Origin of the sequence: Amycolatopsis thailandensis, assembly GCF_002234405.1 — a bacterium.
Taxonomy (GTDB): Bacteria; Actinomycetota; Actinomycetes; order Mycobacteriales; family Pseudonocardiaceae; genus Amycolatopsis; species Amycolatopsis thailandensis.
This window is the reverse complement of the sequence record NZ_NMQT01000096.1, coordinates 55323-111629: the sequence shown is the minus strand read 5'-3', so window position 1 is coordinate 111629 and position 56307 is coordinate 55323. Positions and strand designations below refer to the sequence as shown.

The following is a 56307-nucleotide window of genomic DNA, read 5'->3' as shown; positions in this document are numbered from 1 at the left end:
GGGGGCCTTCATGTACTTCTGGGCGCGGCCGCTGTGGCTACTGGTGCGGCCGGTGCGAACGTGGCGCCCCTGGAGGTGGTGAAGGCCTCCTTCACTACCTTCAGGGTAGGCAAGGAGGCCTTCACGGACCGAGCCGGCGAACGTGGCCCCGCTTCAGGGAGCGGGCCGGCGAACGTGGCACCGCCCCGGAAGCTCAGCCCGGGTAGAACGGGTCCGCGTCGGTGACGGTGTGCGCCTGCGGCCGCCAGACCTCGCCCAGTTCGGAGGCGACCCACAGCCCACCCGCGTCCGCGACCAGGTTCTGCCTGCTCGGCGCCGCGGTGACGCCGTGCACCGGCGGGGTCAGGTTCGAGCTGTTGAAGGTGTCCATCCGCTGTCCGTCCAGCGGCACCTTGACCACCGGCAGCGAGCTCGACGAGGTCGCGGCGATCAGGTGGTCCTGGGTCGCCCAGTCGACGTCGACGACGTCCTTGAGGTCGCGTTCCTGCAGCTTGCGCGGCGCCCGCAGCGCCACCGAGTCCGCCGTCCGCACGATCGAGGCGACCACGAGCTGCCCGTTGACCACCGCGGCCAGCCGGGACCCGTCACGCGAAAGGCGCAGTTCGGTGATCTGGCCGAGCCCGGTGAGCAGGGTCGCGTCGACGCCGGCCTTCACCCAGCGGCCGTCCGCGGCGAGCGTGATCCTGGCGACGGTGTTGTGGTCGACGACTGTCCACACCTCGCCCGAAAGCCCGCCGCCGCGGGCGACCGGGCGCCAGGTGGGGCGGCTCAGGCTGCCGCCGAACAGGTCGACCGAAGCGAGATCGCGGCCCAGGTCGCCGACCCGGAGCCACTGCCTGCCGTCGCGTTCCTCGACCACGGCGAGCCGTTTGCCGTCGACGGACTGCCCGGCACTGACGACCTTGTAGCCGCCGTTGCCCGCGGGCCCGCCGACCGGCTGCCCGTCGCCGAGCGACCGGACCCGTCCGTTCACCGTCATCAGGCCCAGCAGCTCCGAGTTGGGCGCGATGTCCACGTTGTAGTTCGGCAGTTCGCTGGAGCGCCAGTACTCGTGTTCCGGCACCAGCGCGGTGCCGTCGGCCAGCAGCCGGATCCGGCTCAGGGTCACCGTCTGCAACGAGAGGACGATCTGCGCCGCGATCAGGTTCCGGTCGACGAGACTGGCCCCGCCGATCCCGGTCAGGGCGACGTCGAGTGTCCCGTCGTCGGTGCTGCGCACGTTGGTCTCGGTGGTGACCTGGTCGTTCAGCAGGTCCTTGACAGCGCCCTTCAGCCCTTCCGACGGCCCCTGGAGCACCAGGTCCATCACCCGGCCGGGCAGCCCGGCCTGCGGTTTCGCCGCGACGTAACGGAGGTCGGGGACGAAGGTGCCGGAGTCGGGCGAGTAGAAGCTGATCGGCACCCGGAAGTAGTTGGTCGCGAAGTCCGCGTCGGTGACGGCGAGATCCTGCGGCGGGTCCACGATCCGCCACTGGCCGTTCTGCTGCTTCCGCAGCTTGAACTGCTGCGAGTACTCGGCCTTCACCGGGATGAACGCGCTGTCGGGGCTCAGGTTGCCGAGTTTGAACCCGCGGACGTTCACCACCTGCTCGTCCGGGTTCCCGGTCGGCGTCCCGGTGTCGTAAACGGTGCCGAAGGTGTTGTCGATGATCGTCAGTCCCGGCGACGGCTTCCAGTTGCGCCGGGCCTCGTCGTCGAGGTAGACCCGCGCGTCGGCGTTCGCCGTGCCCGGAGTCGCGGAGTTGCGGATGAACTGGCGGACGACGGTCAGCGAGTCGAGCCCGTCCGCCGGTTCGGGGACGTCCACCGGCGCCTGCCCGGGTTTGTCCCCGGGGACGACGGCGGGCTGGGTTTCGAGCGGGATGTTCGCGCAGCCGGCGACCAGCAGGAACACCGCAAGCAGGGTCAGCAGCCGCTTCACCGGCCGACCTCCTCGGGCTCGGCGAGGATCGCGTCGGGCGCCGGGCGGACTTCGAGCAGTCCCGACGACGAGCCGTGCGGATCGGTCGCCTTGTGATCGGGCGGGGGCAGGACCAGCGGGCTCTCCCCCATCGGCGTGTCCTGCTGCCGCGGCAGCACGAGCCGGAAGCAGGCGCCGTGACCGGTCTCGCCCCACGCGTCGAGGACGCCGCCGTGCAGCCGGGCGTCCTCCTGGCTGATCGCGAGGCCGAGCCCGGTGCCGCCGGTGCGGCGGTTGCGGGACGGGTCGGCCCGCCAGAACCGGTTGAAGACCAGCTCCGCCTCGCCGGGCCGGAGCCCAACGCCACGGTCTCGCACGGTGATGGCGATCGCGGTCTCGTTGACCGCCAGCGTCAGCACCACCGGGTTTCCTTCGCTGTGGTCCACCGCGTTGGCGAGCAGGTTGCGCAGGATCCGTTCGACCCGGCGCGCGTCGACCTCGGCGGGCGCCTCCTCGTCCGGCAGGATCAGCTCGACGGAGCTGCCCGCGTTGCCCGCGATCACCCGGACCTGTTCGACGGCCCTGGTCGCGATCGGCCGGACGTCGATCAGCTCGGCCGAAAGCTCCTCGACACCCGCGTCGAGCCTGCTGATCTCCAGCAGGTCGCCCAGCAGGGCCTCGAACCGGTCGAGTTCGTCGACCAGCAGCTCGGTGGACCGGGCGAGCCCGGCGGGGAACTGCTCGCGCGACGCGTGCAGCACGTCGGCGGCCATCCGGACGGTGGTCAGCGGAGTGCGCAGTTCGTGCGAGACGTCGGAGGTGAACCGGCGCTGCAACCCGCCGAAGTCCTCCAGCTGGCGGATCTGCCGCTGGATACTCGCGGCCATCCCGTTGTAGGACACGGCGAGTTTGGCGAGATCGTCTTCGCCGAGCACGGCGAGGCGCTGGTCGAGGTCCCCGTCCGCGAATTGTTCGGCCGCCGCGGCGGCCTGCCGGACCGGCCGGACCACCTGCCGGGTGACCAGGTTCGTGATCCCGGCCAGCAGGAGGAGCAGGACGAGCCCGCCGACGAGCAGCGTGTTCTGCACGGTCGAGACGGTGTTCTGCTCGCTGGTGAGCGGGTACAGCAGATAGAGCTGGAGCGGGTTGATCATCGTGCTCACCGGCGCGCCGACGATCAGATACGTCGTCTTGCCGCCGTCGGCTTCGGTGGCCGTGTGGATCAGCCAGCTGAGCTGCTCGGTCTCCACGAACTGGCGCAGCCGGACAGGCACCTTGTCATAAGGGCCCGCGGCCACCGGCTTGCTCGACTGGTCGCGGCCGCCCGCGGCGAGCACCGGTTCGAAGGTGCCCGCGGTCGATCCCGCGCCGTCCGGTGAGCTCGTCGTGCTGGAGATCTTCTTGAGCGCGTTGTTCATCCGCGCCGTCAGCGCTTCCGTGCCTTCGGTGCCGACGCCGACCAGCTCGCTGGCAGCGGTCTCGACGACCGCCCGGGTCTGCGCGATCGCCGCGTTCTGCTTGGTCTCCATCAGCCGGTCGGTGATCTGGTTCTGCAGCACCATGCCCAGCACGAACACCACGGCCGACGACAGTGCCAGCGTGGACACCGTGACCCGGAACTGGAGCGAATACCGCCACAGCTCGTTGAACGAGACCACCTTGCGGCGCACGAAAACCACGATGCGCCGGGCATGGCGCATCGTGGTTTGGGCAAGCTTTCGCAAGCGTCCGCTCATGGGGTGATCACGGCGGGCCGGCCTTGTACCCGACACCGCGGACCGTCAGCACCACCTCGGGGTGCTCCGGATCCTTCTCCACCTTCGAACGCAGACGCTGGACGTGCACGTTCACCAGCCGGGTGTCGGCGGCGTGGCGATAGCCCCACACCTGTTCGAGGAGTACCTCGCGGGTGAACACCTGACGCGGTTTGCGGGCGAGCGCGACCAGGAGGTCGAACTCCAGCGGGGTCAGCGGGATGGCCTTGCCCTCCCGGGTCACCTCGTGCCCGGGGACGTCGATCGCGAGATCGCCGATCGTCAGCGACTCCGCGGGCTCGGCCTCGGTGCGGCGCATCCGGGCGCGGACGCGGGCCACGAGTTCCTTCGGCTTGAAGGGCTTGACCACGTAGTCGTCGGCGCCCGACTCGAGCCCGAGGACGATGTCGACGGTGTCGCTCTTGGCGGTGAGCATCACGATCGGCACGCCGGACTCGGCGCGGATCGCCTTGCAGACGTCGATGCCGTTCATCCCGGGCAGCATGAGGTCGAGGAGGACCAGGTCCGGTTTCAGCTCACGAAGCGCGGGCAGCGCTCGTGAGCCGTCGGCCACGACGGCTGTGTCGAACCCCTCCCCACGCAGCACGATGGTGAGCATCTCCGCGAGAGCAGGGTCGTCGTCGACGACCAGAACACGTGCCTTCATAAACCTATGTTCGCACTAGTTTCCCCGCGCGAGCGCGCGACCCGGCGATGTGACCACCAGAAAGATCATCGAATCGGGCAAATTGCTCCATCCGAGTAGGGTCTTCGGGCCCTAGAGGGCGCGTCGGAGCTTGGTGAACGGCCTCGGGGAGTCGATCGCGAAGACACCGGCCAGGACGTCGCCGCGGTGATAGGTCGCGACGAAGCGCTTCGAAGCGACGTCGCCTTCGACGATCCGCACGTCTTCCGTGGCCACTCCGGCGAATTGGAGCCGCCGTCCGTACTGATCGGACCAAAAGTAACCGTGTCGTGCGAAATGCGTGACGGTCACACCGGCGAGCAGGTTCTCGACAGCGGCGCCCGCCTGCTCGTTCGCCGCCGTCCAGTGTTCCGACCGGACACCCCTTCCGCGCAGACGGCAGCGGTACCGCGCGACGTCACCCACCGCGATCACCCGGGGATTCGCTGTGACACAGCCGGAATCGACGAGCACCCCGTCGTCGACGGCGAGCCCGGAGCCGGTCAGCCATTCGGTGGCGGGCCGCGCCCCGACTCCGGCGACCACGAGATCGGCGCGGATCTCCCGGCCGTCGGCGAGCCGCACACCGGTGACGCGTTCGGTCCCGGCGAACCCGGCGACGGCGACGCCCGCGATCAAGCGGACGTCGTTCTCGGCGTGCAGTTCCCCGCACACCACGCCCATGCGCGCGCCGAGGACCGGGGCGAGCGGGACGGGCATCGCCTCGATCACGGTGACGTCGTGGCCGAGCAGGCGACAGGCGGACGCGACCTCCGCGCCGATGAATCCCGCGCCGACGACGACCACCGAAACGGGGCCGGCGGCGAGATCCTGTTTCAAGCAGACGGCGTCGTCCAGCGTCCGCAGGGTGTGAACGCCTTTCAGATTCCTCGCCGCGCCAAGGGTTCTGGCCACCGCTCCGGTCGCGATGACATAGCCGTCGGCGGTGATCGTGGTGCCGTCGGCGAGTGTCACGCCTTCGCGACCGAACTTTTCGGCACGGACACCGATCCGCCATTCGGCGTCAAGCCCGTCGAGGCAGTCCTGCCCGGCGAGCGCGAGATCCTCGGCGGATACCTTGCCCAGCAAGAAATCCTTCGACAACGGCGGCCGGTCGTACGGCGGTTCGGCGCCGATCATCACCAGCCGTCCGCCGAATCCCCGCGCGCGCAACTCCTGCGCCGAACGGAGTCCCGCCAGCGAGGTGCCGACGACGGCGACCGTTCTCAAGCGACGTCCTGTCTTACCCCGGTGTCCACGTAGATCACCCCGTCGGCGACCACGACCGGGTACGTGCGCACGGCGCTCTTCGCGGGAAGGCAGTCCGGGACGCCGGTCCGCAGATCGAACCGGGCGGCGTGCAGCGGGCATTCGACGAAGCAGTCCTCGATCCAGCCGTCGGCGAGCGACGCGTCCTGGTGGCTGCACGTGTCGTCCAGGGCGTAGAAACCGCCCTCGGAGTGGAAGACCGAAACAGGCACGGGACCTTCGAGGCGGAGAGCTTCGCCCTCGGGAAGTTCGGAGACGGAGCAGGCACGGATCATCGGGGCCTCCGGGGAAAGGACCGACGGTTGTCGATGTTGCGTATTACGAGACGAGACGTGCTCTGCGCAACAATCACCCTCGAGGGGCCGGTGCGTCAAGGGATTCGCCCACTCAGCCGAACGGATCCCGGCGAAACGGCTACTGTTGCGTCATGCGGAACCAGGACGCGGGGAACGCAACGCCCAGCCAGGTGCAATCCGTCGACCGCGCGATCAGCGTGCTGGAACTGCTGGCGCGCAACGGGGAAACGGGGATCACCGAGATCGCGGGCGAACTCGGCGTGCACAAATCGACGGCTTCGCGGCTGCTGAGCGTCCTGGAGAACCGCGGCCTCGTCGAGCAACTCGGGGAACGCGGCAAGTACGCGATCGGCTTCGGCGTCGTCCGGCTGGCGGGTGCCGCCACCGGCCGGATGGACCTGGCGAAACTGGGCAGGCAGACCTGCCAGGGCCTGGCGGAGACGCTCGGCGAGACGGTCAACATCGCGATCGCCGACGACGGGGTCGCGATCAACGTCAGCCAGGCCCGCGGCTCGGCCGCGATCACCACGCAGAACTGGACCGGCCAGCGCACGCCCCTGCACGCGACGTCCAGCGGGAAGGTGCTGCTCGCGTACATGGCCGACCCCGAGCGCAAACGCTTGCTCCGGCGGAAACTCGAACGGTTCACGCCGCGGACCACGGTCGATCCGGACGAGCTGACAGCGGAACTGGAGCGCGTCGCCGAGGACGGGTACGCGGCCTGTTTCGAGGAGCTGGAACTGGGGATGCACGCGGTCGCGGTGCCGGTGCACGGCCCCGGCGGGGACGTCGTCGCGGCGATGAGCGCTTCCGGTCCGTCGTACCGGCTTTCGAAACAGCGGGTGCGGCAGATGGTGCGGCCGCTCGCCGAGGCCGCCACGGACCTCTCGGGACAGCTCGGGTACTTCACGGAGTGAGCCGACCGGCCCGGTCACACCCTCCGCTCGTGCAATGAAAGGCCCCTTCATAGCAAATTTTGCGATGAAGGGGCCTTTCATTGCACGCGCCCCCTTGAAGAGGGCGACCTTTTCGGGCTCTTGACAGCACGCCCGCACGTGCCGCACTTTGTTGCTGAAGACGGAACAACGTGCCTCATCCGCAACAGTGCCTGTCACCCCGATGCCCGTGTCCTTTGTGGACTGAACCGGGCAGGCAGGAGGTTCCCCGCACCATGCCCTCCGGACCCCGCGTCGTCGTGATCGGCGCCGGCATCGTCGGCTGCGCGCTCGCCGACGAACTCACCGAACGTGGCTGGACCGACCTCACCGTGCTGGACCAGGGCGACCTGTTCACCACCGGCGGCTCCAGCTCGCACGCGCCCGGCCTGGTCTTCCAGACCAACGCCTGCCGCACGATGACCGGGTTCGCCCGGTACACCGTCGCCAAGTACGGCGCGCTCGACCTCGACGGCGGCCCCTGTTTCCGGCCGGTCGGCGGCCTGGAGGTGGCCACCACCCCGGAACGGCTCGCCGATCTCAAGCGGCGGCACGGCTGGGCGGCCGCGTCGGGGGTCGAAAGCAGGCTGATCGAGCCGGGCGAATGCGCCGCGCTGCATCCCATGCTCGACCAGGCCAAGGTGCTCGGCGGATTCCACATCCCCTCCGACGGCCTGGCCGAACCCCTGCGGGCGGCCGAAGCGCAGGCCCGCCGGGCGATCGCGCGCGGTGCCAGGTTCCTCGCGCGCCAGAAGGTCGTCGGTGTCGAGCGGGCGGGCGGCCGGGTCACCGGTGTCACCACCGGGACCGGGAGCTTCCGCGCGGACATCGTGGTCTCGTGCGCCGGGATGTGGGGCCCGTTGCTCGGCGAACTGGTGGACCTCACTATCCCGCTGGTCCCGATGGCGCACCAGTACGCGCGCACCAGTCCCCTGCCCCGCTTCACCGAGGGAACCCGGCCGATCCTGCGGCATCAGGACGCCGATCTCTACTTCCGTGAGCACGGCGACAGGATCGGCATCGGCGCGTACGGGCACCGGCCGATGCCGGTACCTCCTCAGGAGATCGGCGCCGGCGAGGGCATGCCCTCGGAACTCGCGTTCACGCCCGCCGACTTCGAGGATTCCTGGGCCGCCGCCGTCGACCTGCTGCCGTCACTCGGCGAGACCAAGGTCGAGGAGGGCATCAACGGCCTGTTCTCCTTCACTCCGGACGGCATGCCGCTCCTGGGCGAACACCCGGATCTCGACGGGTTCTGGGTCGCCGAAGCCGTCTGGATCACGCATTCGGCCGGGGTCGCGCGGGCGATGGCGCGCTGGCTGGTCGACGGGCAGCCCGGCGACGATCTGCACGGCTGCGACCTCGCCCGGTTCGAGCGGGCGCAGCTGGCCCCGGACTACGTCATGGCGCGCAGCTGCCAGAGCTTCGCCGAGGTCTACGACATCGTCCATCCCTTGCAGCCCATGGAAGATCCGAGGCCGCTGCGGACGAGTCCCTTTTACGAACGGCAGAAGGCGCTCGGCGCGTTTTTCCTCGAAGCGGGCGGCTGGGAGCGGCCGCACTGGTACGAGGCGAACGCGAACCTTCCCGAGGTCGACCTCGTGCCGGAGCGCGACGGCTGGGCCGCGCGGTACTGGTCCCCGATCGGCGGTGCCGAAGCGCTGGTCGCGCGGCAGCGGGTCGCTATGTTCGACATGACGTCGCTGAAACGCGTGGAAGTCACCGGCCCTGGCGCGTTGCCGTTCTTGCAGACGATGACCACGAACCAGCTCGACAAGAAACCCGGTTCGGTCACCTACACGCTGCTGCTCGACGAGGACGGTGGCGTGCGTAGCGACCTGACCGTCGCCCGGCTCGGCACCGACCGGTTCCAGGTGGGTGTCAACAGCGCCATCGACATCGACTGGCTGCGGCGGCATCTCCCCGGCGACGGCGCCGCGCAGATCCACGAGACCACGCCCGGCACCTGCTGTATCGGTCTCTGGGGCCCGCTCGCCAGAGCGGTTCTGCAGCCACTGTCCACAACGGACTTCTCGCACCGGGCGATGGGGTACTTCAAGACCAGGCAAGCGCACGTCGGCCTGGTACCGGTCACCGCGATGCGGCTGTCCTATGTCGGCGAACTCGGCTGGGAGCTGTACACGAGCGCCGATCTCGGCCGCGAACTGTGGGACACGCTCGCCGACGCCGGTCAGAAGCACGGGATCATCGCCGCCGGGCGGGAGGCGTTCTCCAGTATGCGGCTGGAGAAGGGATACCGGCTGTGGGGCACGGACGTCACCGCCGAGCACGACCCGTACGAAGCCGGTCTCGGGTTCGCCGTGCGGATGGACAAGGGTTACTTCATCGGCCGGGACGCGCTGACGGGCCGCTCGGCGGAGACGGCCACCAGGAAGCTGACCTGTCTCACGATCGACGATCCGTATTCCGTCGTGCTCGGCAAGGAACCGGTGTACGCCGACGGCCGTCCCGCCGGGTACGTCACCAGTGCCGCGTACGGCTACACCGTCGGCAAGAACATCGCGTACGCCTGGCTTCCGGCCGGGCTCTCGGTGCCGGGAACCCCTTTGGAGATCGAGTACTTCGGTGAGCGGATCCCCGCCGTCGTGGCGAACGAACCGCTGTTCGACCCCGGCATGACCCGGATCAGGAGCGCCGCATGACCCATTACGACGTCATCGTCATCGGCCTCGGCGGGATGGGCAGCGCGGCCGCGTACCGGCTCGCCCGGCGAGGGCGGCGCGTGCTGGGCATCGACCAGTTCGCGCCGGTGCACAACCTCGGGTCCAGCCACGGCGGCTCGCGGATCACCCGGCAGGCGTACTTCGAGGATCCCGCGTACGTCCCGCTTCTGTTGCGGGCGCACGAACTGTGGGAGGGCGTCGAACGGGACTCGGGCCGGAAGATCTTCACCCGCTGCGGCGGGATCATGCTCGGCGACCCCGGCTCGCGGACGGTGTCGGGCAGCCTGGCCAGCGCCCGGAAATGGGAGCTGCCGCACGAACTCCTGGACGCGGCGGAGATCCGGCGCCGGTTCCCGACGATGAACCCGGCGGACCACGAGATCGCGCTGTACGAGGAGAACGCCGGTTTCGTGGTTCCGGAAGGCAGCGTGGCTGCGCACCTGCAGCTCGCCGCGCGGGCCGGGGCGGATCTGCACCACGAGGAGAAGGTCCTTTCGTGGCGGCAGACATCCACCGGGGTCCGGGTCGGGACCGCGCAGAACTTCTACACCGCGGAGCAGCTGGTGATCTGCCCCGGCGCCTGGGCACCGGGGCTGCTCGCCGAACTCGGCGTCGACTTCACGATCGAACGCCAGGTCCAGTACTGGTTCGCGCCGTCGGGCGGGGCGGGACCGTTCCGCGCCGGACGGCATCCGATCTACGTCTGGGAAGGCGAAACCGGACGGCAGTTCTACGGCTTCCCCTCCCACGACGACGCCGGGAGCGTGAAGGTCGCGTTCTTCCGCGGCGGCGAGCCCTGCACGCCGGAGACCATCGACCGGACGGTGCACGCCGAAGAGGTCGGCGAGATCGCGGAGTTCGTCGGCCGGAAGATGCCGTCGCTGCCCGGCGCGTTCCTGCGCGGGGCGACCTGCCTGTACACGAACACCCCGGACGAGCATTTCGTCATCGCCCGCCATCCCGCGCACGACCGCGTGGTGGTCGCCTGCGGGTTCTCCGGGCACGGCTTCAAGTTCGTCCCGGTGGTCGGCGAGGTGCTCGCCGACCTGGTGGTGGACGGCACCACCGAGCATCCGATCGCGCTGTTCGACCCCGCGCGACTGATGGGAGCGTCGAGATGACGAGTCTCATCCCGACGCTGGGCGGCGGGTATTACACCGATCCCGCGATCTTCGCGGCGGAGCAGGAAAAGATCTTCGAGCGCCGGTGGTTCTGCGCCGCACGTTCGGCGGACCTGGCGTCGGCGGGCGACTACCGGACTGTCCAAATCGGACGCGAAAGTGTGCTCGTCGGCCGGGGGCGGGACGGCGGGCTGCGGGCGTTCCTCAACGTCTGCCGCCATCGTGGCGCCCGGCTGTGCACCGAAGCGACGGGCACGGTGAAGCGCGCGTTTCAGTGCCCATACCACGCGTGGACGTACGGGCTCGACGGCAAGCTGATCGCCGCGCCGAACCTCGCGAACCTCCCCGATATCGACCGCGCGGAGTACGGGCTGCACACCGTGCACCTGCGGGAATGGCTGGGCTACGCGTGGGTTTGCCTCGCCGCGGACCCGCCGTCGTTCGAGGCCGACGTCGAGGGCGCGGTGCGGGAACGGCTGGGCGATCTCGAATCGATCGGGCGCTACGGCCTCGACGGGCTCTCGGTCGGGCGCCGGATCACCTACGACGTCAAGGCGAACTGGAAACTGATCGTCGAGAACTTCATGGAGTGCTACCACTGCGCGACGATCCATCCCGAACTGACCGAGGTGCTGCCGGAGTTCGCCGACGGGTACGCGGCGCAGTACTACGTCGGGCACGGCGCCGGATTCGGCGAGGACGTCGAGGGGTTCACCATCGACGGCGGTTCGGGTTTCGAGCGGCTCGACGGTGTCGCGAGCGAGCAGGACAGGCGGTACTACGCGATCACCATCCGGCCGCAGGTGTTCGTGAACCTGGTGCCGGATCACGTGATCTTCCACCGGATGTACCCGCTCGCGCCGGACCGGACGGTCGTCGAATGCGACTGGCTCTATTCGGCCGACGTCGTCGCGTCGGGGCGTGACGTGTCGCGCTCGGTGGAACTGTTCCACCGCGTCAACGAGCAGGACTTCGACGCCTGTGAACGCTGCCAGCCCGCGATGGCGTCCCGTGCCTACCGCGGCGGCGGGGTGCTGATGCCGTCCGAGCATCACATCGGCGAGTTCCACGCCTGGCTACGCACGCATCTAGAGGACTAAACGCGGTAGATGCGCACGCAAGTACCGCATCCAGAGGACTAAACGCGGAGGAGTTCGGCGGCCAACGCGGCGGTGTCGACACCGGCGACGCCGTCGAGAACGTGCCAGGGTGCGAGCCAGCCCGCCGCGGCGAGTTCGTCGTAGACCACCGAGCACCGCTTCTGGAGCGAGTCGTCGGTCTCGAAGGAGTCCCGCGCGCGGTCGGCGTCGCTCGCGGCGCGGCGCTGCGCGCGGTCGGCGGCGACGTCGGCGGTGACCCGGAGCAGCAGATGCGCGGCGGGCACCGGCAGGCCGAACCGGTCGATCTCCTGTTCGCGGAGCCAGCGCACGAACTCACCGTCCGCGCCCTGATGGAGCCGGGCGGCGCCGTACGCCGCGTTCGACGCGACGTACCTGTCGAGCAGCACGACGTCGTGATCGCCGAGCCGGGCGCGGATCTCGTCGGCCGCGCCCCGGCGGTCGAGCGCGTAGAGCAGCGCCATGCCGTACACGGAGTCGATGAGGTCGCCGTGCCCGCGGTGCAGCGCTTCCTTCACCAGGTCGGCGTGCACGCTTTCGCCGTAGCGGGGGAACGCGATGGACGCGACGCTCGCCCCGGCGGCGTTCAGCGCGCCGGTCAGCGCGTCGGCGAGGGTGCGCTTGCCCGCACCGTCCAGACCTTCGATAACCACGAGTCGACCCACGCGGCCAAGGATAGGGCGAGGTGGTCGACCGGCGGGCCGGACGGGTCAGCTCACGTCCAGCCCACCGGTCCGCTAGGGGACGCGCCTCTTCGAGTGCAGGAAGAAGCCGGCGACACAGATCAGCAGCAGGCCGCCGAAGATCAGCAGCGGGACGAAACCGGTGTCCTGCGCGTCCGGCGCGGGGCCGCCGTCGCCGCGCGGCATCACCTGGGCGTTGTAGCCACCGGCCTTGCCTTCTTGGGCGTACGGCGAGTTCGCGAGCATCGCGCCATACCGGCCGGAGACCGTCCGCTGGTACTCAGCGAGGGTGGCCGTGGCACCGGCCGCGTAGCCGCTGGCGCCGGAGTCGAGCAGCGTCACCCGGCCGTCGCGCAGCGCGTACCAGGCGTCGACCTGGGGCTCGTGGAGCAGGGTCGCACCGGCGGGCAGCCGCCGGGCCAGTTCGCTTTCCCGGTCACCCGACGCGATGTTGCCGACGCGCCAGGCGCCGTCGTCGCCGCGGACCGACCAGACGGTCGCGGTCTGCCCGTCGGACGCCGTCACGGGGACGGCGACGTAGGCGAGTTGCCCGGCGATCGCGCCGTCACCGGCGACGAAGTCCCTCGAAAGCTCGTAAACCGGGAAGGATTCGTCGACGACACTCACCGACGGCGCGTGGCCCGAACCACCCGTTTGTGTGAGGAAGCGGCCGATTTCGGCACGCAGAGTGGGATCGTCGGCAGCCGCCTTCGCGGCCGCGAGATCTTCACTCGACAGGCTGTCCGCGCGCGCTCCGGGCGCCGAGATCAGCAGGGCGACCGCGACCAGCCCGGCGAGCCCGAGGTACCGCCGCGCGCTCATCGCCGGATCCCGGTGAGCGTGTGGGTCCAGGTGAAGGACTTGTTCCCGGCGTAGAAGTCGTAGGTCGACCAGTTGTAGCGGTTCCCGGTGGGCAGTGGATCCCCCCACGAGACCCACTTCCGGCCGGCGTCGTGGCCGTAGAGGACGTGCATGTGGCCACCGCCCGCGGCCCAGCCGACCCGCGTCTGCACCGGGCGCCCCGCACCGGTCTGCGCCTGGACGTCGGCGTAGGGGATGCGGCCCTTGAGGTAGTTCCCCGGCGCCGAGAAGCCGAGCTTGCCGAAGGCGCGCCGGACGTCGCCCAGCGTTCCCGGCTCGTCGGCGCACTCCCGCCGTCGCTCACCGTGGGCGATCCGGCAGAATTCGTTCTGGGTGACGGTCACACCGTGGTGTGCCGCGATGGTGTTGCCGGAAGCCACCCAGCACCACTGGGACTTCTCCTGCACCTGCATCGCGATGGTGTTCTGGCGGGCAGGCGGCTGGGGCAGCGCGCTCGCCGGGGTCTGGATCGCCAGCCACGCCGCGAGACTCGCGGCGCCGGCGGCGCAAACCCTGTTCGAGAACACAGGCACGACGGGCCTCCTGGTCACCATGGCGAACCAATGTGGTCACAACGGTGAACAGCAGGCTCACACAGAGCAAGATGGGCACTCGGCGGAACGGACCGTTCCGGGGCGTTTCCACACCCCGGAACGGTCACTCTTCCGGGGTCAACCACCCCGAACGGGGGACGTAGTGTTCACAGTGCGCTGCTACCGTGAACGTTCCGCGGTGTTCACGCTCAGCGCACACACTGGTCTGGTGAAGGGACGAGCGGTGACACGAGACGGTGCCGACACGTTCTCGGCAGGAAAGCCTGCCTCGGACGTTGACACCCCGACGATCATCGACGGCACGCGCCGTCAATCGCTCGAATCCTTGCCCAAAGAGCTCGTCGAGGCCCTTCGCAGCGGCGAATTCCATCACGCGCTCCGGCAGGCGATCGCCTACCGCGGACTCTCCCTGGCCAGGCTCCGCGCCCACCTCGGGCTACGCGGTGTCCAAATCGGACAGTCGACGTTGAGCTACTGGCAGCGCGGCTTGCGCCAGCCGGAGGTGCCCAAGGCGCTCCCCGCGGTGCGCGCGCTGGAATCGGTACTGCAACTGCCCGCGGACGCGCTCGTCGTGCTGATCGGGCCGCGGACGGCGCGGGCGCGCGGGCACCAGATGGCCGCGTCGTTCCACGACATCCGGTCCGGCGACATGGGTTCGATCGTCGACCAGCTGCTGGCGGAACTGGGCGCGTACCCGTCGTCCAACCGCTACAACGCCGACCTCGAAATGCTGTCGGTGCACGACACGATCACCTTCGACGCCGCGCACCGGCAGGTCGCGCTGCACACCCGGCTGGTGTGCCGGGCGCGCCGCCACGGGCCGGACCGGTACGTCACCGTCTACAACGGCGACCCTGGCTGCGACATCGGCGACGTCGAACTGGTCACCGCCGAGGGCTGCCGCGTCGGCCGGATCCGGCGCAACGCCGAGGCCGAGACCATGGCCACCGAGCTGCTCTTCGATCGGAAGCTCGCCGAGGGCGAGATCCACGTGTTCTGTTTCGGGGTCCACGACGATTCCGGCGCCGCGTCGCCCGGGTACTTCCGGATGCTGCGGGACCAGTGCTCGAGCTACCTGGTGCAGCTGAAGTTCGCGCTCGGCGCGCTGCCCGCCCGCTGCACGCGGCAGTTCCGGACGCGCGACGACGCCGTGCCCGTCGAGTCCGAAGAGCTGCCCTGCGACATGGGCGGCGTGACCAGTGGTTTCTTCAGCGACGCCGGACCGGGACTGGCCGGCATCGAGGTCGAGTGGGAGTAGCGCGACGCGCTATGAAAGGTCCTTTCCTTGCGAAATTTGCAAGGAAAGGACCTTTCATAGCAGCGGCTCAGTACCGGTAGTGGTCGGTCTTGAACGGGCCTTCGACGTCCACGTCGATGTACTCGGCCTGCTCCTTGGTCAGCTTCGTGAGCTCACCGCCGAGCGCGTCGAGGTGGATCTTCGCGACCTTCTCGTCGAGCTTCTTCGGGAGGCGGAAGACCTCCTTGTCGTACTCCTCGTGCTTGGTGAACAGCTCGATCTGCGCGATCACCTGGTTGGAGAAGCTGTTCGACATCACGAACGACGGGTGCCCGGTCGCGTTGCCCAGGTTCAGCAGGCGGCCCTCGGACAGCACGATGATGCTCTTGCCATCGGGGAACACCCACTCGTCGACCTGCGGCTTGATGTTGATGCGCCGGATGCCCGGGTAACGCTGGAGGCCGGCCATGTCGAGCTCGTTGTCGAAGTGGCCGATGTTGCCGAGGATCGCCTGGTGCTTCATCCGCGCCATGTGCTCGACGAGCACGACGTCCTTGTTGCCGGTGGTCGTGATGATGATGTCGGCCTCGGGAAGGACGTTCTCCAGCTTCTTGACCTGATAGCCGTCCATCGCCGCCTGGAGCGCGCAGATCGGGTCGATCTCGGTGACGACCACCCGCGCGCCCTGGCCGCGCAGCGATTCCGCGGCACCCTTGCCGACGTCGCCGTAGCCGCAGACGACCGCGACCTTGCCGCCGATGAGGACGTCGGTGCCGCGGTTGATGCCGTCGATCAGCGAATGCCGGATGCCGTAGCGGTTGTCGAACTTCGACTTCGTCACCGCGTCGTTCACGTTGATCGCCGGGAACAGCAGCTCACCGGCCGCGGCGAGCTGGTAGAGCCGCAGCACACCGGTCGTGGTCTCCTCGGTGACACCGCGGACGCCTTCGCCGATCTTGGTCCATTTGCCGGTGTCGGCCGCGACCGAAGCGCTCAGCAGCTGGAGGAAGACACGGAACTCGTCCGAAGTGTCCTCGTCCGGGGAAGGGACGACACCGGCCTTCTCGAACTCGGTTCCCTTGTGCACCAGCATGGTGGCGTCGCCACCGTCGTCCAGGATCATGTTGGGACCTTCACCGTCCCAGGTGAGCATCCGCTCGGTGCACCACCAGTACTCCTCCAGCGACTCGCCCTTCCAGGCGAACACCGGCACGCCCTTGGGCTCCTCCGGCGTGCCGTGCGGGCCGACGACGATCGCCGCGGCGGCGTGGTCTTGCGTGGAGAAGATGTTGCACGAGGCCCAGCGAACCTCCGCGCCCAGCGCGACGAGGGTTTCGATCAGGACAGCGGTCTGTACCGTCATGTGGAGCGAGCCCGAAACCCGGGCTCCCCGCAGGGGATACACCTCGGCGTACTCGCGGCGCAGCGCCATCAGGCCCGGCATCTCGTGCTCGGCGAGGCGGATCTCCTTGCGGCCGAACTCGGCGGCCTCGAGATCGGCGACGGCGAACTCGATGCCGTTGCGGGTGTCGTGCCGCTTGGCAACGCTTTCGGGGGTCATATGCGCGCTTCCTCCAAGGTTGGATGACAACGGAACAGTACCGTTGTCGGCTCAAAGCCCACTGAGACGGATTGGAGGCCTTCACCGTGGTCATGCCGGGTCCCGATACCCGCGTCGTCGAAATACGCGTACCCGGGCTAGTGGGCACGAGCGGTGAAAGCCTGCTGGATTCGACGTCGGTGGTCGACGTCGCCGGCGACGGGATCGGCAGGCTGATCCGGCCGTCGGACCGGCTGCGCCGTCCCGCTCCCGGTCCGGTGCTGCCCGCGCTCGGCCGTTCGATCCCGCGCATCCTCGAAGGCTACCTCTGGAGCGGGATGACGTCGGGGGGCGCGGCGAAGGCGACTTGGGCGCTGCTGTTCCCGTTCTCGCTCGCGAACGTCGCGCATTGGATGCTGCCGCCGGTCCCGGAGGGCAAGCGTTTCGCCGCGGCGCTCGGCGCGGCCTGCCGAGGGCTGCTGCGGGTGGCCTCGCTGCTGCTCACGATGCTGCTGATCAGCCAGCTCGCGGTGGTCTCGCTCGACCTGTTCGCCGCGCAATGCCTCGCGCCCGGTTCGAGCTGTCTGTCCGGCGTCCCGTCGTTCCTGCGGGACTTCCCGCCGCTGCGGACGGCGATCGGGGTGGTCCCGCTCCTGGTGCTGATCTTCGTGCTCGACCGGATCCCGTCGTCGGACTGGCGGTCACGGAACCGGTTGCACCGCGCCCACAGTTCGAGCCCGTTGCAACCACAGGACCTGCCGCGGACGCCGGGCCTGCGCACGCTGCACACCGTCGCCGCCTTGACCTGTGTCGCGCTTCCGTTGCTCGGCGGGCCGTTCCGGCTGCCGTCGACGACGTTCGACCTGATCGTCTGGATCTGCGCGCTGGCGCTCGCCGTCGCCTCGCTGCTGGCCTCGACGGTCGGTTTCTCGGCCGGGCCGGTGGTCCGGGGCGGGCTGATCGGGTTCGCCGTCGCGCTGGTCGGGATCGCCGTCGTGCGCCGGACACCGCTGCCCGCGGGGCTTTCGGGCGGCGGGCTCGGCGGAGCGGACGGGACGGTCGAGGCACTGGGCGCGTCGATGGTCGCGGTGACCGTACTGTTCGCGCTGATCCTCGTACCCGCGGCCTTGTTCGGCCGTTCGACCTGGAAGCACATGCCGCGACGGCTGCGGCCCTGGCTCGGCGGCTGGGCGGCGGCGCCCGTCGTCGCGCTCGCCGGTCTGCTCGGTGGCGGCTTCGGCGCGGGGCTCGCGGTCGCGCTGCGGAAGCTGGTCGGCGCGGACGATCTCCGCCTGCCCGACACCTATGTCCTGGTGACCGTCCTTTGGGGCGCCGGGCTCGCGCTCGCCCTCCTGCTCGGGGTGCTGGGCTTCGCGGTGGCCGTCCCGTTGCGACGGCTGCGTCGCGGTGTCCCGGAGGTCGTCGCGCTGATGGAGATCAGCGAGTCCCAGGAGGAGGAAGCGGCCCGTGTCTGGGCCCGTGCCTCGTGGGAACGCAAGCACCTGCACCATCTCGCGCTCGCGGTCGCCTTGGCGATGGCGGCGGGCGGCGGCGCGCTCCTCGTGCTGCGCTTCGGTTTCGGCCCGCTCGCGAGCTGGTTCACGCCGATCTCGGCGATCGGGGTGTTCGCGCTCGGCGCGCTGGCGGCGGGCTTGCTGCGCGTGGTGTTCGCGGCCGCGACGAAACCCACGCGCAGCCGTCATCTCGGCGCGCTGGCGGACCTCGTGTGCTTCTGGCCGCGTGCCGCCCACCCGACCGTTCCGCCGAGTTACGCGCTCAAGGTCGTCCCGGAACTCGCGGACCGGGTCAAGGAACATCTGGCCGATCCGGGTACGCGGGTCGTGCTGTCCGGCTACAACCTCGGCAGCCTGCTGACCGTGCTCGCCGCCGCGCGCGTGATCGCCGATCTCCCGCCGGAGGACCGTGACCGCGTCGGCCTGCTGACCGCGGGTTCGCCGCTGCAATGGGGTTACCAGCGCGCGTTTCCCGCGATGCTGCCGCAGGCGCAACTGGCCGGGTTGTACGAAGATCTCGACGGCCGCTGGCGCGCGCTGTGCCGCGGCACGGACGTCTTCGGCGGCGGCGTCACGACGTGGCGGCATCGTGTGGTGGCCGGGAAACTGCTGGGCGACGGCTACCTGTCCGGCGGCGGCACCGGGCCGCTGGCGGCGGAACCCGACGACCAGGGTGTCCTGGTGCTCGGCGGCGATCACTGGCTGCCCGATCCGATGCGCGGGCCGACCGGGCGCCACCGCTGGGCCCCCGGCGTCCTCAAGCACACGGACTACGTCGTCGACGCCGAATGGGACAACGCCGTCGCGATGGCCGCCGGTCTCGGCCGTCCCCGCCCGGCGAACCCTTGGGGCGAACAGGGATCGCTGTTCGGGGACTTCCCGCAGATGCGCTGAAGTACATGAAGGCCCCCTTCTTTGCGCCTGGCGCGAGGAAGGGGGCCTTCATGTACTTGGAACTAGCTTCAGTCGGTCTTGCCGCGGCGCACGCGCAGCAGGACCAGGACCCCGGCACCGGCCAGGACCAGCAGGCCACCGGCCCACAGCAGCCAGGCGTTGTCGAAACCGGTGTCCGCGAGGCCGCCACCGTTGCCGCCGTTACCGCCGACGTTCGGGGCGGGGACGGCGGTGCTCGACGGAGCGGAGGTCTCCGACGGCTTGTCCGTGGTGGTCGGAGCGGTCGTCGGCGGCTTGGCCGTCGTGGTCTTCGTCGGCTCGGACGGCTTCGGCTGCTCGGTCGGCTTGGTCTTCTCGCCGCACGCGAACCACTTGTCGATGTTCGCCTTGCTGCCGTCGCGGTTGAACGGCGCGCGCAGCTCGGTCCACGGCGGGGTGTCGGAGAGCTTGCGCTTGCCCGGCTCGTAGACGTTGTAGCCGTCGTCGCCACCGAGGACGACGATCGCGGTCACCTTGACACCCTCGGCGAGGCCGGTGATGTTGAGCCGCTTCTCACCGGGGCCGCCGGTGAACTTGAAGTCCGAGTCGGACAGAGCCGAGCCGCCGGCCTTGACCTGCTCGCACTTGCTGACCTTGCCGGGGATCGGCTTGGCGTGTTCGTCGTCGGAGTGGCAGGCCAGCGCCGAGCCGGCGGTACCGAGCAGGGCGGCGGTCGCCAGCGCGACGATGGTGACGGCTGAACGGACGCGCCGTCCGGACATGATCTGCATTCAGAGCTCTCCTGTACCGATCGGGGGACAAACGAGCGAAGCGTGGTTACCTCTTTCGCGGGATGAAGGTCGACTCGCGGTGTTCTCCACGAGTCCCGTTCACCCGTCAGGGTGAGGCAAGAGCCCGGACGCTATCGCACACCGATTTCACACCGGAACCGGGGCCCCCGAACAAAGCGGCCCACCATCCATAGAGGAATGGTGGGCCGCCGAAACGAGAATGATCAGTCCGATACGGACTCCGCGTTCTCTTCCTTGTTCTTCTTGCCGAGCAGCGAATGGCGGCGGCTGTAGACGAAGTAGATGAGCACGCCCAGCACCATCCACGCGATGAACCGCAACCAGGTCAGCACGGTCAGGTTCAGCATCAGCCACAGGCAGGCGAGGATCGCCAGGATCGGGATCAGCGGCACCCACGGCACCCGGAACGCGCGCGGCAGATCCGGTCGCGTCTTGCGCAGCACCATCACGCCCGCGGAAACGAGGATGAAGGCGAACAGCGTGCCGACGTTGACCATTTCCTCCAGTTTGTCCGCCGGGAAGAACGTCGCGGCGACGGCGACCAGTCCACCGACGACGATGGTCGCCCGCTTCGGCGTCCCGTTCGCGCCGGTCTTCGCCAGGCTGCGCGGCATGAGACCGTCACGCGACATCGCGAAGATGATCCGGATCTGGCCGAGCATCAGCACCATGACGACGGTGGTCAGACCGGCGAGCGCGCCGACGGAGATGATGTTGGCCGCCCAGTCGACGCCGTTGACCGCGAACGCGGACGCGAGCGTCTTCTTGCCGCCGTCGCCGGCCGAAGTGGCGAGATCCTTGTAGTTCACCATGCCGACGACCACGAGCGACACGGCGACGTAGAGCACCGTGACGATGGCCAGCGAGCCGAAGATGCCGCGGGGCACGGCCTTCTGCGGGTTGCGGGTCTCTTCCGCGGTGGTCGCGACGATGTCGAAACCGATGAACGCGAAGAACACCAGCGACGCCGCGGCCAGCAGGCCGAAGACGCCGAACGAGCTGCTGCTGCTGCCCGCGAACACCGAGAACAGCGACTGGTCCACCCCGGTGGCCGACGAGTCGCCGCCGGTCTGGGCGTCCGGGATGAACGGGCTGTAGTTGGAGCCCTTGATGTAGAAGATGCCGAGCACGATCACGAACAACACCACCGCGACCTTGATCCCGGTGATCACCATCGAGAACCGCGAGGACAGCTTCGTGCCGAGAGCGAGCAACGTCGCCAGCACCAGCACCACGATCAGGGCACCCCAGTCGACCGGGAGACCGCCGATCTCGAACGTCGTCTTCGTGCCCTTGCCGAAAATGTAGGAGAGCACGGTTTCGAGGTAGGCCGACCAGCCCTTCGACACCGCGGCCGCGCCGACCGCGAGCTCCAGGATCAGGTCCCAGCCGATGATCCACGCCATGAACTCGCCGAACGTGGCGTAGGAAAACGTGTACGCGCTCCCGGCCACCGGGACGGTGGACGCGAATTCCGCGTAACAGAGCGCCGCCAGCGCGCAGGCGATGGCCGCGAAGACGAAGGAAAGCGACACCGACGGCCCCGCGTAATCGCCTGCCGTGCGCGCCGTGAGCGTGAAGATTCCGGCGCCGATGACGACGGCGACGCCGAAGACGGTCAGGTCCCACGCGCTCAGGTTCCGCCTGAGCCTGGTCCCCGGTTCGTCGGTGTCCGCGATGGACTGCTCGATGGATTTCGTACGCCACAGACCGTTTCCGGGCACCCTTGACCTCCTACACCTGACTGCGGTTCATCGGACCTTATCGCCCGGTCGTGACGGCAGCGCGGTGGGAGAGCAACGAAGTACCCGGAGGTCGCGCCGGTAATCGGCGGAGTACGGACAGTTGCGCCGGACGGCGGTCGCGGGGGTATCGGGCGGGCGAGTGGCTCGGCCGCCCCGTCGCTACCCAAGCAGGCGGGCGACGCGGTGCAGCAGCGGCAGGCGGGCCGGTGCCCGAGCCTCGACGCGGAATGCCCCCAATGTGGCATTGGGGACACTCACCGTCCCCAATGCCACATTGGGGACACCTCAACGGCCCGACACGCTTGTCCCGCCCCTCAAGAGAACGTCCCAGCCACTCACGACCCACCCGACCGCCCACCCGCCGATGTCATGAAAGGGTCGTTCAGGACGAAAAACGTCCTGAACGACCCTTTCATGACACTCGAAAGCTCCCGGGACCGGCAGAGCCCGCGGGCTCAGCGCGCCAGCGACCGGTCCAGGTCCGGCTCCAGGTAGATCAGCTTCGCCGTAGGCACCTTCGCCCGCACACGCGCTTCGGCGTCGTCGATGGCCTGCGCGACCTCGCCGGTCTCCAGCCCCGGCACCAGCGCGAGCTTCGCGGCCACCAGCATCTCGTCCGGGCCGATGTACAGCGTCCGGATGTGGATGACCCGCTCGACCTTGCCCGCGGCGAGTTCGTCGACGATCGTGTCGAGGTCGGTCTCGGAGGCGCCTTCGCCGATCAGCAGGCTCTTCATCTCGATGATCAGGATGATCGCGATGATGCCGAGCAGCACGCCGATCATGACGGTGCCGATGCCGTCCCACACCGGCTCGCCGGTGACGACCGAAAGCCCGACGCCCGCGAGCGCGAACACCAGGCCGAGCAGCGCGCCCGCGTCCTCCAGCAGCACCACCGGCAGTTCGGGGGTCTTGGCCTGGCGGATGAACGCCCACCAGCCCGCGTCACCCTTGATCTTCTTCGACTCCTGGATCGCGGTGTAGAAGGAGTACGACTCCAGTCCGATCGCGACCACGAGGATGCCGACAGCCACCAGCGGCGAGGTCAGCGGCTCGGGCTCGCTGATCTTGTGGATGCCCTCGTACAGCGCGAACACCGAGCCAAGGCTGAAGAGCATCAGCGCGACGATGAACGAGTAGAAGTACCGGTCACGCCCGAAGCCGAACGGGTGCGCGCGGGTCGCCTTGCGCTGCGAGGTCTTCTGACCGAGCAGCAGGAGCCCCTGGTTCGAGGTGTCCGCCAGCGAGTGCACCGACTCGGCGAGCATCGAAGACGACCCCGTGATGAGGAAGCCGGTGAATTTCGCGGCCGCGATTCCGGCGTTCGCCACGAGCGCGGCGATGATCGCCTTGGTTCCGCCACCTGCAGACACGTGCAACTCCCCAAATGGTGTCCCGATATGCCGGGTTCGAAGGCTAGCAGTGCAGATGAGCCGGTACGCGCTGGGCGGGACAGGTCACAGAATTGTCGGCTCCCCTCGCTAGGGTCGCCCCTCTCAGGACCTGGGAGGTGCCCGTGCCGCGATTCGGCGTGCTCGGACCGTTGACGATCGAGAGCCCGCCCGGGCGGCGCACGGCGCCGCGCGGCGATCATCAGCGTGCCCTGCTGGCCGTCCTGCTGCTGAACGCGAACTCGTCCGTCCAGGTCGGCGCCCTGGTCGAGACGCTCTGGCCGGGCACTCCACCGAAGTCGTACTCCTCGAATCTGCACACCTACGTCTCCCGGCTGCGGGCGCGGTTCGAGGGACTGGAGATCGAGCGGGATCCGCAGGGCTACCGGCTGGTCGTCGAACCCGGCGACCTCGATCTGCTGTCCTTCCGCGAGGCCGCCGCGGCGGGGAAGGCCGCGGCGAGGGCGGGCGATCCGGCTGCGGCAGCCGCGCACTACCGCCGGGCGCTGGCGGAATGGCGCGGGCCGGTCCTGTCCGGACTGCACCTCCCCCGGCTCGACGCGGACGTCGCCCGGCTCGAATCGGAACGTCTCGCCGCGTTCGAAGACTGCGTCGACGCCGAACTGTCCGACGGCAGGCACGGCGAGCTCACCGGCGAACTCCAGGCGATGATCACCGAACATCCACTGCGCGAGCGGCTGGCCGCGCAGCTGATGATCGCCCTGCACCGCGCCGGGCGGCAGGCCGATTCACTGGCCGTCCACCGCGAGCTGCGCACCACGCTTGTCGAGGAACTCGGCGTGGAGCCCGGCGCCGAAGTCCGCCGTGTGCACGCCGCCGTGCTGCGCGGCGAGGATCCGGTGCCGCCCGTCAAGACGGCGCAGGTGTTCCCGATCTGCCAGCTGCCGCCGGACATCGCGGATCTCGCGGGCCGCGAAGGCGAGATCGCGAAGCTGTCCGGGCTGCTCGGCGCCGGTACGGGTGTCCCGGTCGCGGTGATCACCGGCGAACCCGGCGCGGGCAAGTCCACCCTCGCGGTCAGCACCGCGCACCGGCTCCGCCGGTCCTTCCCGGACGGACAGCTGTTCGTCCCGCTGGCGGGCGCCTCCGACCCCCGCGACCTCGCCGACGTCCTCGGCGACCTGTTGCGCGCGCTGGGCGTCACCGGCCCCGCCATCCCGGACGACGTCGAGGCCAGGGCGGCGGCGTACCGCGGCCGTCTCGCCGATCGGCGGGTTTTGGTGGTGCTCGACGACGCCGCCGGCCCCGAGCAGGTCCGCGCGTTGCTGCCGGGAACGCCGGGCAGCGCCGTCCTGGTCACCAGCAGGCGGCGGCTTTCCGGGCTCGCCGGGGCGGATCGCCTCCACCTCGCGCCGCTGTCCGGCGCCGAGGCGATGACCCTGCTGGAGCGCCTGGCCGGGCAGGGCCGGGTGGGTGCCGAACGCGCGGACGCGGAGCGGATCGCCAAGGCCTGCGGCAATCTCCCGCTGGCGTTGCGGATCGCGGGCAGCAGGCTCGCCATGCGGCCGGGCCTGCCGCTCGGGAAACTCGCCGGGAAGCTGGAGGACGAGGTCTCCCGCCTCGACGAACTCCAGGTCAGCGATCTCCAGGTCCGCGGCAGCATCGCGTTGAGCTACGAGGCGCTGAGCCCGTCCGCGCGGCGCGCGTTCCGGTTGATCGGCCGCTGCCGCACCCTCGACCTTCCCGCGTGGGCGGTGTCGACCCTCGTCAACGACACCGCCGACGGCGCCGAAGAAGAAGCGGACGAGGCCATCGACGAACTCGTCGAGGCCAGCCTGCTCGAAGCCACCGGTCCCGACCCGACGGGTGAGCAGCGGTTCCGGATGCACGATCTCGTGCGCGTGTTCGCCACGGAGCTCGGGCGAGAGCTGGAATCCCGCGCCGAGCGGGTCGCCTCCGTCACGAAGTTGTCGGACGCGGCGCTGTGCCTCGCCGACACGGCGGCCCGCCGCCTGCCGAGGACGGTGCCGATGCCGTTGTCGGATCAGGATCTGCCCGCCCAGCCGCTGTCCGGCGAACTGGTCGAGCGGCTGCTGCGCGATCCCGGCGCCTGGTTCTCCGTCGAGCGGGCGAACCTGGTCTCCGCCATCTCGTCGATGTGCGCGGTCGGCTGGCTGCGGAAAGCGTTGCGGGTACTGGAAAGACTGAGCGCGTATCTGTATCTGCACAGCCATTACACCGACATGCGGACGGCGTACGAGACCTTGCGCGACGCCGCTCTCAAGGCGGGTGACAGGCACATCGCGGTCGTCGCCGAGGCGAACCTGACGGTGTTGCTGCACGTTCGCGGCGAGTACGAACGCGCCGTGGAGGGTTACCGCGAATGCTCGAAGGAGCTGGCGGAACTGGGTGACGTTTCCGCGCGGGCGTGGGTCGAGACGAATCTGGCGCGCTGCCTCGTCGGCCTCGGCAGGGCCGGGGAATCCCTGCACGCCGCGACCCAGGCCCGCGAACTGTCCATTGTGGAGGAAACCGGGCCGGGAGCGTACGCGCTGCACGCGGAGTCCGCGGCGCTGCACCGGCTCGGCAAGGTCGCCGAGGCGCTGGAGATCGACAGCCGGAGCCTGGCGCACGCTCGCGAAAACGGCGACGAACGCCAGCTCGGCGTTGCCCTGCAAGGACTTTCGTGGTCGCTGATGCTCGACGGCCGCGAGGAGGAGGCACTGGAGACGATCGAGGAATCCGTGCGGGTGCTGCGCCGGACGACGGCGAAATCGGCGCTGGCGAAGTCGTTGCGCACCCAGGGCGCGATCCTCGCCGGCGCCGGGCGGCGCGCCGACGCGGTGCAGGCCTACGAGAACGCGCGAGTGCTCGCCGACGCGCTCGAAGAACGGCCGCGAGAGCTTTCCTGCACCCGGGCGATCGCGGCGAGCTGGATCGGCGACGGCCGGGCCGACAGCGCGATTCCCGTGCTGCGCCGCTGTCTCGACGAATTCCGCGCCATGGGCGGGAAACCCGCGACAAGCCTCACCCTGCACGTGCTGCGCAGGGCGTACGAGGCCGTCGGGGAAACAGAAGCGGCCGAGGCGGCGGGTGAAGAGGCGAAGCGATTGGAAGTCCCCCACGACGCCAACGCTTCGACCCTCGTCCGGTTGCTGTTGTCGCTCACCGAACCCGCCCCGGCCTGACCGGGTGGTGCCCGACCCCTCAGACGAGCACCACCCGGAAGTCACAGTCCCGCGAACCGCGGCTCGCGGCGGAGGGCGGAGAACCAGGCCAGCGCGATCACCAGCACCCCGTTGGCGGCGGCGTCCCACACCGGCGGCGCGGCGGGTTCGAGCCGGGCGACCGCGAACACGTTGATCAGCCCGGCGACGGTCAGCATCACGCGGATGGGCTGGGTGCCACTCACGACCAGCGCGGCGGTGAGCAGCACCTGAGCGCCGAGCGTGATAAGCACGACCAGCGGGAGGTTGAGCCTGTTCTCCGCGTCGACGGCGAGGTCTTGCAGGCCGGAACCCGCGGCTTTCACGGACTCGATCGCGTCACCGGCGAGACTCGCCAACGCCGGAGCCGAGCCGGCCAGGTCGTGGCTGTCCGGCAGCGGGAGCACCAGATCGACGACCGGGACGAGCGCGGTCACGACGGCGATTCCGAGCGCGGCGAGCAGAGCGGCGGGGCGCACGGTGACCGGCACCCGGTAGGCGCGCCCGCTCACCGCGTCGGGATGGGAAGTCACTGCTGCTGCTCTCCTCGGCCATCGTCATCCGGGAGAAGCCGACGACAATCGCCGGGTCACCCGTAAGGATGATGGTCGCGGAACCCGCCACACGGAACGCACACACTTCGGCCAAGGCCACGCGTTTAGTCCTCTGGATGCGGTCCTTGCGCGTGCAAGTACCGCATCCAGAGGACTAAACGCGAGAGATCAGCAGGTGCCGGCGGTCGCCCGGAAGACCTGGGTGCGTTCGCCGGAGAGCGGCCGCACGCGGACGGCGGGGTCGGCGGCCGGGAGCCACACCGACTGGCCCCGGCGGAGTTCGACCTGTTCGCCGTCGTCGGCCGTCACCAGCAGGCCACCGGCCGTGCACAGCAGGATCTGCGGGCCGACGTCGTGGACGGCGATCTCGCCGTCGTCCCCGGCCTCCCACTCGATCCGCGACAGCTCGAACTCCGGAGCGTCGGTGCGATACACCGACAGGCGCCGGTCCGAGGCACTCTTTCCCGCCGAGGGCCCGTCAACACTGCCGCGCTCCCCGCTCTGCACCGGCATCTCGCCGCAGGCGAAGTCGACGACGCGCAGCAGCTCCGGCACGTCGACGTGCTTGGGCGTGAGCCCGCAGCGCAGGATGTTGTCCGAGTTCGCCAGGATCTCGACGGCGGTGCCGTGGAGGTACAGGTGCAGGTTGCCGGCGGGCAGGTAGATCGCCTCGCCCGCGCTGAGGGTGAGCCGGTTGAGCAGCAACGCCGCGAGCACACCCGCGTCCCGCGGATGCGACTCGCCGAGTTCCAGGATGGTCCGGCATTCGACGCTGAACTCGCCGCGTTCCCGGACGTGCTTCACGCATGAATCGAGGACCTCGGGCAGCAGTTCGTCGAGCGCGGCCTGCGGCAAGGTGATCCAGGTGGTGAACAGCGCGCGCAGCCCGGCCGGATCCGGCTGGGCCTCCAGCAGCACCGCGTACTTCGCCAGCCCGGGCGTCTCGATCGCCTTCAGCAGCGCGATCGTGCGTTCCGGGTCGCGGAAGCCTGCCAGCGCGTGGAATTCCGTCAGCGCGCAGACGAGTTCCGGCTTCGCGGTCGGATCCGGGTAGTTGCGGTTCGACGCGTCGCGCGGGATCCTCGCCGACTCCTCACGCTTGTACCCCTCCGCCGCCTGCGCGGCCGAAGGGTGCGCCTGCATCGAAAGCGGCTCTTCGGCCGCGAGGATCTTCAGCAGGAACGGCAGCCTGCCGCCCCAGCGTCCGGCGCAGCTCTTGCCGAGCTGGCCGACCGGATCGGCTTCGACGAGCTCCAGCAGGCTCCGCTCGGTGCCGTCGGGGCCGATGACGTGGGACGGGTCGCCGGGGTGGGCGCCCATCCACAGTTCCGCTTCCGGGTGTGGCGCCGGCACCGGACGCCCCAGCAGCTCGGGGATCGTCGTTCTGGACCCCCACGCGTAGGGCCGCACGGCATTGCGCAGCAGCTCCACTGTCACCTCAACTCCTCGCCGGGCACGGGTTGTTTGTGCCGGCCCTCATTTCTTACGTCGCACGCGGGGCTCACGCCGTTGCAGGCGTGTACCTCCCGGCGCCGCCGATGCTGCCGACGGCCAATCCGAGATAGACCGCGGCCAGCTCGAAACGCAACGCGAGAACGGCCGCACGCACGATCTCGTCCGTTTCGATCTCTTCGGCCGGGGCGATCACGTCCGCACCGGGCAGCAGGTCTTCCGCCTGATAGCGGGCCGCCTCCGTGGCCGGCCCGGTCCGAACCGAGAGGAGCAACACCCTCGGCGTCGAGCCGACCCCCTCCTCCGGGTCCGCGAAGATATCGCGTTCCACGCCCCCGGACAACGCCGCCCGCCGCAAGGCGGGCCTGGCCAGCGCCTGGCGATAGTCCTCCACGTCACAGACGACGGCCGCGTGGGCGGCGAACGCGTGGGCCGCGTGCTCGCCGACGGCGACCGCGACCGGGTCGAGCCCCCACAGCAACGGCTGGCGCTCGGCCAGCTTCAGCGCCAGCGCCTTGGCGGGGTTCGCGAACGACTCCCTGGCCAGGTAGTCCTTTTCGGCTTCCGCGTCGAGCTGGTCGGCGAGCTGCTCCAGATCGGCCACGAGCAGGCCGAGCGCGTTCGCGGTGAGCAGGGCCGCGGCGAGGCCGCGCGGGAAGGCCATCTCCGGCGGGACCGGGAGCCTCGGCGCGAGCAGCAGTCCCTTGCCGGCGACGGCTGCGGCGACCGGACCTTCGGCGGGCGCGGACAGCACGACCGTCGCCCCGTACCGGGCGGCGCGCTCCAGAGAGGCGGCCAGCTCGCGGTCACCGGCGTCGTCGGTGTGCGCGAAGACGACGTCGAGCGCGCCGATCCAGCTCGGCACGACCTCGGCGACGACCACCGGCACCGGGCACGACGGGGTCAGGAGCGCGGCGACCAGCCGGGTCAGCGTCCGGCTGACGCCGGGCCGGTCGATCAGTACGAGCGAGCGCGGGCGCCCGACGTCCAGGCGATCGCTCAGCTCGAGTTCGGCCGCGGCTTCGGCGGTCGCCCGGACCTGGGCGCCCGCCATCGCGGCGGCACGGAGCAGCCCCGCGGTGTCGGCCTCGGCCAACCGCGCGGGATCGTCGAGCAGGGAATCGTCAGGGACCGTCGGCATGGGCGCCATCCGGGGTCGTCGGCTCGGTGGCTTCGTCCAGCAACAGTACCGGGATTCCATCACGGACCGGATACACGCGACCGCATTCCGTGCAGGTCAGCGCGTCGGCCTCCGGATCGGCCGCCGTCCCCGTCCGCAGCGGTGCGTGGTCGGGGGACGGGCAGGCCAGGATCTCCAGCAACTGTGCGTCAAGCGTGACGGCCATGGTTACTCCCTACCTGTGGGATGTCTCTATGTGTGTTTTCACGCCACATTCGTTACCCACGGACTATCGCCAGTACGTCTTCGGTCAGAGCCCGGACGGCCTCGGCATCGGCGGCCTCGACGTTCAGGCGGAGCAGCGGCTCGGTGTTGGACGGCCGCAGGTTGAACCAGCCGCCGCCGGGGAGCTGCACGGTGAGCCCGTCGAGTTCGTCGATCTCGACGCCGTCACGCGCGGAGAAGGCGTCCTTGACCGCGAGCATGCGCGCGACCTGGTCGTCCACGGTGGAGTTGATCTCGCCGGAGGCCGCGTAGCGCGAGTACTCGGCCGTCAGCTCCGAAAGCGGGCCCGTCTGCTCGCCGAGGGCGGCGAGGACGTGCAGCGCGGCCAGCATGCCGGTGTCGGCGCGCCAGAAGTCGCGGAAGTAGTAGTGCGCGGAGTGCTCGCCGCCGAAGATCGCGCCGGTCTTGGCCATCTCGGCCTTGATGAACGAGTGCCCGACCCGGGTGCGCACCGGCTTGCCACCGTGCTCGGCGACGATCTCCGGGACGCCCTTCGAGGTGATCAGGTTGTGGATGATGGTGCCGCCCGGCTCCTTCTCCAGCTCCCGGATCGCGACCAGCGCGGTGATGGCGCTCGGCGACACCGGCTCGCCGCGCTCGTCGACGACGAAGCAGCGGTCCGCGTCGCCGTCGAAGGCGAGGCCCGCGTCGGCGCCTTCCTCGCGCACCTTCGCCTGGAGGTCGACGATGTTCTTCGGGTCGAGCGGGTTGGCCTCGTGGTTCGGGAAGTTGCCGTCGAGCTCGAAGTACATCGGCACGACGTCGATGGGCAGGCCCGCGAAGACGGTCGGGACGGTGTAGCCGCCCATGCCGTTGCCGGCGTCGACGACGACCTTCAGCGGACGGCTGCCCGAGAGGTCGACGAGCTTGCGCAGGTACGCCGCGTAGTCCGCGAGGACGTCCTTTTCGGTCACCGAACCGCGCTGGCCGGCGAAGGCGGGCACGCCCTGCTCGACGGTGTCGCGGATCTCCGCGAGACCGGAGTCCTGGCCGACCGGGGCCGCGCCCGAACGGCACAGCTTGATGCCGTTGTACTTCGCCGGGTTGTGGCTGGCGGTGAACATGGCGCCCGGCAGGTTCAGCGACCCGGACGCGAAGTAAAGCTGGTCGGTGCTGGCGAGGCCGATCGTCACGACGTCGAGCCCCTGCGAGGTCACGCCGTCGGCGAACGCGGTGGCCAGCTCGGGTGAGGAGTCGCGCATGTCGTGGCCGATCACGACGGAGTCGGACTCCGGCTTGATCAGCAGGGCGAACGCCGAGCCGAGGTCGCGTACGAGGGCCGCGTCCAGCTGCTCACCGACAACGCCGCGAATGTCGTAGGCCTTCACGATGCCCGAAAGGTCTGGCACGCCTGCTCCCCGCCGATAGTCTCGTTCAACGCCCTCTGGCGCGCTCGAAAGCCTACCGGCGAGCCCTGGTGTCAGGCGCGGCCGGGCAGCACGCGCAGATGGCCGCGCCTGCCTGACGGTCCCTCGGGTTCGGGCTCCGGCGCGGGCTTGTCCGAGCGGCCCGCCTCACGCACGGCCTCGGCCAGCGCGGTCAGCTCGTCGGCGGAGGGGTCGGGCGCGGCGAAGGCGCCCTCGTGGCGGACGACTTCCCAGCCCTTGGGCACGGTGAGCCGCAGGGCGTGGGCTTCGCAGAGGTCATAGGAGTGCGGCTCGCTCGCGGTGGCCAGTGGGCCCACCACGGCCGTCGAATCACTGTAGGCATACGTGAGCGTGGCGACAGCGGGTTCGAGACAACCCGTTCGCGAACACTTTCGTACGCTCCGCACGATCGAGAACGATAGCGCGTCGCGGGCCCGGCGTACCGGCGACACGCGCTTTGAATCGCCGAGCGCGTACCCTTCGGTTCGTGGCGACGGCTCGTGATTCCCGACAGCGACGGCGGATGCGCCGGGACCGGCACGGCCGGGGCCTGCGCGGAGCGCTGTATCCGTCGACCCTTCCCGCCGCCGCTAGCAGGGCGGAAAGGTTCGACGCGCTGGTTTTGGACGCGCTCGAACCGATCGAAGCGCGGTGGCGGCACGAGCTGACGAAGCTCGACGTCGCCGTCGACGACGTTCCCGAAGTTCGCTCGGATGGCGCACCGGCCGGAGTGGACGGCGTGTTGCACGACGGGGCCGTCCCGCTCTCGCGGCTCGTGCCCGCCGGCGTCGACCGCGCCGGCCTGCCGACGCGAGCCCGCATCGTCCTCTACCGCCGTCCCCTCGAAGCGCGCGCGAAGGACCCCGGCGAACTCGCGGAACTCGTCCACGACGTCCTCGTGGAACAGGTGGCGGGCTACCTCGGCGTCGAACCCGACGTCATCGAAGGCGACTGACCCCCTCCACCCACTTCTCCCCCAACCCAGCCCCCGCCCTTCCCGGGGGGCGTCCCCAGCCCAGTTTATCGCGAGGGACCGATGGGACCTGCGGAAACGGTGCTGGAGCCCCAAGTTGTCCACAAGGGGATCAGCCTGTGGACAACTCGCGGCCGGGGGGTGCTCAGGGCGTGAGGCGGGTGCCCCCAATGTGGCATTGGGGACGTTGAGTGTCCCCAATGCCACATTGGGGACACCGGGCATCGGGGCACGCATCGGGGGCATCCGGGGGGGCGAGAGGGGCAGGGCGGCAGGAGTGCGGGCGCTCGCTCAGGTGAGGGCCGGGCAACCACGCGTGAGGTTCCCAATGTCGCATTCGGGTCGCTCAGCGACTCAAATGCGACATTGGGAACACCCCGGCAGAGACCTGAAGTCCCGAGCGCCACGTAAGGGACGCTCAACGTCTCCAGCGTGGCGCTCGGGAAAGCAGCTCGAGTGAGGCAGGCGGCCAAGCGCACGCGTGGCAAACACACCGCAAGCCCGAAGTCACGAAAGAGTGGATCGCCGCCGCGTAGGCACAGCGGTCAGCAGCGTGAAAAGCACCGCGGCCACCTGAGCCAGCAGCAACAGGTTCCGCGTCGTCCCCTGGTGCTCCACCACCACCTCCGAAGGCGCCGGCGGCACCGAGACGGCCACCTGATGCCCCCAGGCCCGCACGATCGGCACGGCCTTCCCGTCGACGCTCGCCTGCCAGCCCGCCTCGAACTCCGCCGCCAGCACGAGCAGCCGCCCGGTCGGCCCCTCCGAGACACGCACCCGCACGTCCGGCAGCCCGGCCTGCACCGGCGCCACCCCGGGCGACGCCCCCGGCGCGCCCTTCCCGGTCACGGCCGCCTGCGAAAGTTCCGGAGAGATCAGCGCCACCTGCCCACCCGCGGGCAGCAAGCGGAGCACCGGCCGCCCGTCGGAGGTCGGCGCCGCCGGGCCGACCAGATCACGCGCGAGTTCGACGAAAGCGCCGCCATCGGCACCGCTGGGCAGCACGACGTACAGCGCCCCCGAAGCCAAAGCCGCCGCGAAGGCCTGCTTGACCGCGTCCGGCGAGCCCTGAAGCAGGTCCCGGCGCCACGAGGCCAGCCGATCGGCGCTGCCGGGCGTCGGCGCGAGTTCGTCGTCGCCGTAGAACGGCAACCGCCCGCCGGTCTGCCGCACCGGCTCGGCCGAGGAGCCCACCACCAGCACCGAGCGTCCGGTCGCGGCCAGTTCCGCCGAGATCTCCGGAGCCAGCGACGGACGCCCACCCGACCGCAGCGGGCCCTCCCGTCCGGCGACGACCGCACCGGTCGCCAGCGCCAGCAGCACGAGCACCCCGGCCACGGCCGTGACCTTCGTCAGCCACGGCGCCGGGTCCACTCCGCTCCCGCCGCGCTGCCAGGTCGCCAGCACCGTCCACAGCAGCCCGGCGCCGATCACCAGCAGCGGCACCCCGGCGTACCCGGTCGCGTGCGCGCCGCCCGACATCGGCGTCACCGCCACGAACCGCACCGCCACGAGCCCGAGCACACCCAGCACGACGACCGCGACCCCGCCGCCCGCGCCCTTCGTCGGCCGCACCACCAGCGCGACGATCGCGGCCGCGACCAGCGCCACCCCGATCGGCCAAGCGCCGGGACCGCCCGGATCCAGCCCGGCGAGATCGGCGCCGGACGCCGCCGTGGCACCACCGCCGAGCCCGTGCAGCAACAGTTCCGGATGCCGCAGCAGCACACTCGGCCACGGCAACAGCAGCGCCAGCGGCAGGAAGACCACGATCCCGACCGACGCGATCCGCCGCGCCAGTCCGGTCGGCGAAGGCAGCACCACGAACCCGATCACCAGGCCGACCACGGCCAGCGCGTGCGCCAGCGGCGAGAAGGCGCCGATCAGCGCCAGCCCGATCGCGCTCAGCGCCGAGACGTGCAGCCATCGCGAGTCCGCGCGGACCAGCAGGCCCACGATGCCCGCGATCACCGGCGGAAGCAGCAGGTGCACGACGACGACGTCGAGCCGACCCTGCGCGACCGAAGCGGTGGCCGCCGGGAGCACGCCGTACCCCGCCGCGACGACGGCGCGAACCCAGCGACGGACGCGAAGCCGTCGAGTGGCCGCGTACGCGCTCAGGGCGGCGAGCGGGATGTCGCCGATCAGCAGGATCGCGACCAGCGCCGCGGGCCCGCCGATCGGGGCGAAGATCGCGCCGAGGGTGCCCAGCACCGGCAGCGTCGCGGGCGCGGGACTCGCCGTCCCGCCCGCGATCGCGTGCCACGGCGCGAGATACGACGCCCAGATCTCGCCGAGCCCGCCGACGGGCAGCAGCTTCCCGCCGAAGAGATCCAGCCCGAGCCGGGAACCGTTGACCGCGAAAGCGAGCGCCGTCAGGACGACGAGCATGATCACCGGCGGGGCGAACACGGTCGCGGCGAGCACCCGCTTCCGGTCGACCTCGACGAACACGAGTTCCGGCTCCGGCGGGCGTCCGCCGTCCCGCGGCACCGGCGAAGGTTTCGGCCCGCTCACGGCGGGCTTCTCGGGGACCGCGACAGCGACGACCGCGCTGGGCCGCCTCAGCCCCGTCCCCCGCGAGCCGACCCCGCGCATCGCCCCGGCGGGCAGCGCGCCGGGACCGACAGGACGATCTTGCCCGGCCTTCAACGCCTCCGGCGGGATCCAGGCTCCTTCCTGATCCGCGCCCTCCGGCACGGTCCCGAGGGCGAAGTCCCGTTCGACACCACGCCGGACGAGACCGACGACGCCGGCGCGGACCGCGTTGCGCACCCGCGTCAGCCGTCCGGTGAACAACCCGCGGACGTCACCCGGCCGGTCGGTCTCCCGGCGTTCGGCGCGAGCCGCGCGCAACCCGGCGTGACCGCGCAGCAGGTACCAGGTCGCCGCGAGTTCCGCGCCCGCCTCACCGGTGCGCCGCAGCAGCAGGAACGCGAGCGCCCGCAGCACCGCGAAGACCGGGATTCGAAAAAGTCCGAACCAAAAGGACAGTGGGGAGCAATTGACGAGGAACACCCGGAGCCCGTGCGCGCGGTTCGCCGTCGCGAGGGAAAGGCCGAGGGCGGCCGGATCCCGCTGCCCGGTGCTGAGCGCGCGGGCGTGCCGGAGCCGGGCCGACGGCACGGAGAGCACTCGCCCGCCCGCGGCGTTGGCGCGCCAGCCGAAGTCGAGATCCTCGCGCAGCAAGGGAAATCCGGGGTCATAGCCGCCGAGATCGTGCCAGACCTCCCGCCGCACCAGCGATCCCGCGCTCGGCACGGCCAGTACCGCGGTGTCGCTCTCCTCCGGCGAGATCTGCTGCCGATGGCCGATGGCGTCGGTCGACAACCCGGCTTCGACGATGAGCCGCGGATCGCTCCAGTCCACCGCGAGCGGACCGAGCACCGTCGCCGCGGACTCGTTTTCCGCCGCTGCCAACAGGTTTTCGAGACAATCGGGTTCCGGCGCGCAGTCGTCGTGCAGCAGCCAGAGCCAGCCGCCGGGATCACCCCAGCGGTCGACGGCGTACTCGACGGCCTCACCGACGGCGGCACCGAAGCCGACGTCACTCGAAAGCGTGAGAATTCCGTCAAGGACCGGGGCTTCGCCGGCGACGCCTTCGGGAGCCGCCGCGTCGGCGAGGATCTTCGCCGTCCGGTCGGTGGATCCGGTGTCGACGGCCAGCACGTGTCGCGGCCGGACACCGCTGCGCCGCAGCGCGGAAAGCGCCAGTGGCAACCAGTTCTCGCCGTCGTGACAGACCACAATGGCCAGAACGGGGGCCGTGCGCGGCACAGGTGACGCGGCAGTGCGAGACAACGGGCACTCCAGAGGTGGCGGCGAAGTCGAGTGCCGCCACCCTACGACGCGACCCTGTCACCCGTTGGTGGCCCCACTGTATGGAACAAGAACGTAGGGAACGAGGACCGTGAGAACGGCTGGAAGCGATCTCCGGCGCACTGGGGGTGCCGGAGATCGCCGTCACACAGCTCGCTTTTTCAGTTTCCTACGCTCACGTTCGGAGAGCCCGCCCCAAATACCGAACCGCTCGTCATGCGCGAGGGCGTACTCGAGGCACTCGTCCTTGACCTCGCAACCGAGGCAGATCCGCTTGGCTTCACGGGTGGAGCCGCCCTTCTCAGGGAAGAACGCCTCCGGGTCCGTCTGCGCGCAGAGGGCCCGTTCCTGCCAGTCCTGCTCTTCCGCGGAGGCATCGTCGAAAAGCTCGGTGAGATCGCCCAGTTGCTGCTCCGGGACCTCACCCCAACCCACGACTTGCCCCCATTCCCTTCCATCTGCTTCCAACCGCACGTCCGCCTCCTCGCTGTCCACGCACTCCCCAGGCTGGCGGTGTTGAAACACCACTCGCCGCCCCCTTCCAGCGACGAATGACATCACTGTGATTACACCCGTGTAGTGCGGTCAGGTCAAGCGGAGTAGCGAGTTCGGGGGATACTCGGGCTCGATCGCGCAAGGGGACACGCCGAAGACTTCACATCGGGCATACGGAAGACTGGTGGGGTGCAGAGATCAGCAGTGCGGCCCAGTCCGATCTTCCTCGGCATCCTCGCGGTCACCGTCCTGGGCGGTGTCCTCGCGGCTTTCGGTGACGCCACCACGATTTACAGCCAGAAGTACGACCCGCTCATCATCACCGGCGTCGTCCTGCTCGTCGCGGGCGGCTGGGTCGCGTCCCTGACGCTGCACGAGTTCGGCCACGCGGTGGTGGCGTTCCGCGGCGGCGACCACAGTGTCGCCCACAAGGGTTACCTGTCCATGGACGTCCGGAAATACACGGATCCGGTGCTGTCCATCGTCCTGCCGTTGGTATTCCTCATCATCGGCGGCATCCCGCTGCCGGGTGGCGCGGTGTGGATCGAACACGGGCGCCTGCGCTCACGCGGTGTCCAGTCGTGGGTGTCGCTCGCCGGGCCGCTGAGCAACCTCGGCGTCGGCGTCGCGCTGACGCTCGTCGTCGCGCTGGTGCCGATGACGAACGGGCTCGTGATCGGGCTCTCGTTCCTGGCCCTGCTTCAGATCGTCACGTTCCTCTTGAACATCCTGCCGATCCCCGGGCTCGACGGCTGGGGCGCGATCGAGCCGTACCTTTCGCCCGGGGCGCGGGAGTTCGGCGCGAAGGCCCGGCCGTGGGCGCCGCTCATCCTGTTCGCCATCCTGTTCGCCGTGCCGGGGGCCAGCCCGTTGCTCTGGGACGTGTCCTACGCGATCTTCGACACCGTCGGAGGATTCAAGCTCGCCGCCATGTACGGACAGGACGCGTTCATGTTCTGGAAGTGAGCTCGCCCTCGGGGTGTGCGGTGAACCACTCGTGCGCCCGTTTCCAGACGCGTTTGAGGCCGGACCGCTCGCCGAGGTAGTCGCCTGCCATGCCGACCACCGGCAGTTTCCCGAGCGCCCGGTGGAAAAGCCTGCCGCGCGGCCGCTTCTCCAATTCCTCGACGATGCCCAGCAGCCCCCTGCCGAGCCGCCACAGCGTGCCCGCGGCGGCCTTCAGGGTGACCTTGCCGTGCTTCTTCTTCGCGTCTTCGAGTTCTTCGGTGAGCTTCGCCGCTTCGTCGTCTTCGGCGGCCTTGTCATGTTCGGCGTGTTTGCCCGCGGCCATCACCGGGTCGATGTCGCGTTCGAAGAGCACCCAAGCGATCAGCCGGACCCGGGCGCCGACATCGGTCACGCCGTACTCCCCCGCGATCGCGCACAGCAGCACCCCTTGCGCGGCCGAGCCGAGCGCGTCCTGCACGGGCAGCCGGTCGGCGAGCGCGCCGCCGATCCCGGGGATCGCGGTGACCAGCGCGGTGACCCGGCCGACCCGGTTCACCCACCAATGGGTCCGCTGGTAGTTCGACATCTCCGCCCAGGCGGCGGTGCCGGGCACCTTGACCGAGGTGATCCCGTCGAGCAGCTTGTCCTTCAGCCCCGGCTCGACGTCGTCCAAGTCCTCGTGACGGCGTCCCCTGGCCTGGAGGCCGAACGGATCCGCGTCCCGCAGCGCGTCGACCATCGGCCCGCAGGCGCGGACGAACGGCCGCAGCACCGCCACGACCTGACGGTCCGAAATCGCTTCACCCACCGCTGTCTCCCTTCACGGCTTTCGCCGCCATGCCGAGACCACCGCCCAGCGCCAGCGCTCCCGGCAAGGCCCCGCCGCCGATCAGCAGCAGCGCCCGCCAGTCCTGTATCAGCACCAGATCATTGCCGGGGCCGGTCACACCCATCCCCAGTACGACGAGTACCCAGACGAGCAGCGGAATCACCGAAAAGGAGGGCCGGACCACTTTCGCGGTCGTCCGCACCAGCAGCGGTGTCGTGATCACCGCGAGCACCACGGTGACCGGCATGGGGAAGTCACCGAGCTTCGGCAGCACGATCCCGTCGAGCCGGAGCGGCAGGAAGAACAGTTCGAGAAGCCCGAGCAAGAGCGCGTCGAAGCACAGCAGGACCAGCAGCAGACGCTGCCGCGAGGTGAGCGGCGGCGCGGTCACCTCGCGAGTCCCCCGAACAGATCGGCCCCGGCGCCCTCGGCCGGCCCGTGGGCGAGCACGAAGTACTCGTCCGTGGTGATCGGCTGCGCGACGTCGTTGCTCAGCGCGAAGTGGTCCGCGAGATGCGGCGGGGCGGGCACACTGACCTGGGTCTCGTGCGCCCGCAGCGCGGCGGCCTTGGCCGGGATGTGCGCGCCGACGTCGAGGACGGTCGTGATGGTCTCGTCCGGCGTCACCGGCAGTTCGCCGTCTTCCGGGACCCGGAACGCCGAGCGTCCGCGCAGCGCGGCGAGGCCGGCCGTGACGGCGTCGCGGGAAGAAACAGTGTGGAAGACACGCTCGACCGACGCGGCCTTCGGCGCCGCGGCCATCGTGATCTCGTGCGCGCGGATGTGGTCGGGATGCCCATAACCCCCGAAAGCGTCATAAGTGACGACGACCTGGGGGCGGACCTCGTCCAGGATCTCCGCGAGCTGGGCCGCCTGCTCGTCGGGGTCGCCGCCGGAGAACGCGCGCGGATGGGCCGCGGACGGCGTTCCGGCCATCCCGGAATCGCGCCAGCGGCCGATGCCGCCGAGATAACGGTGCCGGGTGACGCCCAGCGCGGCGCAGGCCGAAGCCAGCTCGCCCGCGCGGTAGCCGCCGAGCTGGTCCGAGGCCCACGAACCGAGCCCATCCAGGGAGGGCGGGATGATCTCGCCCTCCTCACCGAGAGTGCACGTGACAACGGTCACGTCCGCCCCTTCGGACGTGTAGCGCGCGATGGTGCCACCGGTGGTGATGCTCTCGTCGTCCGGATGGGCGTGCACGAGGAGCAATTTGGGCCGATCGGAGATCACGGCTTGAAGACTAATTCGAACACGGCGCGCTTTCCTTTATAGGGTGTCGGGAACGGAAGGCCGAGCACCGACCTTAGTCGGGCGACTCTCGGTTATCCTCGCGCGAGTCACGAGCATTGCGTCGTGACCATATGTACCCCCACGAAGGGCATCTTGGTGAGCACTGAAGCAGCATCGTCGGACCTCGGCGGCGTGTCGGGTTCGGTTCTGTCCATCTCCGACCTGAGCGTCTCGTTCCCGACCGACGACGGCGTGGTCGACGCGGTCAAGGGCATCGGATTCGACGTCAAGCCGGGTGAGATCGTCGCGGTGGTCGGCGAGTCCGGTTCCGGCAAGTCGGTGACCTCGATGTCGGTGCTCGGGCTGCTCCCGAAGACCAGCCGGATCGCCGGCGAGCTCCGCCTCGGCGACCGCAACCTGGCCGACCTCAAGGAGAAGGACCTCCAGAAGATCCGCGGCAACCAGGTCGCGATGATCTTCCAGGAGCCGATGACCGCGCTGAACCCGGTCTACACCGTCGGCTGGCAGCTGCGCGAGGCGCTTCGTTCGCACCAGGACATCTCGAAGGAAGCCGCCGACAAGCGCGCCATCGAACTGCTGGAGATGGTCGGCATCCCGAACCCGCCGCTGCGCTTCAAGCAGTACCCGCACCAGCTCTCGGGCGGTCTGCGCCAGCGCGTCGTCATCGCGATGGCCATCTCGTGCGACCCGAAGGTGATCATCGCCGACGAGCCGACCACGGCGCTCGACGTCACCGTGCAGGCGGAGATCCTCGGCCTGCTGCGCAAGCTGCGCGACACCCTGAACACCGCGATCGTGCTGATCACGCACGACATGGGCGTCGTCGCCGACCTCGCCGACCGCGTGGTCGTCATGTACCAGGGCAACATCGTCGAAGAGGCGCCGGTGCGCGACCTGTTCGCTTCGCCTTCGCAGGAGTACACCCGCAAGCTGCTCGCCGCGGTGCCCGTGCTCGGCCAGCGCCCCGAAGGACGCCGCCTGCTCGACGACGAGGGCATCTCCGCCGACAGCGACGAAGCCACGAAGATCGCCGAGGAGATCCGGCTCGAAGACTCCGAGCTCGCGGCCGTCATCGAGGAGAGCGCGCCCGCGCTCGAGATCAAGAACCTCGTGCTGGAGTACCCGGGCCGCCGCGGCCAGGCCAAGAACCGCGCGGTGGACGACGTCTCGCTGAGCATCGCCAAGGGCGAGATCGTCGGCCTGGTCGGCGAATCCGGTTCCGGCAAGTCGACCGTCGGCCGCTGCGCGATCCGCCTGCTGACCCCGACCTCGGGCACCGTGTCGATCGCGGGCAAGGACATCACGAACATGTCGAACAAGGACCTGCGCCCGCTGCGCCGGTACTTCTCGATCGTGTTCCAGGACCCGGCGTCCACACTGGACCCGAAGATGACCATCGGCGAGTCGATCGCCGAGCCGATGGTGCTGCACAAGTTCCTGTCGGGCAAGGCCCTGAACGAGCGCGTGGCGTCCCTTTTGGACAAGGTCGAGCTCGGCGGCCACTACCGCAACCGGTACCCGCACGAGCTGTCCGGCGGCCAGCGCCAGCGTGTCGCCATCGCGCGGGCGCTGTCGCTCGACCCGGCGCTGCTGATCGCGGACGAGCCCACCTCGGCGCTGGACGTGTCGGTGCAGGCCCGCGTGCTGGACCTGTTCCTGGACCTGCAGCGCTCGCTGCAGTTCGCCTGCCTGTTCATCAGTCACGACCTCGCCGTCGTCGACCTGCTGGCCGACCGCGTCGCGGTGATGCAGCACGGCAAACTGGTCGAGGTCGGCACGCGTGACCAGGTGCTGCACTCGCCGAGCGAGGACTACACCCGTCGTCTGCTCTCGGCCGCTCCGGTCGCGGACCCGGTGCTGCAGGCCGAGCGGCGTGCGGCCTGGGAGGCGGGCAAGCTGGCCCCGGTGTCCGACTGACCCTCGGAAGTACATGAAGGCCCCCTTCACTGCGCTAGACGCAGCGAAGGGGGCCTTCATGTACTTGGGGCGGCGTGCCGTATGCCGGGCTCGTAGCCGTGACTCACGTGCTTGAAGGCGGATCACGCGTGCTTGAGCGCGGATCTCACGTGTTTGAAGGCGGATCTCGCGTGCCCAGGCGCCGCACACCGTGATCCGCCTTCAAACACGCGAGATCCGTCTCTGATCACGCGAGTTCGGCGTCTGAGCACGCCTACTCAGGCGCCGAAACGCGTGAAGGCCCCCTTCCCTCGGCTGAACCGGGGGAAGGGGGCCTTCACGTACTTGAGCTCTTACGCCTTCATGCGGCGCTGCCGCGGGTCGAAAGCGTCCCGCAGGCCGTCACCGATGAAGTTGATCGTCAGCGAGATCAGCACCAGCACGATGAACGGGCCGAAGAACAGCGCCGGCCGGTTCTGCAGCTGCGCGTAGTTCTCGAGGATGACGCGGCCGAGCGAGGTGTCCGGCAGCTGCACCCCCAGCCCGATGAAGGACAGCGCCGCCTCGATCAGCACGGCCTGCGCGACCGCGAGGGTGGCGTTGACCGTGATCAGGCCGACCATGTTCGGCACCAGGTGCTTGAACACGATGTGGAAGGTCCCGGCGCCGGACGCGCGGGCGGCGTCCACGAACTCCCGCTGGGACAGCGACATCGCCTCGGCTCTGGCGATCCGCGCGATCGGCATCCAGCCGAACGCCGCCAGCACCATCGCGACGATGTACCAGCTGCCGCCACCGAACACCTTCGCCAGGATGGCGGCGGCGGCGATCTGCGGGACGATCAGGAACAGGTCCGTCACGCGCGAGATCGCGGAATCGGTGAAGCCGCGCAGGTAGCCCGCCATGGCACCGAAGACGGTGCCGATGGTGGTGGCGATGATCGACACGACCAGCGCGATCAGCAGCGAGTACTGGGTGCCGCGCAGGATCTGCGACACCATCTCCTTGCCGACCTGCGTCGTCCCGAGCGGATAGTCCGCGCTGGGCCTCGCGAAGGACGGGAAGGAGCTGTCCTCGTAACTGTGCGGCCAGAAGATCGGCATGATCAGCACGGTGAGCACCAGGAGCAGGAGCACTCCGGTGCAGATCATCGCCAGCTTGTGCCGCAGGAACTTGCGCAGGACCAGCTTGCCCTGGCTCCGGGGTTCGGGCAGGGCCTCTTCCGGAAGCGTGCCATCGGCGGACTTGGAGTTTTCCGCCGCGATAAGGGAATTCAAGTCAGCCAACGCGAATCCTCGGGTCCAGGATGCCGTACATCAGGTCGGCGATCAGGTTGGCGACGATGATGCTGCTGGCGATGAGCACCAGCCAGCCCATCATCACCTGCGTATCGCTCTTGGTCACGGCTTCGACGAGCAGCTTGCCCATGCCATTCCAGTTGAACACCGTCTCGGTGATGATCGCGCCCGAGAGCACGGCACCGAAGTTGACGGAGAACAGGGTGGTCACGGGGATGAGCGCGTTCCGGAAGGCGTGGCGGAAGATGACCCGGCCGTTGCCGAGGCCCTTCGCCCGCGCGGTCCGCACGTAGTCCGCGTTCAGCGTCTCCAGCATCGAAGCGCGCTGGAACCGGCTGTACGCGGCGAAGCTGATCGCCATGATGGACAACGTCGGCAGCAGATAGGCGCCGATATAACTCGCCAGGAAACCGCCTGGACCGTCCAAATTCAGCGATTCCGGGCTCGTCGTCCGGATCCAGGGGTTACCGAGCACATCGGACAGTCCCAGGTCCCGCACCCAGCCGTTGAACTCGATCGCGTACCGCTTGAGCACGATGGCGACACAGAAGATCGGCATCGAGAACAGCAGGAAGGCCAGCGTGGTGGCGATGTAGTCGATGATCGAGTACTGCTTGACCGCCGCGACCACACCGACGAGGACGCCGAGGACGAGCGCGAGGATCTCGGCTCCGACGACGAGCTTCAAGGTGACCTCGAACGCGGCCATGACCTTCGGGAACACCGGGGCCTGCGCGTTGCCCTGTGCGATGGAAACGCCCCAGTCGCCGGTGACGAAGTTGCCGAGCCAAGTGAAGTACCGGGGCACGATGCTCTGGTCCAGCCCGAGCTGCGAGGCCATCTGCGCGATGGCTTCCTTGCTCATGGCCGGATTGCTCTTCATCTCGGCGAGCGGGTCACCGGTGCCGGCGACCATGACGAAACACAGGAAAGTCCCGACCAACAGGACGGGAATCGATATCGCCAGACGGCGAAGAATGTAGATCACCAGGTTCAACGAACTGCTCCTCATCCGGGCCTGGTCGCCGAAGTGCTGGACCGCTGCCCGGTTGTCCACCGTAGTGGCGGTAACCCTACGGTCAACAGCTACTTCCGGCGGGTACGGGGGCCCGGCTTTTGGCCGGGCCCCCCTACCACCAGGATCGCGTAAGCGAGTGGTGAAAAAGCGGGGCGGAAGCCCTACTTCTTCTGCTCCCACTCACCGGCGTTCCACAGGACACCGTTGTACGACTGCATGTAAGTGCGGTCGATGCCCTTGAACGCCCACATGGACGGGGTCTGGAACAGCGGCAGGGTCGCGTACTCGTCCGCGATCGCCTGGTCGGCCTTCTGGTAGCTCTCCAGCTGGACCGCCTCGTCGGTGGCCTTCACGGCCGCCTCGAAGGAGGAGTCGATCGTCGGGTTCGAGAGACCCTGGTAGTTCTGGCTGCTGTCGTCGACACGGGTGATGTAGATCGACTTCTGCTCGGCCTTGAACGGAGCGGCGGACCAGCCGAAGAGCGCGGCGTCGTAGTCGCTGGCCGCGAGACGGCCACCCTTCAGGAAGTTGGCGTCCTGGTCGTCCGTGATCTCGATACCGGCGGCCTTGGCCTGCGAGATGATGATCTCGACGGTCTGCTGACGGCGGGTGTTCTGGTTGTGCGAGATCTTGAACGACGCGCGCTGGCCGTCCTTGGCGAAGATGCCGTCGCCACCCTTGACCCAGCCGGCGTCGGTCAGCGTCTTGGCCGCGGCCTCGGCGCCCAGACCGGCCTTGCTGCTGTACAGGTCCTTGAAGCCCTGCTCGCCCGGCATGAACACGATGCTGTTCAGCGGGGTCGCGTCGGCCTGGACCTCCTTCAGCAGCTTGTCGGTGATCTCCTGGCGGTTGACGACCTCGAAGAACGCCTTGCGCAGGTTCTTGTCCTTGAACATGCGCTTGTAGTTCAGGTCGATGTGCTCGAAGGTCAGCTGCGAGGCCGAACCGTAGGTGACACCCTGGGCGGCGAGGCCCTTCATGGTGCCGGCGGCGGTGGCGTCGGGCTGGGTCGAAGCGGCGATGTCGATCTCACCGTTCTGCAGCGCGGTCGCCATGGCCTTGGTGTCCTCCATCGCCTTCACGACGATCTTGGAGGGGCCACCCTTGCCACCGATCCAGTTCGGGTTCTTCTCGAGCGTGACGGCCTTCTGGTTGGCGTCGAACGCGGTGATCTTGTACGGACCCGAAGCCGGCATGTCCTCGGCCTTGAAGGCCTTGAAGCCGTTGGTCCAGAACTCACCGGCCGCCTTGAGCTGGGCCGCGTCGCTGGTCGGGGTCAGCTTGGTGATGTCGGGGACGTTCGACCGCTTCTCGACGATGTGCGCCGGCATGATCGCGGTCGAGTTGAACAGACCCTTGTAGTCCAGGTACGGCTCGGTGTACTTGGTCTCGAAGGTCAGGTCGTCCTTACAGGTCGCCTGGTCGATCAGCTGGTAGCCGGTCGTCGAAGCGGCGAGGAAGGCCTGCTTGCCGTCGGAGGTCTTCGCCTTGCCGGAGTGCGCCAGCCACGACAGGTACATGTCGTCGCAGTCGAACGCCTCGTTGTCCGACCACTTGACGTTCGGCTTGATCTTGTAGACGACGGTCTGCGGCGACTTGGAGGTGACCTCCCAGGAGTCGAAGACGTCGTTGTTCAGCAGCACCTTGTTGTTGCCGTCGAGCACATCGGCGCCGGCGAGCACGGCGGTCAGGATGTAGGTGTTGTACGACGTGTTGGTGTCAGGCGTGTCGTTGTTGTAGCCCGAGTACCCGTCGTCGATACCCACCGTGACGGTGCCTTCGTACCCCTTGGTGTCCGCGAGCTTGAAGTTCTCGCCGTTCTGCGCCTTACCGACCGCCATGCTCTTGATGTCGGTCGACGACCCGTTCTGGTCGGTACTGCCGCTGTCGCCACCGCTGCATGCGCTCAGCACAAGCGCGGAGGCCGCGACCAGCGACCAGGCGGAGACTGCCTTGGACTTCCTCATGAAGTGTGCCCTCCTAGCACTGGGCTCCTGAGATCGGAACAGGACCCCACACCGCTCCGGTGAGATGGCCCGGAGCCTATGACACGCCAAGCAACACTCATTTGGCGCACTGCGGGTGCACGCTAGAAAGGAAATGCACGAACAGTCACCAGTTACGGGGCGATCGTGACCAAAGGGTAACTTGCGGCTGACAACAAGAAATACAGTGGTTACCTTGAGGAATCGGTCCGCCACTCGAACGTGCCGGGAAAGGTCACCCTCCAGGGTCGCACTCGGACTCGAAACGGCTACTTCGGACCCCTCGTCCAGTTCACCGCCGACCCGAAAGGGCCCACCATAGGAGGACCTGCGGTTACTCCGGAAATACCAGAGCCGATGGCGAGGGTATCGGCCAGCTGGAACAACGGAATGGCAACATTCCGACGCCACAATTCCGGTTCCAGGGTCGAAAGCGTGTCGGCGACGGGCGTGGTCCCGGTCAGGGCCGCGTCGATCGACGGCTGCAGCGCCGGATCGCAGAAGCCCAGCGGGTTCCCCGGGACGACGGCCTTGGTCTTGTCGGTGAGCTGATCGGGGCGGCAGCCGAAGGTGGACGCCAGCGCCGACGCGACGTCCGCGCCGCCGGTGACCTGGCCGATCACCGCGATGTCGATGCCGACGTTGCCCGCTCCCTCCGGCGTCGTCTGCTGGACGCCGTTGAGCACCGGCATGGCCAGCAGCGTCGAGAACAGCTCCCTCGGCTGCGGCGCGATCGCGTTGACCTCGATCCCCGCGGCCACCAGTTGCGCCGTCAGCTCCTTGGCGATCGTCGCGTACGGCTCCTGTTTGGCGGGCGAGGCGACGACCAGCGAAAGGTTCTTCCCGTTCTTGCGCCAGGTCCCGGCTTCCTTGGTGTACCCGGCGGATTTGAGCAGTTCCTCGGCCTTGACCGGATCCGCCGCCGACGGCGGGCCCGGAGCGGGGATCGTCGGCTGGAAGCCCGGGGCCGACGGGACGCGGACCTGGGCGTCGGCGCGGAGTTTGTCCGACGGGCCCCCCTCCGCGGCCTCGGTGATCAGCTTGGCGCGGTCGATCAGCGCGGTGACGCCTTCGCGCACCTTGGGATCCGACAGCGTCGCGCTCACCGGCCGCAGGAGGATCTGCGCGACCGTGGGGCGGGCGACCGTGTGCAGCTGGACGGCCGAGCCGAGTTCGCCGAGCCGCTTGAGACCGGTGCCGTCGGTCCTGGTCATCGCGAACTGGTCGTTGCCACTGCGCAGAGCGGCCAGTGTGCCCTCCTGATCGGCCGCACGGAGCACGATCCGGTCGAGGGCGGAGGGTTTCTCCCAATAGCGCTCGTTGCGCTCCAGGACGACCTCTCCGCGCGCCGTGTCGAGTCCCTTGATGGAGTACGGCCCGGCGACGGCCGGGAACGCCGTCGCCAGCGCGCCCTGCCAGCCGTTCGGGGCGTCCTTGAGCAGATGGGCGGGCAGCAGGTTCGAGAAGAGCGTCTGCCAGCCCGGGTACGGCTTCGCGAAGGTGACCTCGACGCGCTTGCCGCCTTCACGCGACTGGATGTCCGAGATCAGCCTGTAGCCCGCGGCGCCGATGACGCCGGGCTGGTCGCGCATGTTCTCGCGGAGGTAGGCGAAGTCCTCGGCCGCGATCGGCGCGCTGTCGGACCAGGAGGCGTCCGGCCGGATCGTGTACGCGACCGTGAACGGCTGCTGCGAGACGACCTCGGCGGACTTCATCAGGCTCTTGTCCAGCTCGAAGCTGCCGTCGTCCTTCGGGCGGAACACCGACGGGAGCAGCAGCTGCGAAAGCGCCGACGTCACCTGGGAAGCGTCGGCCAGGTTGTGCGGGTTGTAGCCGCCGAGGACGTCGTCGACACCCACGACGACCTGCGAAGGCGTCTTCGTGGTCGACGTGCTCACCGGGGAGGCCGAGGAGCTGACCACGGGCGGGGGCGGGGTGTTGCTGCAGGCGGCGAGGAGCACGGCCGCGCACGCCAACATGGGTGCCGCTGTGGTCGCTAACCGCACGCCTGGATCCTCCTGGTTTGTCCCTCGCCCCGTCGCCATACAGCTATCACGCCGGACCTGGTCTCGGCAGCGAGATTCCCATATCGGCCCGGTCGTCGCCCGACCGGATACCGCCCTCCTTCGGTGGACGTCCGGGAGGCGCCCCGGGTTCCTGCCCGGCCGACACTTTTCGAGACCCGCCGAAGCGGGCCTGTTCGGCAATGGGTTCCGCGCCCCGGAACATTCCGGAACGGCGGCCGGAATGTTCGACGGCGGACGATTGATGGCGGAAGCGATCTCGACCGCGAGTCCTATCCGGACGCATTTAGGATTTTTTGTTTCGAGCCGCGTCCGAATCCACGTTCTCGGGACGCTGCGCGCCACCGCACTTCACCCGCGCCGCACCGCCGTTCCGGTGTTGTGAACACCGTCCAAAAAGGAGAACGGCTTTCCGGGCGGAATTGTCGGGAAAGGACTTCTTCTCACCAGGAACACCCGATCGAATACGGTGCGTAACCGGCCTGAGGGCTGAAAATGCCGAAGGGCGCCTGCTCACCGTGAGTGAGCAGGCGCCCTTCGGCGTTCGCTGAGCGGGTCAGCCGCGGTTCTTCATCTTGTTGCGCTCCTTGGCGCGCTGGTTGACGTCCAGCGTGACCTTGCGGATCCGGACGACGTCCGGGGCGACCTCGACGCACTCGTCGACGGAGCAGAACTCCAGCGCCTCTTCCAGGCCCATCTTGCGCGGGCGGGCCAGGGTCTCCATCACGTCGGCGGAGGACTGACGCATGTTGGTCAGCTTCTTCTCCTTGGTGATGTTGATGTCGAGGTCTTCGGCGCGCGGGTTCTCGCCGACGACCATGCCCTCGTACACCTCGGCGCCCGGCTCCACGAAGAAGGTGCCGCGGTCGGCGAGCTGGATCATCGCGTACGCGGTGATGGGGCCCGAGCGGTCGGCGACCAAGGAACCGGAGTGCCGGGTGCGGATCTCGCCCGCCCACGGGAAGTACCCCTCGAACACGTGGTTCGCGATGCCGGTGCCGCGGGTCTCGGTGAGGAAGTCGGTGCGGAAGCCGATCAGGCCGCGCGCCGGGAGGACGTAGTCGAGCTTGATGCGGCCGGAGCCGTGCCCGCCCATGTGCTCCATGCGGCCCTTGCGGGCGGCCAGCAGCTGCGTGATGCCGCCGAGGTGCTCCTCCGGGGCGTCGATCGACAGGCGCTCGAACGGCTCGTGCAGCTTGCCGTCGATCGTCTTGGTGACCACCTGCGGCTTGCCGACGGTCAGCTCGAAGCCCTCGCGGCGCATCTGCTCGACGAGGATCGCCAGCGCCAGCTCGCCACGGCCCTGGACCTCCCAGGTGTCGGGGCGCTCTGTCGGCAGCACCTTGATGCTGACGTTACCGATCAGCTCCTGGTCCAGCCGGGCCTTGACCAGCCGCGCGGTGACCTTGTCTCCGCCGGACCGGCCGGCCAGCGGCGAGGTGTTGACACCGATGGTCATCGAGATGGCGGGCTCGTCGACGGCGATCCGGGGCAGCGCCTCCGGGTTCTCGACGTCGGCCAGCGTGTCGCCGATGGTGATGTCGGGGATGCCCGCGATGGCGACCAGTTCGCCCGCGCTGGCCTCGGTCGCCGGGACGCGGGTGAGCGCCTCGGTGACCAGCAGTTCGGAGATCCGGACGTTCTGGATGCTGCCGTCCTCGCGCATCCAGGCCACGGTCTGGCCCTTGCGCAGGTTGCCGGAGTGGATGCGGATCAGCGCGATCCGGCCGAGGAAGTTCGACGCGTCGAGGTTGGTGACCAGCGCGCGCAGCGGGCCCTCGCGGTCGGCGAAGGGCGGCGGCACGTGGCGCAGCAGGGTCTCGAACAGCGGGTCGAGGTTCTCGCTCTCGGGCACCGCGCCGTCGGCGGGCTGCTCGAGGCTCGCCTTGCCGGACCGGGCGGAGGCGAAGACGACCGGGAGGTCGAGGATCGCGTCGAGGTCGGCGTCCTCGATGTCACCGGCCAGGTCGAGCAGGAGGTCGTGGGTCTCCTCGACGACCTCGGAGATCCGGGCGTCGGGACGGTCGGTCTTGTTGACGACCAGGATGACCGGCAGGCCGGCTTCGAGGGTCTTGCGGAGCACGAAGCGGGTCTGCGGGAGCGGGCCCTCGCTGGCGTCCACCAGCAGGACGACACCGTCCACCATGGCCAGTCCGCGCTCGACCTCGCCGCCGAAGTCGGCGTGGCCGGGGGTGTCGATGACGTTGATGGTCACCGGGCCGTTCTCGGTCTCGCGGTGGATGGAGGTGTTCTTCGCGAGAATGGTGATGCCCTTTTCCCGCTCGAGTTCCCCGGAGTCCATCACGCGGTCGACGAGTTCGGCGCGTTCCTCGAACGCGCCGGACTGCCGGAGCATGGCGTCGACGAGGGTCGTCTTGCCGTGGTCGACGTGTGCGACGATGGCGACGTTGCGCAGGTCGGGCCGGGTCTTGCCGGACGAGCGACCGGCATCGACTGCGGTGGCGCTGGCTGCGGGCACGCGAAGGCTCCAAAGGTTTCAAGTTCGGGTGTGGTGCCCACGCCGCCCCGAACGCTCAACTCACGCGATCGAGTAACGTCGGCCGACTTTGGCCATACGCGGACCACACCAGCGTACCTGTAGCCGAACTGTGAGCACCCCCACGCCCCAAGATCGGTTAGCCTCACCTAACGTGAAGGCGTCGCCGACGCAGTCCGACAAGGAGCGCGAGTGGGCAAGAAACTACCCGACGACCCGCACAAGCTCGTGCGCAAATGGATGAAGTCGGGCAAGGTCAAGAAGAAATGCTGCCGCTCGAAATCACGGTGCGGCAAATGTCCCGTTCTCGCCCTGAAAAAGGCGAAGACGAAGATCGCGAAAGCGGCTTGACCGCGTCGTCGGCAATGATCGTCAGTGCACCACCGCCTCGTTGACCAACCGCAGTTCCGGCGCGGTCCTGGTCGGCGAGAATTCGATCACCTCGTAGGCGGCCATGTGCTTGATCGAGAAGGGGTCGGTCGCGAGGATCGCGTCCAGCTTTCCCCTGGCCATGGGCCTGGTGATGATGACGCCGCCGATGCGCGGGTTGCGCCTGCCGGAGGCGAGGAAATTGCCGTGCTCGTACTGCTTGGTCAGCCAGTCGGCGTGATCCGGGAGCACATAGTCGATTTCTTCGATAGGGGCGGTGTAGGTCAACAGGACGACATACATGAGATGAAGGTAGACCCGGATCATCAATGTGACGGGCGTACTGGATCAGCCGATACGAAGTATTGACGCGACGTGCCCGGAATGAGTGAAATCAGCCTGCATTTCGTCCTCTGGATGCGAAAGTTCGACGCCGAACTACCGCGTCCAGAGGACGAAACGCAGGTCACTCTGTAGAGTGGGCCGCATGCGCGCGCAGAACGCCCAGTGGTGGCCGCCCTCCGGCGGCCCCGAAGTCCTGCGCTGAACCAGACGAGCGCACCACCCAGGCCGCCCCACCGGGCGGCCTTTTTCGTGCCCGGACCCTGGGGCGGCCCGAATCCGGAAGGAAGAAGGCAGATGATCAGGTTGTCCGGGATCACCCCGTCCGGCCACGTCCACGTCGGGAACCACCTGGGGGCCATTCGGCGCTGGGCGGACGAGGGCGGGCCGGACGACCTGTACTTCGTCTCCGACCTGCACGCCATGACGAACTCGCACAATCCGGCGAAACTGCGTTCGATGGCGTCGGAGCAGCTGGCCGTGCTGATCGCGGCCGGGATCGAGCCGGACCGGGTGTTCGTGCAATCCGACATAGCCCGCGAACTGGGCGCCCTCAACTGGGTCCTCGAATGCACCTGCAACTACGGCGAGGCCGCCAGGATGATCCAGTTCAAGGAGAAGTCGAAAGGCCAGGCCGGGGTCCGGCTCTCCCTGCTGACCTATCCGGTGCTGATGGCGGCGGACATCCTGCTCCAGGGCGCGGACGAGGTACCGGTCGGCGAGGACCAGCGGCAGCACGTCGAACTGGCGAGAACGCTGGCCAAGCGGTTCAACTCCACCTACGGCGACGTGTTCACCATGCCGAAGGCGGTGTTGCCGCCCGCCGGCGCGCGGGTCATGGACCTCGCCGAACCGACGCGGAAGATGTCGAAGTCGACGCGGGACGAGGTCGGGGTCGTCTTCATCCTCGACGACGCCGACCAGGTCAGGCGGAAGATCAAACGCGCGAAGACCGACGGCGGGTCGAAGCCCGCCTACGCGCCGGAAGCCCGGCCGGGGATGGCGAACCTTTTGGACATCCTCGCGGCGTGCACCAGGGAGAAACCCGAGGACCTCGCCGACCGGTTCGATTCCTACGGCCAGGTCAAAGAGGCTGTCGCCGAGGCGCTCATCGAGGAACTTCGGCCGGTCCGGGAGCGCGCCCTGGCGCTGCTGGCCGACCCCGGCGAGCTGGAGCGGGTCCGCAAGGCGGGCGCCATCCGGGCGGCGGAACGCGGTGAGCACCGGCTCCAGTCCGCCCTTCGACTCATCGGCGCGGGCTGAAGAAGTACATGAAGGACCCCTTCCTTGCGCCTAGGTACAGGAAGGGGTCCTTCACGGACTCGCGAGCAGGGTGTGCAGTGCCGGGAGGAGGATCCGGTCGGCGGGGAGCCAGTCGAGGTCGTCGAGGTCAGCCGCGGTGATCCACCGGACGTCCTTGTGCTCCACCGCCCGCGGCTCGTCCCCCGGGCTGACCAGCGAAGCGGCGTAGATCCGCAGCACTTTCCCCTTCGGCAGCGGGACGTCGTCGCCGACCCGGCCACCGACCGTCACGGCGACGTCCAGCTCTTCCAAGCACTCACGCGCCAGCGCGACCTCGTCGCTTTCGCCGTCTTCGACCCGCCCGCCCGGCAGCTCCCACTGCCCGGCGTGGTCGGCGGGCCAAGCCCGCTGCTGCGCCAGCAGCTGTCCGTCCCGCACGATGGCGGCGCCCACGATCACCACAGGCACACCCTACGACCGAACGTGCCCGAACCCGGATCACGCGTGCTTGAAGCCGGATCAGGGTGTTCCGCCTCCAAGCACGCGAGTTCCGCCTTCAAGCACGCGAATCACGCCGAAGCGCCGGGCCGCGCGGCCTGCCAGACGATCTGGAAGCGCGCCCCGCCATCGGGTGACTCACCGACCCGGACCCTGCCCCCGCGCCGCCGGACGGCCTCCGCGACCATCGCCAGTCCCAGCCCGGTGCCGCCGGAGGACCGCGCCCGCGAATCGGAAACGCGGTAGAACCGGTCGAAGACCCGGTCCCGGTGTTCCGGGGCGATGCCCGGTCCGTCGTCGTCGACCACCACCCGCACCGAAGACCGCGACGCCAGCACCGACACCACGATCTCGCCTTGGGCGTACCGGCAGGCGTTGCGCAGCAGGTTGCTCAGCACCAGTTCGACCTCGGCGTGCGTCGCCAGCGCCCACGCCGTCCCGACGGTGCCCGTCACCCGGACGTCCGGCGCGTCGGCGGGCATCCGCGCGACCGCGGCCCGCACCTCGCTCACCAGCTCGACCGGTTCGGCGGGCGGGACCTCCCCCGCGTCCGACCTTGCCAGCGCCAGCAGCCCGTCGAGCAGCGCGGAAAGCCGTTCCGACTCCTCCAGGATGTCGGAGAGGGTCTCCTGGGAGAGCTCGGGATCGGGGTTGGTGACGGCGACCTCGGCCTGCACGCGGATCGACGCGACCGGCGAGCGGAGCTCGTGCGCGGCGTCGCCGGTGAACCGTCGCAGCCGGTCCGCGCCCTCCTCCTGCCGGGCCAGCAGGGCGTTGAACTCCTCGGCCAGCGCGCGGAGTTCGTCGTGAGAATCCGGCAGCGGCAGCCGCGCGCCGGGCGGGAGCGCCCGGACCGACCCGCGCATCCGCGCCACCGGCCGCAGCGCGAACCGCACCAGCAGCCACGTCGCGATCCCGGCGCCCACCGCGCCGACCGACGCGACCACGAACAGCCACAGCCCACCGGAATGCACGGCGGTGGCGAAACCGACCAGCCCGGCGCCGGCGGCGACGAGCCGTTGCTGCCCGTCGGGCGCGGTGATCACGGTGCCCACCCAGCGCCAGCTGTGCTCGCCGCCGGTCGTGATCGGCTCGCCCGCCTTCAGCGCGCGGACGTCTGCAGGGCCGAGGCTCGCGGCGGGCAGGCCGTCCACCGGGCCGCCGCCGGTGTCGAGGACGCGGACGGTGACCGCCGAGGCCGTCGGCGGCAGTCCGGCGGCGACGTCGGCCTTCGCGATCTCCAGCTGAGCGCTCAGTTCCTCGTCGACCGAGCCGATGAGCAGCGGCTGGAGGTTGTCCCCGGCGACCGCCGCGAGCCCGAGCAGGAAGCCGAGCGTGACCGCGGCCGTGAGGAGGGTGATCCGGACCTGGAGCGAGCGGCGGCGCCACCAAGACGGTGAGCCGATCACCCCTGTCCCGCCGGGGCGATCACTTCGTCGAGCTGCGGGTCGGAAGCCAGGTAGCCGTGCCCGCGCACGGTCCGGACCAGCGCGCCCGCGCCGACCGCGTCGAGTTTGCGCCGCACGTAACCGACGTAGACCTCGACGACGTTGCGGGTCGCGGCCTGTTCGTCACCCCAGACGGCGCGCAGCAGCTCGTCCTTGGTGACCACCGTGCCCGCCCGGCCTGCCAGCACCTCCAGCAGCGCGAACTCGCGGGGGCTGAACGCCACGTCGACGCCGTCGTAGCGGACCTGCCGCAGGCTCCGGTCGACTTCGAGCGCGCCGATCCGCAGCGGTCCGCGAATCGCGTCCGGCGACGCCCGCCGCAGCACCGCGCGCACCTGCGCGACCAGGACGACGAACGAGAACGGCTTCACGAGGTAGCCGTCGGCGCCGAGGTCGAGACCGTCGGCCTGGTCGACCTCGCCGTCCTTCGCCGAAATCATCAGCACCGGCGTGGTGACGCCGAACGCGCGCAGTCGTTCGAGCACGCGGTAGCCGGAAAGACCCGGGAGCATGATGTCGAGCAGGACGACGTCGAACGAGCCCGTCTGCGCGAGCCGCAGGCCGCTGGGCCCGTCGGCCGCCGTGACCACGTCCATGTCCTCGGCGCGCAGCCCCCGCTGCAACGCCTTCCGGACGCCGGGCTCGTCGTCGACCACCAGTACTCGAGGTTTCACGTCCTTCATCATTCACGCTTTCACCAGCTCACGCCCGAGCTCTCAGCGCCATCTCAGCTCCGACGGCGGAGTCTGAGTGGTATCTCAGCGTTTCCGGGGAAGCGTTGTCGCCAAGACCCGAGCACACTGGGGTTCGGGGAAACAGGGAGAGACAGCATGGATCCGAAGAGGAAGGCCATCACCGCGGCGGTGGTGGGGACGGCTCTGGGCGTCGGCGGGCTCGCCGTCGTCGCGATGCCGGCCACCGCGGGCGACGCGCCCGTCTTGCCGCAGGTCAGCGCCGAAGAGCTAGTGCAGTCGACGCTCAACGCGAAGCCGTCGGCGTTCGACGGGAAGGTCAAGGTCGACAACGACCTCGGCCTGCCGCAGATCGGCAGCACGCTGCCCGGCGCGTCCGCGCTGAGCATCGACTCGGCGCAGATCTCGACCGACGGCGCGGGCAAGAGCAAGGTGTCGCTCACCGAGGGCTCCAGCCAGCAGACCATCGTCCGGAACGGGCAGACCGTCTGGGAGTACAACTCCAAGGACAACTCCGCGACCAAGGTCACCATCCCGGACGAACTGGCCAAGGAGCACCAGAACAAGGTGGAGGGCCAGGCCGTCGACCCGGCCACGGTCGCCTCGGAACTGCTCGGCAAGGTGCGCGAGAGCAGCACGATCGCCGTCGACGGGACGTCCTCGGTGGCGAACCGTTCGGCGTACGAGCTGGTGCTGACCCCGAAGCCGACCGAGCGGACGCTGCTGCGCGAGATCCGCGTCGCGATCGACGAGCAGACCCGGATGCCGCTGCGGCTGACGGTGCTGGCCAACGGCACCGCCTCCCCGGCGCTCGAGGTCTCCTTCAGCGAGATCAACTTCGCGAACCAGCCCGCGTCGAACTTCGAGTTCACCCCGCCGAAGGGCGCGAAGGTGACCGAGAAGACCGCCGAGGTCGACCCGAAGAACCGTGAACTCGCCGAGCAGGCGAAGTCCGACGTCAAGGTCGTCGGCGACGGCTGGGACACCGCGATCACCGGCAAGATCCCGGCCGACGCGCTGGCCAAGGCCGGTAGCGCGAAGGACGAGGAAGGCCGTCAGGTCGACCCGAAGGCGCTGCTTTCGCGGTTCGCCAAGCCGGTCAGCGGTGCCTGGGGCAGCGGCTGGCTGGTGACCACCAAGGTCGGCAGCGGCGTGCTGACCGACGACGGCCGCTACGCCCTCGGCGCGGTGCCGGAGCAGGTCCTCTTCGAGGCATTGGCCGCGAAGTGACCACCACTTTCGAAGCCGGGACGGACGCCTCTCAGGAGGCGTCCGCTCCGGCGGTACCCATGGCGGCCCGCACCAGGGGCCTGCGCAAGGTCTACGGCCGCACGGTGGCCGTGGACCACGTCGACCTCGACGTTCCCGAAGGCGCCGTGCTGGGGATGCTCGGCCCCAACGGTTCGGGCAAGACCACGACCATCCGGATGCTGCTCGGACTCGTGCGTCCCACCGAGGGCGAGGTCGAACTCTTCGGCAAGCGGATGCCCGACGAGTCGGCGCACGCGCTGCCCGACGTCGGCGCGCTGGTCGAAGGGCCGGGCTTCCACCCTTTTCTTTCCGGGCGGGAGAACCTGCTGCGCGTGGCCGCGGCCGAACCGAGGCTGGCCTCGGCCGGGATCCCGGGAGCGGTCGACGCGGCGCTTGAGCGCGTCGGCCTGACCGACGCCGCGACCCGGCGCTACAAGGGGTATTCGCTGGGCATGAAGCAGCGGATGGGGCTGGCGAGCGCGCTGCTCGTGCCGCGGCGGATGATCGTGCTCGAC

The 56307-nt window shown here is 69.3% G+C and carries 46 protein-coding genes (1 of these 46 cut by a window edge); 14 read left to right on the top strand and 32 right to left on the bottom strand.

Annotated features, from left to right (window positions below):
- Positions 1-193: 193 nt before the first annotated feature.
- The 5 genes from CFP71_RS26585 to CFP71_RS26565 all read right to left on the bottom strand — a co-directional run bounded on the left by CFP71_RS26585 (position 194) and on the right by CFP71_RS26565 (position 5883).
- Positions 194-1921 (bottom strand): LpqB family beta-propeller domain-containing protein, encoded by a 1728-nt coding sequence (locus CFP71_RS26585; protein ID WP_093936669.1) that lies wholly within the window; start codon positions 1919-1921, stop codon positions 194-196.
- On the bottom strand, positions 1918-3600 hold the full coding sequence (gene mtrB, locus CFP71_RS26580; protein WP_208636041.1) for an MtrAB system histidine kinase MtrB: 1683 nt from the start codon (positions 3598-3600) through the stop codon (positions 1918-1920). The genes CFP71_RS26585 and mtrB overlap by 4 nt, the downstream gene beginning before the upstream one ends.
- 43 nt (positions 3601-3643) lie before the next feature.
- On the bottom strand, positions 3644-4321 hold the full coding sequence (gene mtrA, locus CFP71_RS26575; RefSeq protein ID WP_005150760.1) for an MtrAB system response regulator MtrA: 678 nt from the start codon (positions 4319-4321) through the stop codon (positions 3644-3646).
- 111 nt (positions 4322-4432) lie between these two features.
- Positions 4433-5569, bottom strand: a complete 1137-nt coding sequence (locus CFP71_RS26570; RefSeq protein ID WP_093936667.1) for an NAD(P)/FAD-dependent oxidoreductase — start codon at positions 5567-5569, stop codon at positions 4433-4435.
- Entirely contained in the window at positions 5566-5883 is a 318-nt protein-coding gene (locus CFP71_RS26565; protein ID WP_093936666.1) for a bifunctional 3-phenylpropionate/cinnamic acid dioxygenase ferredoxin subunit, read from the bottom strand. The genes CFP71_RS26570 and CFP71_RS26565 overlap by 4 nt, the downstream gene beginning before the upstream one ends.
- Before the next feature lie 152 nt (positions 5884-6035).
- On the opposite strand from CFP71_RS26565, the gene CFP71_RS26560 reads away from it, so the two are divergent.
- From CFP71_RS26560 to CFP71_RS26545, 4 genes are all read left to right on the top strand, one after another.
- Positions 6036-6821 (top strand): IclR family transcriptional regulator, encoded by a 786-nt coding sequence (locus tag CFP71_RS26560; protein ID WP_093936665.1) that lies wholly within the window; start codon positions 6036-6038, stop codon positions 6819-6821.
- 254 nt (positions 6822-7075) lie between these two features.
- On the top strand, positions 7076-9502 hold the full coding sequence (locus CFP71_RS26555; protein ID WP_093936664.1) for a GcvT family protein: 2427 nt from the start codon (positions 7076-7078) through the stop codon (positions 9500-9502).
- On the top strand, positions 9499-10644 hold the full coding sequence (gene solA / locus CFP71_RS26550; RefSeq protein ID WP_093936663.1) for an N-methyl-L-tryptophan oxidase: 1146 nt from the start codon (positions 9499-9501) through the stop codon (positions 10642-10644). Before CFP71_RS26555 ends, solA begins: the two co-directional genes overlap by 4 nt.
- Positions 10641-11744, top strand: a complete 1104-nt coding sequence (locus tag CFP71_RS26545) for an aromatic ring-hydroxylating oxygenase subunit alpha (RefSeq protein ID WP_093936662.1) — start codon at positions 10641-10643, stop codon at positions 11742-11744. The genes solA and CFP71_RS26545 overlap by 4 nt, the downstream gene beginning before the upstream one ends.
- A gap of 38 nt (positions 11745-11782) precedes the next feature.
- Here CFP71_RS26545 and CFP71_RS26540 read toward each other — a convergent pair whose 3' ends face one another.
- The 3 genes from CFP71_RS26540 to CFP71_RS26530 form a co-directional block, all read right to left on the bottom strand.
- Positions 11783-12415 carry a dTMP kinase gene (locus CFP71_RS26540; RefSeq protein WP_167406285.1) on the bottom strand — a complete coding sequence of 211 codons (633 nt, stop codon included), beginning with the start codon at positions 12413-12415 and terminating at the stop codon, positions 11783-11785.
- 84 nt (positions 12416-12499) lie between these two features.
- On the bottom strand, positions 12500-13267 hold the full coding sequence (locus CFP71_RS26535) for a hypothetical protein (RefSeq protein WP_093936660.1): 768 nt from the start codon (positions 13265-13267) through the stop codon (positions 12500-12502).
- A complete protein-coding gene (locus CFP71_RS26530) occupies positions 13264-13833 on the bottom strand; it encodes a papain-like cysteine protease family protein (RefSeq protein ID WP_093936659.1) in 570 nt (189 codons plus the stop codon). Before CFP71_RS26530 ends, CFP71_RS26535 begins: the two co-directional genes overlap by 4 nt.
- Positions 13834-14083: 250 nt before the next feature.
- On the opposite strand from CFP71_RS26530, the gene CFP71_RS26525 reads away from it, so the two are divergent.
- Positions 14084-15118 (top strand): hypothetical protein, encoded by a 1035-nt coding sequence (locus tag CFP71_RS26525; protein ID WP_093936678.1) that lies wholly within the window; start codon positions 14084-14086, stop codon positions 15116-15118.
- 67 nt (positions 15119-15185) lie between these two features.
- On the opposite strand, the gene ahcY is transcribed toward CFP71_RS26525, so the two are convergent.
- On the bottom strand, positions 15186-16658 hold the full coding sequence (ahcY, locus tag CFP71_RS26520; protein ID WP_093936658.1) for an adenosylhomocysteinase: 1473 nt from the start codon (positions 16656-16658) through the stop codon (positions 15186-15188).
- 92 nt (positions 16659-16750) lie between these two features.
- On the opposite strand from ahcY, the gene CFP71_RS26515 reads away from it, so the two are divergent.
- Complete coding sequence (locus CFP71_RS26515) at positions 16751-19045, top strand: hypothetical protein (protein ID WP_167406283.1); 2295 nt, start codon at positions 16751-16753, stop codon at positions 19043-19045.
- Positions 19046-19113: 68 nt separating this feature from the next.
- Here CFP71_RS26515 and CFP71_RS26510 read toward each other — a convergent pair whose 3' ends face one another.
- The 3 genes from CFP71_RS26510 to CFP71_RS26500 form a co-directional block, all read right to left on the bottom strand.
- A complete protein-coding gene (locus tag CFP71_RS26510) occupies positions 19114-19815 on the bottom strand; it encodes an LPXTG cell wall anchor domain-containing protein (protein ID WP_093936656.1) in 702 nt (233 codons plus the stop codon).
- A gap of 224 nt (positions 19816-20039) precedes the next feature.
- The gene (locus CFP71_RS26505; protein WP_093936655.1) at positions 20040-21560 is read right to left on the bottom strand and encodes an amino acid permease; all 1521 of its coding nucleotides are present in this window, start codon (positions 21558-21560) and stop codon (positions 20040-20042) included.
- A 476-nt stretch (positions 21561-22036) separates the two neighbouring features.
- Positions 22037-22954, bottom strand: coding sequence for a cation diffusion facilitator family transporter (locus CFP71_RS26500; protein WP_093936654.1), 918 nt, complete (start codon positions 22952-22954; stop codon positions 22037-22039).
- A gap of 143 nt (positions 22955-23097) precedes the next feature.
- Between CFP71_RS26500 and CFP71_RS26495 the strand changes: the two genes are divergently transcribed.
- Positions 23098-26121, top strand: coding sequence for an AfsR/SARP family transcriptional regulator (locus tag CFP71_RS26495; RefSeq protein WP_093936653.1), 3024 nt, complete (start codon positions 23098-23100; stop codon positions 26119-26121).
- Between the two features lie 41 nt (positions 26122-26162).
- Here the strand turns inward: CFP71_RS26495 and CFP71_RS26490 are convergent, their stop codons facing one another.
- From CFP71_RS26490 to CFP71_RS26465, 6 genes are all read right to left on the bottom strand, one after another.
- A complete protein-coding gene (locus CFP71_RS26490) occupies positions 26163-26672 on the bottom strand; it encodes a hypothetical protein (protein ID WP_093936652.1) in 510 nt (169 codons plus the stop codon).
- 189 nt (positions 26673-26861) lie between these two features.
- A complete protein-coding gene (manA, locus tag CFP71_RS26485) occupies positions 26862-28124 on the bottom strand; it encodes a mannose-6-phosphate isomerase, class I (protein ID WP_093936651.1) in 1263 nt (420 codons plus the stop codon).
- A gap of 70 nt (positions 28125-28194) precedes the next feature.
- Positions 28195-29286, bottom strand: coding sequence for a hypothetical protein (locus CFP71_RS26480; RefSeq protein WP_093936650.1), 1092 nt, complete (start codon positions 29284-29286; stop codon positions 28195-28197).
- Positions 29270-29491, bottom strand: coding sequence for a Trm112 family protein (locus tag CFP71_RS26475; protein WP_093936649.1), 222 nt, complete (start codon positions 29489-29491; stop codon positions 29270-29272). Before CFP71_RS26475 ends, CFP71_RS26480 begins: the two co-directional genes overlap by 17 nt.
- Before the next feature lie 52 nt (positions 29492-29543).
- On the bottom strand, positions 29544-30899 hold the full coding sequence (locus CFP71_RS26470; RefSeq protein WP_093936648.1) for a phosphomannomutase/phosphoglucomutase: 1356 nt from the start codon (positions 30897-30899) through the stop codon (positions 29544-29546).
- 71 nt (positions 30900-30970) lie between these two features.
- The gene (locus tag CFP71_RS26465) at positions 30971-31324 is read right to left on the bottom strand and encodes a DUF3499 domain-containing protein (protein ID WP_073848429.1); all 354 of its coding nucleotides are present in this window, start codon (positions 31322-31324) and stop codon (positions 30971-30973) included.
- A gap of 116 nt (positions 31325-31440) precedes the next feature.
- Here CFP71_RS26465 and CFP71_RS26460 point away from each other — a divergent pair, with 116 nt between their 5' ends.
- The gene (locus CFP71_RS26460) at positions 31441-31872 is read left to right on the top strand and encodes a metallopeptidase family protein (protein WP_005150818.1); all 432 of its coding nucleotides are present in this window, start codon (positions 31441-31443) and stop codon (positions 31870-31872) included.
- Positions 31873-32397: 525 nt separating this feature from the next.
- Here the strand turns inward: CFP71_RS26460 and CFP71_RS26455 are convergent.
- Both CFP71_RS26455 and CFP71_RS26450 read right to left on the bottom strand, forming a co-directional pair.
- Positions 32398-35667, bottom strand: coding sequence for a glycosyltransferase family 2 protein (locus CFP71_RS26455; RefSeq protein ID WP_244199838.1), 3270 nt, complete (start codon positions 35665-35667; stop codon positions 32398-32400).
- A 186-nt stretch (positions 35668-35853) separates the two neighbouring features.
- Entirely contained in the window at positions 35854-36183 is a 330-nt protein-coding gene (locus CFP71_RS26450; protein ID WP_026466954.1) for a WhiB family transcriptional regulator, read from the bottom strand.
- A gap of 225 nt (positions 36184-36408) precedes the next feature.
- Here CFP71_RS26450 and CFP71_RS26445 point away from each other — a divergent pair, with 225 nt between their 5' ends.
- Positions 36409-37170 (top strand): site-2 protease family protein, encoded by a 762-nt coding sequence (locus tag CFP71_RS26445; protein ID WP_093936646.1) that lies wholly within the window; start codon positions 36409-36411, stop codon positions 37168-37170.
- On the opposite strand, the gene CFP71_RS26440 is transcribed toward CFP71_RS26445, so the two are convergent.
- The 3 genes from CFP71_RS26440 to mshB are packed head-to-tail and all read right to left on the bottom strand — an operon-like array spanning position 37154 to position 39211.
- Positions 37154-37960 carry a hypothetical protein gene (locus tag CFP71_RS26440; RefSeq protein WP_093936645.1) on the bottom strand — a complete coding sequence of 269 codons (807 nt, stop codon included), beginning with the start codon at positions 37958-37960 and terminating at the stop codon, positions 37154-37156. The genes CFP71_RS26445 and CFP71_RS26440 overlap by 17 nt on opposite strands.
- Entirely contained in the window at positions 37953-38372 is a 420-nt protein-coding gene (locus CFP71_RS26435; RefSeq protein ID WP_093936644.1) for a hypothetical protein, read from the bottom strand. Before CFP71_RS26435 ends, CFP71_RS26440 begins: the two co-directional genes overlap by 8 nt.
- On the bottom strand, positions 38369-39211 hold the full coding sequence (gene mshB / locus CFP71_RS26430; protein ID WP_167406281.1) for an N-acetyl-1-D-myo-inositol-2-amino-2-deoxy-alpha-D-glucopyranoside deacetylase: 843 nt from the start codon (positions 39209-39211) through the stop codon (positions 38369-38371). The genes CFP71_RS26435 and mshB overlap by 4 nt, the downstream gene beginning before the upstream one ends.
- A 156-nt stretch (positions 39212-39367) precedes the next feature.
- On the opposite strand from mshB, the gene CFP71_RS26425 reads away from it, so the two are divergent.
- Entirely contained in the window at positions 39368-41149 is a 1782-nt protein-coding gene (locus tag CFP71_RS26425; protein ID WP_167406280.1) for an ABC transporter ATP-binding protein, read from the top strand.
- Between the two features lie 332 nt (positions 41150-41481).
- Here CFP71_RS26425 and CFP71_RS26420 read toward each other — a convergent pair whose 3' ends face one another.
- The 5 genes from CFP71_RS26420 to typA form a co-directional block, all read right to left on the bottom strand.
- Entirely contained in the window at positions 41482-42405 is a 924-nt protein-coding gene (locus CFP71_RS26420) for an ABC transporter permease (protein WP_167406284.1), read from the bottom strand.
- Between the two features lies 1 nt (position 42406).
- Positions 42407-43423 carry an ABC transporter permease gene (locus tag CFP71_RS26415; protein ID WP_039917942.1) on the bottom strand — a complete coding sequence of 339 codons (1017 nt, stop codon included), beginning with the start codon at positions 43421-43423 and terminating at the stop codon, positions 42407-42409.
- A 182-nt stretch (positions 43424-43605) separates the two neighbouring features.
- Positions 43606-45411 carry an ABC transporter family substrate-binding protein gene (locus CFP71_RS26410; RefSeq protein ID WP_093936641.1) on the bottom strand — a complete coding sequence of 602 codons (1806 nt, stop codon included), beginning with the start codon at positions 45409-45411 and terminating at the stop codon, positions 43606-43608.
- A gap of 287 nt (positions 45412-45698) precedes the next feature.
- Positions 45699-47408 carry an ABC transporter family substrate-binding protein gene (locus tag CFP71_RS26405; protein WP_208636040.1) on the bottom strand — a complete coding sequence of 570 codons (1710 nt, stop codon included), beginning with the start codon at positions 47406-47408 and terminating at the stop codon, positions 45699-45701.
- A 601-nt stretch (positions 47409-48009) separates the two neighbouring features.
- Positions 48010-49932: a translational GTPase TypA gene (typA, locus tag CFP71_RS26400; RefSeq protein WP_093936639.1), complete on the bottom strand. Its 1923-nt coding sequence runs from the start codon at positions 49930-49932 to the stop codon at positions 48010-48012.
- A gap of 210 nt (positions 49933-50142) precedes the next feature.
- Here typA and CFP71_RS44285 point away from each other — a divergent pair, with 210 nt between their 5' ends.
- Positions 50143-50301 (top strand): hypothetical protein, encoded by a 159-nt coding sequence (locus tag CFP71_RS44285; protein WP_007028942.1) that lies wholly within the window; start codon positions 50143-50145, stop codon positions 50299-50301.
- A 21-nt stretch (positions 50302-50322) separates the two neighbouring features.
- Here CFP71_RS44285 and CFP71_RS26395 read toward each other — a convergent pair whose 3' ends face one another.
- A complete protein-coding gene (locus CFP71_RS26395) occupies positions 50323-50622 on the bottom strand; it encodes a YciI family protein (protein ID WP_093936638.1) in 300 nt (99 codons plus the stop codon).
- 336 nt (positions 50623-50958) lie between these two features.
- On the opposite strand from CFP71_RS26395, the gene trpS reads away from it, so the two are divergent.
- Positions 50959-51924, top strand: coding sequence for a tryptophan--tRNA ligase (gene trpS, locus CFP71_RS26390; RefSeq protein ID WP_093936637.1), 966 nt, complete (start codon positions 50959-50961; stop codon positions 51922-51924).
- Between the two features lie 51 nt (positions 51925-51975).
- Here the strand turns inward: trpS and CFP71_RS26385 are convergent, their stop codons facing one another.
- The 3 genes from CFP71_RS26385 to CFP71_RS26375 all read right to left on the bottom strand — a co-directional run bounded on the left by CFP71_RS26385 (position 51976) and on the right by CFP71_RS26375 (position 54535).
- Positions 51976-52365: a (deoxy)nucleoside triphosphate pyrophosphohydrolase gene (locus CFP71_RS26385; protein ID WP_167406279.1), complete on the bottom strand. Its 390-nt coding sequence runs from the start codon at positions 52363-52365 to the stop codon at positions 51976-51978.
- 107 nt (positions 52366-52472) lie between these two features.
- Positions 52473-53810 carry an ATP-binding protein gene (locus CFP71_RS26380; RefSeq protein ID WP_093936635.1) on the bottom strand — a complete coding sequence of 446 codons (1338 nt, stop codon included), beginning with the start codon at positions 53808-53810 and terminating at the stop codon, positions 52473-52475.
- Entirely contained in the window at positions 53807-54535 is a 729-nt protein-coding gene (locus CFP71_RS26375; protein ID WP_093936634.1) for a response regulator transcription factor, read from the bottom strand. The genes CFP71_RS26380 and CFP71_RS26375 overlap by 4 nt, the downstream gene beginning before the upstream one ends.
- Before the next feature lie 144 nt (positions 54536-54679).
- On the opposite strand from CFP71_RS26375, the gene CFP71_RS26370 reads away from it, so the two are divergent.
- Both CFP71_RS26370 and CFP71_RS26365 read left to right on the top strand, forming a co-directional pair.
- On the top strand, positions 54680-55771 hold the full coding sequence (locus CFP71_RS26370) for a LolA family protein (RefSeq protein ID WP_093936633.1): 1092 nt from the start codon (positions 54680-54682) through the stop codon (positions 55769-55771).
- Positions 55768-56307 carry the 5' portion of an ABC transporter ATP-binding protein gene (locus tag CFP71_RS26365; protein WP_093936632.1) on the top strand. It continues 456 nt past the right edge of the window, so 540 of the gene's 996 nt are visible here — the first part of the coding sequence; it begins with the start codon at positions 55768-55770; its stop codon lies beyond the right edge, outside the window. Before CFP71_RS26370 ends, CFP71_RS26365 begins: the two co-directional genes overlap by 4 nt.

Bases quoted from the DNA above. Each gene is read 5' to 3' on its own strand.
- mtrB (WP_208636041.1), bottom strand. From the start codon at position 3,600: ATGCGCCATGCCCGGCGCATCGTGGTTTTCGTGCGCCGCAAGGTGGTC.
- mtrA (WP_005150760.1), bottom strand. From the start codon at position 4,321: ATGAAGGCACGTGTTCTGGTCGTCGACGACGACCCTGCTCTCGCGGAG.
- CFP71_RS26565 (WP_093936666.1), bottom strand. From the start codon at position 5,883: ATGATCCGTGCCTGCTCCGTCTCCGAACTTCCCGAGGGCGAAGCTCTC.
- CFP71_RS26560 (WP_093936665.1), top strand. From the start codon at position 6,036: ATGCGGAACCAGGACGCGGGGAACGCAACGCCCAGCCAGGTGCAATCC.
- CFP71_RS26555 (WP_093936664.1), top strand. From the start codon at position 7,076: ATGCCCTCCGGACCCCGCGTCGTCGTGATCGGCGCCGGCATCGTCGGC.
- solA (WP_093936663.1), top strand. From the start codon at position 9,499: ATGACCCATTACGACGTCATCGTCATCGGCCTCGGCGGGATGGGCAGC.
- CFP71_RS26545 (WP_093936662.1), top strand. From the start codon at position 10,641: ATGACGAGTCTCATCCCGACGCTGGGCGGCGGGTATTACACCGATCCC.
- CFP71_RS26535 (WP_093936660.1), bottom strand. From the start codon at position 13,267: ATGAGCGCGCGGCGGTACCTCGGGCTCGCCGGGCTGGTCGCGGTCGCC.
- ahcY (WP_093936658.1), bottom strand. From the start codon at position 16,658: ATGACCCCCGAAAGCGTTGCCAAGCGGCACGACACCCGCAACGGCATC.
- CFP71_RS26515 (WP_167406283.1), top strand. From the start codon at position 16,751: ATGCCGGGTCCCGATACCCGCGTCGTCGAAATACGCGTACCCGGGCTA.
- CFP71_RS26510 (WP_093936656.1), bottom strand. From the start codon at position 19,815: ATGCAGATCATGTCCGGACGGCGCGTCCGTTCAGCCGTCACCATCGTC.
- CFP71_RS26480 (WP_093936650.1), bottom strand. From the start codon at position 29,286: ATGCCGACGGTCCCTGACGATTCCCTGCTCGACGATCCCGCGCGGTTG.
- CFP71_RS26475 (WP_093936649.1), bottom strand. From the start codon at position 29,491: ATGGCCGTCACGCTTGACGCACAGTTGCTGGAGATCCTGGCCTGCCCG.
- CFP71_RS26460 (WP_005150818.1), top strand. From the start codon at position 31,441: ATGCGCCGGGACCGGCACGGCCGGGGCCTGCGCGGAGCGCTGTATCCG.
- CFP71_RS26410 (WP_093936641.1), bottom strand. From the start codon at position 45,411: ATGAGGAAGTCCAAGGCAGTCTCCGCCTGGTCGCTGGTCGCGGCCTCC.
- CFP71_RS26405 (WP_208636040.1), bottom strand. From the start codon at position 47,408: ATGTTGGCGTGCGCGGCCGTGCTCCTCGCCGCCTGCAGCAACACCCCG.
- CFP71_RS26395 (WP_093936638.1), bottom strand. From the start codon at position 50,622: ATGTATGTCGTCCTGTTGACCTACACCGCCCCTATCGAAGAAATCGAC.
- trpS (WP_093936637.1), top strand. From the start codon at position 50,959: ATGATCAGGTTGTCCGGGATCACCCCGTCCGGCCACGTCCACGTCGGG.
- CFP71_RS26375 (WP_093936634.1), bottom strand. From the start codon at position 54,535: ATGATGAAGGACGTGAAACCTCGAGTACTGGTGGTCGACGACGAGCCC.
- CFP71_RS26370 (WP_093936633.1), top strand. From the start codon at position 54,680: ATGGATCCGAAGAGGAAGGCCATCACCGCGGCGGTGGTGGGGACGGCT.